Origin of the sequence: Variovorax ginsengisoli (assembly GCF_030811835.1) — a bacterium.
GTDB lineage: Bacteria > Pseudomonadota > Gammaproteobacteria > Burkholderiales > Burkholderiaceae_C > Variovorax > Variovorax ginsengisoli_C.
Genome location: NZ_JAUSRO010000016.1, coordinates 56292 through 113962, shown reverse-complemented (window position 1 = coordinate 113962; position 57671 = coordinate 56292). Strand labels below are relative to the sequence as shown.

The window sequence follows — 57671 nt, the reverse complement described above, 5'->3', positions numbered from 1 at the left end:
CGCCGCCAGGGCGAACCGGCCGGTACCAACAGCCTGGCCGCCGAGGTGGCGCGCGTCATCTACTACGGCGACCACCTGCGCCTGCTGTGCCGCGTGGGCGGCGAACAGGCCGAGGCCACCGTGAAGGTGCCGCTCACCGGCCTGGACGGGAGCGCGCCGCCGCAGGCCGGCGAGTCGGTGTCGCTCGAATTCCCGGCGCATCACGCGCGCCTGTATGCCGTCTGACCGCGTGGTCCAACGCCCCCGCTTTTCTCTTTCTGTTTTTTTGCCAGCCAACTCCTGAGGATTTCCCCGCCATGAAAAAGACACTTCTCGCTTGCACCGTCGCAGCCGCCTTCGCGCTGCCGGCGCTCGCCCAGCAGCAGATCACCGTCGTCAACTTCGGTGGCGCCAACGCGAACGCGCAGAAGAAGGCCTACTACGAGCCCTATGCCAAGACCGGCACGCAGGTCGTGCCCGTCGAATACAACGGTGAGCAGGCCAAGATCAAGGCCATGGTCGAGACCAAGAAGGTCACCTGGGACGTGGTGGAGGTCGAATCGCCCGATGTGGCGCGCGGCTGCGACGAGGGCCTGTTCGAGAAGCTCGACTATTCGAAGATCGGCAACAAGGCCGACTTCCTACCGTCCGCCGTCACCGAATGCGGCGTGGGCGTGTTCGTATGGTCGACCGTGATGGCCTACAACGGCGACAAGCTCAAGACCGCGCCCACCAGTTGGGCCGACTTCTGGGACGTGAAGAAGATCCCCGGCAAGCGCGGCATGCGCAAGGGCGCGCGCTACAACCTCGAATTCGCCCTGATGGCCGACGGCGTGAAGCCGGCCGACGTCTACAAGGTGCTGGCCACCAAGGACGGTGCCGAGCGCGCCTTCAAGAAGCTCACCGAGCTCAAGCCCAACATCCAGTGGTGGGAGGCCGGCGCGCAGCCGCCGCAGTTCCTGGTGGCCGGCGACGTGGTGCTGACCACCGTGTTCAACGGCCGCATCGACGCGGCCAATCGCGAAGGCCGCGACCTGAAGATCTACTGGCCAGGCGGCATCTACGACCTGGACTACTGGGTGATTCCCAAGGGCGCGCCCAACAAGGAAGCTTCTCTGAAGTTCATCCAGTTCGCGATGAAACCCGAGAACCAGGCCGTGTACGCGCAGAACATCGCTTACGGCCCAACCAACACCAAGGCGCTCGCCGCGCTCGACAAGAAGGTGCTGGCCGACCTGCCGACGTCGGCGGCCAACGCCAAGGAAGCACTGCAGTTCAGCGTCACCTTCTGGGCCGACCAGGGCGAGGCGCTGGAGAAGCGCTTCGCGGCCTGGGCCACGCAGTAAGCCACCGCCATGCGCACGGCGACCCTCGTCACCCCCCTCACGGCCGAGGCGCCGCCGGGCGAACTCCGGCGCGCGCTCGCACGTGCGGAGTTGCGCCGCAAGTGGCGCGCCTTCTCGCTGACCCTGCCACTGCTGGTGTTCCTGCTGCTCACGCTGGTAGTGCCGATCGTCGCGCTGCTGCAGCGCGCGGTCGAGAACCCCGAGGTCGCCAACGCGTTGCCGCGCACCGTGCGTGCGCTCGACGGCTGGAACCGCACCGGAACGCCACCTGCTGACGCCTACGCGGCGGTCGCGGCCGACCTCGGCCAGCTGCCCGACAGCTCCGACGCAGGTGCCCTGGCACGCCGCCTCAACACCGAGATCGCCGGCGCCCGGTCGCTGGTGATGGGCACCTTCCGCGCCCTGCCCATCGCGGGCACGCCCGACGAGGTGAAGGCCCGCATGCTCGAACTCGATGCGCGATGGGGCGAAGCGCCGTTCTGGCAGGCGATCGCCAAGAACGGCTCGCGCTGGACGCCCGACTATCTGCTGGCGTCCGTCGACTTGAAGCGCGACGCCACGGGCAGCGTCGAGCGCATGCCCGAAGACCAGCGTGCCTTTGGCGGCATCCTGCTGCGCACCTTCCAGATCAGCGCGGTGGTCACCTTGTTCTGCCTGCTGCTGGCCTACCCGCTGGCCTGGTGGCTGTCGACCCTGCCCGCGCGCCGCGCCAACATCCTGATGATCCTCGTGCTGGTGCCGTTCTGGACCTCGATCCTGGTACGCGTGGCCGCCTGGATCGTGCTGCTGCAGTCCGAGGGCCTGGTCAACCGGGGCCTGATGGGCATCGGCCTCATCGACACGCCGCTCGCGCTGCTGTTCAACCGCACGGGCGTGATCATCTCGATGGTCCACATCCTGCTGCCCTTCATGATCCTGCCGCTGTACAGCGTGATGAAGAGCGTGCCGCCCACCTACTTGCGCGCGGCCGTGTCGCTGGGCAGCTCGCCGCTGGCGGCCTTTTTCCGCGTGTACGTGCCGCAGACCTACCCGGGCATCGGCGCCGGTGCGCTGCTGGTGTTCATCCTGGCCATCGGCTACTACGTGACGCCCGCGCTGCTCGGCGGCGCCGACGACCAGATGCTGAGCTACTACATCGCGCGCTACACCAACGTCGAAGTCAACTGGGGCATGGCCTGCGCGCTCGGTGCGCTGCTGCTGGCCGCCACGCTGGCGCTCTATGCGGTCTACCGCCGCATTGGCAAGGCCGAGCTGAGCCTGGGTTGACCGCCGCGCTCCGCCCACGAAAGACAAGCATGTTGAAGTTTCCTGAATTCCCCGCCTATTTCACGCTGGCCGACAAGCTCGGCTGGTGGCTGGTGCGCGGCCTGTGCGTGGCGGTGCTGGCCTTCCTGCTGGCGCCGATCCTGGTGATCATTCCGCTGTCGTTCTCGTCGAGCTCCTTCCTCGCCTACCCGATGCCGGGCTGGTCGCTGCGCTGGTATCACAACCTGTTCGATTCGCCCGAGTGGGGGCGTGCGGCGCGCAACAGCTTCATCATCGCGCCAGCGGCCACTGTCATCGCCACGGTGCTGGGCACGCTGGCCGCGGTCGGGCTGTCGCGCACGAACTTCGCGTTCAAGGGGTTGCTGATGAGCGTGCTGATCTCGCCGATGGTGGTGCCGATCGTGGTGGTGGGCGTGGCCACCTACCTGTACTTCGCACCGCTCGGGCTGGCCGACACCTACCTCGGGCTGATCACCGTGCATGCTGCATTGGGCGCCCCTTTCGTGTTGACCACCGTGCTGGCCACGCTGGCGGGCTTCAACCAGAACCTGGTGCGCGCCTCGCTGAGCCTGGGAGAGACGCCCTTTCACACCTTCCGGCGCATCACGCTGCCGGTGATCGCACCGGGCGTGATCTCGGGCGCGCTGTTCGCCTTTGCGACCTCGTTCGACGAGGTGGTCGTCACCCTGTTCCTGGCCGGCCCCGACCAGGTCACGCTGCCGCGCCAGATGTTCACTGGCATCCGTGAGAACATTTCGCCCACCATTGCGGCCGTCGCCACGCTGCTGATTCTTTTCACCACCACCCTGCTGCTCGCGCTCGAATGGCTGCGCGGGCGCCGCGGTTGAACGAACCCATCCCTTCCTCCCTCCCTCCCATGAACAGCTCACCCCTCGCACTCCTGAACGACCCGACCCTGCTCAAGACCGACGCGCTCATCGACGGCCAGTGGATCGCCGGCACCGGTCGCTTCGACGTGAACGACCCGGCCACGGGCCTCAAGCTGGCCGATGTGGCCAACCTCACGCGCGCCGATGCGGCCACCGCCATCGCGGCAGCCGCACGGGCGCTGATCGGCTGGCGCGCCCGGACCGGCAAGGAGCGCAGCATCGTGCTGCGCAAGTGGTTCGACCTGTTGATGGCCCACACGGAAGACCTGGGCCGTCTGATGACGGCCGAGCAAGGCAAACCCTTTGCGGAAGCCAAGGGCGAGGTGGCCTACGGGGCCAGCTTCATCGAGTGGTTCGCCGAAGAAGCCAAGCGCGTGAACGGCGAGACGCTGCCGCAGTTCGACAACAACCGGCGCCTGCTCGTGATGAAGCAGCCCATCGGCGTGTGCGCGGCCATCACGCCCTGGAACTTCCCGCTGGCGATGATCACCCGCAAGGTCGCGCCAGCGCTGGCTGCGGGCTGCACGGTGGTCATCAAGCCAGCCGAACTCACGCCGCTGACGGCGTTGGCCGTGGCCGAACTGGCGCTGCGCGCGGGCATTCCAGCCGGCGTGCTCAACGTGCTGAGCGCCGACGCAGACAACAGCATCGAGATCGGCAAGGAACTCTGCGAGAGCGACGTGGTGCGCCACCTGAGCTTCACCGGCTCCACCGAAGTGGGCCGCATCCTGATGCGCCAGTGCGCGCCGACCATCAAGAAGCTGTCGCTGGAGCTGGGTGGCAACGCGCCCTTCCTGGTCTTCGACGACGCCGACATCGACTCGGCTGTCGAAGGCGCCATCGCCAGCAAGTACCGCAACGCCGGGCAGACCTGCGTGTGCGCCAACCGGCTGTACGTGCAGGAAGGCGTGTACGACGTCTTCATCGAGAAGCTCGCAGCCAAGGTCAAGTCGCTGAAGGTGGGCAATGGCTTCGAGGCCGGCGTGCTGCAAGGTCCGCTGATCGAGGATGCTGCCGTGGCCAAGGTACAGCGCCACGTCGACGACGCCCTCGCCAAGGGCGGCCGGCTGATGGCGGGCGGCCACAAGCTCCAGGGCCAGTTCTTCGAACCCACGCTGATCGCGGACGCCACGCCGGACATGCTCTGCGCACGGGAAGAAACCTTCGGTCCCTTCGCGCCGGTGTTCCGCTTCAAGTCCGAGCAGGAAGCCATCGACGCGGCCAACGCCACTGAATTCGGGCTGGCGAGCTACTTCTACAGCCGCGACGTGGGTCGCATCTTCCGCGTGGCGGAGGCACTGGAATACGGCATGGTCGGCATCAACGCAGGCGTGATCGCCACCGAGCACGTGCCCTTTGGCGGCGTCAAGCAGTCGGGCCTGGGCCGCGAGGGCTCGCACCACAGCATGGAGGATTACGTGGAGATCAAGTACCTCTGCCTGGGCGACATCCAGAAGTAGGAACGCTCAGAGCGGGTCCGGGGGCAGTGAGGTCAACACGCCGGCGACCACGCGGTTGCGCCCGAGCCGCTTGGCTTCGTACAGGTTGACGTCTGCGCATTCGACGATCTTGGAGGACATGCCCGAGGCGTGAGGCACGCCGGCGCTCACGCCCACGCTCACCGTCAGCCACGGCGACGTGGGCGAGCCTTCGTGCGGGATCTGCAGGCTCTCCACCGCGCGGCGCAGCTTTTCGGCAATCAGCCGGCCGCCGCCGAGTGGCGTGCCCGGCAGCACCAGGCAAAACTCTTCGCCACCAAAGCGCGCGGCCAGACCCGACGACCGATCGCAACTGGCCAGCAGCGTGCGCGCCACCTGCTTGAGCGCCTCGTCGCCCGGCACGTGGCCATAGCCGTCATTGAAGGTCTTGAAGTGATCGACGTCGACCATGAGCACACTCACCTCGCGGCCTTCGCGCAGGCCGCGCTCCCACTCGGCCGACAGGTATTCGTCGAAGTAGCGGCGGTTGCCCAAGCCGGTGAGGCCGTCCGAATTGGTCAGGCGGCGCAGTTCCAGATTCGATTCGAGCAGCTGCTGCTGGCTCTTGCGCAGCGCCTGGTAGGCCTCGTCGCGCTGGAGCATCGCCAGGTAGGAGCGGGAGTGGTAGCGAATGCGCGCGATCAGCTCGATCGTCTCGGGCAGCTTGACCAGGTAGTCGTTGGCACCGGCGGTGAAGGCCGCACTCTTGATCGCCGCATCCTCCTTGGTTGAGAGCACGATGATCGGAATGTCGCGCGTCACCGGATGCGCGCGGTAGGCCTCGACCAGCGTCAGACCATTGACGCCCGGTAGCACCAGGTCCTGGAGGATCACGGTCGGGCGGGTCTGCACGGCGACCGCCAATGCCTGGGCCGGATCGGCGCAGAAGTGAAAGGCAATGTCCGGCTCGGACATCAGCGCGCGCCGGATGGCCTCGCCCACCATGTACTGGTCGTCCACCAGGAGGACCATGGTCGAGTGCAGAGGCTCCGGGAGCGCGAAGTAAGTGTCGGTATCGGGTATCGGGAGCATGTCAGTGTCCTGGAGGGTACGGCGGGCGGGCGGCGGGAAAGAGGCCCAGCAGGCGCGATGCGATCTCCGCCGGCGACCGGATTTCCACGGCGGCGCCAATCGCTGCCGCCGCCTTGGGCATGCCATAGACGGCGCTGCTGGCCTGGTCCTGGGCCAGGGTGAGGAAGCCGCGTTGGCGCATGGCCTTCAGGCCCTGCGCGCCGTCGCGGCCCATGCCCGTGAGCAGGATGCCCACTGCCTCGCCCTGCCAGTGGGTCGCCACGCACTGAAAAAAAACGTCGATGGAGGGCCGGTAAAGCGACTCGACCGGCTCGCTGCCATAGGCCAGGCGGCCATTCGCCCGCAGATGCAGATGGTCGTCCGTGCCTGCCAGCAGGACGGTACCGGCCAGCGGTACGTCGCCAGCCATGGCCAGCCGCACGGGCAGTGGGGTCTGTTCGTTGAACCACGTCGCCATGCCCGCGGCGAAATGCGCATCCACGTGCTGCACCAGCACGATGGCCGCGGGGAAATCCGCTGGCAAAACCCGCAGCAGTTCGGCCAGCGCCGCCGGGCCACCGGCCGAAGCGCCAATGGCCACCAGGCGCGTCGACGGTGCGGCGGACTGGCGTGTGGCAGCGGCAGCGGGTGCAGGAACCCGCGCCGCGTCATAGCGCCCGATGAGCCAGCCGACGTTTCGAATCTTGCGCAGCAACGGCGCGGCGGCATCGCGAATGTCGCCCTGGCCGAGCGCGGGCGTGTTGACGGCGTCGAGGGCGCCATGGCCCATGGCGTCGAACACACGGCTGGTCTGCCCGCTCACATCGCCCGTCACCACCACGATCGCACAGGGCGTCTGCGCCATGATGCGCCGCGTGGCTTCGACGCCGTCCATCACGGGCATGAGCAGGTCCATGAGGATGACGTCCGGTCGCAGGGCTCCACAACGCTCGATGGCCTCGGCCCCATTGCCAGCCACCCACACGACCGCGTAGCTTGGCTCCAGCGCAATGGCACGCTTGAGCGCCTCGACCGCCAGGGGCATGTCGTTGACGATGCCGATCTTCACGTGTGCGCCCTTCCGATCAGGTCTTCCACGGCCTCCAGCAGGGCTTCATCGTGGAAGCTGCTTTTGGCCAGATAGTAGTCAGCGCCGGCGTCGAGGCCGCGCTGCCGGTCTTCCTCCCGGTCCTTGTACGACACCACGATCACCGGGACGTTCTGCAGCCGCGGATCGCGCTTGATGCGCGTGACCAGCTCGATGCCGTCCATGCGCGGCATGTCCACGTCGGTCACCACCAGGTCGAAGGGCTCGGCGCGGAACATGTTCCAGCCGTCCATGCCGTCGACCGCCACGGCCACCTGATAGCCGCGTTGGGTGAGCAACTTGCGTTCCAGTTCACGCACGGTCAAAGAGTCATCGACCACCAGCACGCGCTGGCGGCGCGTCACGCCCGCGACGCTGCCGCTGCCGCTGGCGTCCACGCGCGCCAAGCGGCCGTCGGCAACCAGCTTGCCGATGGACAGCAGCAGGTCTTCCACGTCGAGGATCAGCAGCGGCGCGCCGTCTTCCATGAGCGCGCCGGCCTGGATGTCGCGCACCTTGCCCAGGCGCGGGTCGAGCGGCTGCACAACCACGGTGCGTTCACCGATGAACCGATCGACCGCCACGCCGTACATGCTGCCATGCTCGCCAATCACCACCACGCTCGCAGGGTCAGGCGTCTGCATCGCGTTACCGTACTGCAGCAGCTGGCGTGCCGACACGAGGCTGATCTGCCGCCCCTGGAAGCGCAGGTGCTGATGGCCTTCGAGCTGTTCGATGGCGGTGTGCGGTACCTCCAGTGCATGCGTGACATACGCCAGTGGAAATGCGTAATGTTCGCCGCCGATGTCCACCAGCAGGCTGCGCATCACCGACAGCGACAGCGGCATTTCCAGCACGAAGCGCATGCCGACGCCCGTTTTCTGGTGCACACGCACGGAGCCGCGCAACTGCCGCACCATGTTCTGCACGACATCGAGCCCGACCCCGCGCCCCGAAATCTCCGTGACGGCCGTGCGGGTGCTGAAGCCCGGGAGGAACAGGAATTCAAGAAGCTCGGCCTCGCTGAGCCGCGCCACGGTCGGCGCGGTCGACAGCTCGCGCCGCACCACTTCCTCGCGCAGTTGCACCAGGTCGATGCCGCGCCCGTCGTCGCCGATTTCGATGACCAGCATGCCCGCACTGTGGCGCGCCTGCAGCCGCACCACGCCTTCGGCAGGCTTGCCCGCAGCCTGCCGGTCTGCCGGCGATTCGATGCCGTGATCCAGCGCGTTGCGCAGCAGGTGCGTCAGGGGCGCTTCGAGCTTTTCCAGGATGTCGCGGTCGACCTGGGTGGCGTCGCCTTCCACGTCCAGCCGCACCTGCTTGCCCAGCGCCCGGGCCAGGTCACGCACCGAACGCGCCATGGGGCCGATGCCGTCGCCGAAGGGCCGCATGCGACAGGCCAGGGCCGTGTCGTAGAGACGCTGCGACAGATGCGTCATGCGCCAGCCGAACTGGTCGAGTTCGTCCATGCGGCGCCCGAGCGTCTGCGCGCAATCACCCATGAGCTGCACGGCATGATCGAGCGTCGCCTGTACGCGCGCGTCCGGTGGCGGTTGCTGCACTGCGAGCTGCTCGCGCAGCGTTTCCAGCGCGCGTGCAGCTTCGCTTTGCTGGCGCTTGAGCCGCAGCATGGCGGCGTTGAGCGGTTCGAGCCGGTGCGCCTCGACCAGCGTTTCGCTCGACAGGCCGAGCAGGCGGTTGAGGGTGTCGGCGGTCACGCGCAGCACGCGCTCGTCGTCGGCTGCTGCTGCCGCCGATGCAGCAACAGGCGCTGCCGGTTGCGGCGCAGGTGCAGGTGCAGAAGCCTCGGCACGCGTGCGTGCCACAGGCGCGGCACTCAGGCGCGCCTGCAACTGCGCAATGTCGGCCTCCAGATCGACGCCCGGCGTGGCCACACGCAGCAACAGGTCGGCCCCCATGAGCAATGCATCGATGTCGCTCGGCTGCAGCAGCAGGCGGCCCTCCTGCGCGCTGACCAGGCAGTCTTCCATGGCATGGGCAATGCGGACGGCCGGCTCCAGATCGACGATGCGCCCGGCGCCCTTGAGCGAATGCGCGGCGCGCATACAGGATTCCAGGTGGGCGGCGGCGCGCGGGTCGCGTTCGAGTGCGAGCAGCCCGTCGTTGAGCACCTGAACCTGCGTGACGGCTTCCATCTGGAACAGCTCCAGCAGGGACGCGTCGCGGATCTCATCGGGGTTCATGTCAGGCTCCGGTCGAGCGAACGCGTGAGTGCCACCTCGTCGAGCACCCCGACCACATGCGGGCCGCAGCGCACCACGCCCCGCGCGCATCGGACGCTCGACTGCGCCAGCGTGGCGGGCAACGCATCGACGTCGGACTCGGCCACGCGGTAGATACCGTCGACCTCGTCGACCGGCAACACCACGGCGCGCCCTGGCCCGCCCATCACCAGCATGCGGGGCTCGCCGGGCCGCGCATGCGCGTCTGCGGTCGCCGGGGTCGGCGGTCCCGCATCGATGCCCAGCATGCGCGCCAGCGAGATGCACACGGTCAGCGTGCCACGCACATTGGTCACGCCCAGCACAGTCGGGTCCCAGTGATGCGGCAGCGTGTGCACGGGCCGCACCGGGCTCACATGGTCGAGCACGCGCGTGGGCAGTCCGAGCCATTCGCCCTGCACGCGAAAAACCAGCAATGCCATGCTGTACGCCGCCATGTGCAGCAGCGCGGGCGCTTCGACAATCGCCGGTGCATCGATCGCCTGCGGAACCAGGCGGTCGATCACCGCGCGGGCTGCGCGAGCGAACACCGGGCAGTTGCGGCAATGGATGTGCTCGGCCAGGCGCTCGCACTGCTTGTTGCCCTGGCTGCCGATTCGGTTCCAGCAATCGTCCAGCGGCGCTGCCTGCGCATCGGCCCCGGGAGCTTGGCGGTTATCCATGCTGGCGCTCCTTGCGTGCGCCGCGTGCCTGCAAGCGGCGCGCGCCTTCGGTGTCGCCCTGTGAGGCAAGCAGTGCCGCCAGGTGCGCAAGGGTCTCGCGGTGTCGGGGGTCCAGGTACAGCGCCTTGCGGTAGGCCATTTGCGCCGCTTCGGAGCGTCCTGCGGCATCGTGCAGCAGGCCCTGCAGGTAGAACACCTGCGCCGTCGGTGACCGGGTGGCCAGCCAGCGCTCGCAGGCGGCCAGTGCCAGCGTGGTCTCGCCCCGGTCGGCCAGGCGGGAGATTTCGGCCAGGGCCGTCTCGTCGGATGAGCCCGTGGCATCGCTCGCAGCCGCGGGCGCGCTGGCGTCTCGGGCGATCAAAGTCGACCAGCGACGTGCGGTGGCGGCGCGCGCCGGCGCACGCAGGGCCGGTGGCCGCGCCATGAGCGCGGCGGGCCGATTCAAAGTCGAGGGCACGGGTGCAGGCGCGAGCACGGGCAAGGGCGCAACGTGAAAGGCGAAAGCGTGCGGCAGTCGCCACGCGCGCATGCCCTGGCGCGTGAGCAGGCTGGCCTCGGCCGGGCCGACGAAGAGCATGCCGTCGCGGCGTGCCAATTGCCGGAGCAGGCGCACGGCGCGCTCCTGCGTGGGCGTGTCGAAGTAGATCAACAGATTGCGGCAAAAGACGATGTCGTAAGTGGAGGCTGTTGCCTGCGGCAAAGGCGTGTCGAACAGGTTGCCGGACTGGAAATGCACCAGGTCCGCCACACGCCGCGACAGCACGTCGCCCTGAGCACCGGTCGTGAAGTAACGCTGGCGCCAGCCGTCGGCCTCGCCCCGAAAGGAGTTGGGGCCATAGACCGCCAGGCGCGCCCGCGCGATCACCGCCTCGCTCACGTCCATGGCGTCGACGGCCAACTGTGAGGGCGCGATGCCCGCGTCGAGCAGCGCCATGACGATGGAATACGGCTCCTCGCCCGTGGAGCACGGCAGGCTCAGAATGCGCACCGGCCCGGGCTCGCGTGCGAGTCGCGCGCGCACCACGTCCACCAACGCCACCAGCGACTCGGGGTAGCGGTAGAACCACGTCTCGGGCACCACCACGGCTTCGATGAGCTGCTGCATTTCACCCGGCTTGGCGTGTAGCAGTTGCCAGTAGGCGTCTTCGCTGCCAGAGCCCGTGGCGGTGGCGCGCAACCGCACGGCACGCTCGATGGCGGCCGCGCCGATCGATGCCGAATCCAGCCCGATGCGCGCCTTGAGCAGGGGACCAAAGCGCAGATCGACCGCGTTCATGCCGGCCTGCCTTCAGTCGCAGGGAACAGCAGCGTACAGACGTCGTCGCTCAGCAGTTCGTCCACGCCCACCCACTGCAGCATGCCGCCCTCCCCGTCCTGCAGCACGGGCCCGAGGTAGCGGGCCTGCACGCCGCCAAGGCCGCTCGGCATGAAGTCGGCCGGACAGCAGTGCAGCGTCTCCGTCACGCCTTCCAGGATGAGCCCGAGCGTGCGCACTGGCGCCTGCCCCCGGTGGCGGTGCGCCACCAGCACGGTGCGCGTGCTGGTGACCTGGCGCGCACCCTGGCCGATGGCCAGGTGACTCAGGTCGATCACCGGTACAGGCCGGTCCTTGAAAGACAGGATGCCGGCGACCCAATCAGGCGCACCCGGCACCTGCTTGAGCGGCTGGGGCGGCAGCACCTGCACCACCACGTCCGCGGCAAGCAGGTAGCGGTCGCAGCCGATGCGAAACTGCAGAAACAGTTTGCGCGCCGCCAGGCCGGGGCCGCCCGGCGATAGCGGCGACGCAGGACGCGTGTCCAGGCTCACACCTTGAACCGCGACACGCCCGCGCGCAAGTCGTTGGCCACCAGGTTCAGTTCGTCGATGGCCGAACTCGAATGCCGCAGCGACTCCACCGTCTGCTGCGTGGCTTCGCTCAGCTGCACCAGCGCCTGGTTGATCTGCTCGGCGCCCGTGGCCTGCGCGCCCATGCCTTCATTGACCATCTGCACGCGTGGCGCCAGTGTCTGCACCTGCTGGATGATCTGCGAGAGCTGCTCGCCGACCTCCTGCATGTCGCCCATGCCGCGGCGCACTTCTTCGGAGAACTTGTCCATGCCCATCACGCCGGCGGACACCGACGACTGGATCTCGCGCACGATCTGCTCGATGTCGTAAGTCGCCACGGCGGTCTGGTCGGCCAGGCGGCGGATTTCGGTGGCCACCACCACGAAGCCACGACCGTACTCGCCGGCCTTCTCGGCCTCGATGGCGGCATTCAGCGACAACAGGTTGGTCTGGTTGGCCACGTTGGTGATGGTGGTCACCACGCGGTTGATGTTGCCGGCCTTCTCGTTGAGCACAGCCAGTTTCGAGTTCACCGAACCGGCAGCCTCGACCACGTTGTGCATGGTGTCCTCCATGCGCGCCAGACCCACCTGACCATTGCCCGCGAGCGATGCCGTGCGTTCGGCCGCGCCCGACACCTCGGACATCGTGCGCACCAGGTCACGCGACGTTGCCGAGATCTCGCGCGACGTCGCGCCGATTTCGGTGGTGGTGGCCGCGACTTCGGTGGCCGTGGCCTGTTGCTGGCGCGACGTGGCGGCAATCTCGGTCACCGAGGTCGCCACCTGGATGGCCGAGCGCTGCGCCTTGCTCACCAGCGCGGCCAATTCGTCGGTGGTGGTGTTGAAGCCCTGTTCGATGGCGTTGAATTCGTCATTGCGCGCCAGGTCGAGCCGGCGCGTGAGATCGCCTGCGCGCAGCTCAGCCAGTCCCTCGACGATGGCGCCCATGGGCTTGGTGATGGCACGCATCAGCAGGTAACCGCAACCCAGCGCGGCCACCAGCGCCAGCACGAGGGAGATGACGACGCCGGTTTCACCCGCACCGACCGAATCCGCGATACGGTCCGTCGCCTCGTCGGCTTCCGCCTTGTTGAGCGCCACGATCTTCAGCAGGATTTCGCTGCCCTTGCTGAATTGCGGCGTCAGTTGCTCGTGCACCCGCGTGCGCGCCTCGCTGAGTGCGGCAGCGGATTGGTCGGCCAGCAGGTTGTCCCGCTGACGCCGAAACTCGAGCACCAGCGCGTGAAATTCCTTGTACAGCGCTGTCTCGTCGGGGTGGCGTACCGACTTCAGGTAGCCCGCGAGCAGCTCGTCGAACTGCGCGTCACCCTTGGCCTGCGAGTCCAGCAGCGCCTTGCGGCCCTCGGGCGTCGGGTGCTCCAGCACGTCGCGCGCGCGAACGAAACCCGTACCCCAGGCCGCACGCAGCGAAGCGCTGTAGTAAAGCCCCGGCACGGCATCCTGCCGAATGGCATCCACCTCCTTGTCAATGAGATAGAGGCGCCGCAGATCGAGCATCCCCGTCAGCGCCATGATGCCCAGGATCACGGCAAAGCCGGCGAGCATGCGCTGGCGGAGGGTCAGGTTTTTCATGGCAGTAATGTGAACTGGAGACAGCGCGGAACAGCCGGCGTGCGTGGTCGCGCAAGCCGGTGAGACTCGAAGCGTCAATGCTAACAATTGTCAACGCGAGAAGCGGGTTTGGTGAGGATGCAGCGCGTTTTGGGGGCGATCGCTTGGACAGTCGAGGGGAACCGCGCGCAGCACTGTCGATTGCTGCACACAAACAGGGCACATGAAATTGACAACTGCGCTACACACCCCTTGGACGCGGTGCGCATCATTCATCCGACCGCCGGAGCGATCGCTCGTTGCTGACAACGCAAACGCCCCCGTGATAACGATATTGAGACCGATATGAAGAACTGGAAAATTGGTACGCGCCTGGGCATCGGCTTTGCGTTGGTGCTCGCGCTCGCCGCCGTGATGGCGGTACTCGGCATTGTGGGCATGCAACGGCTGAATCAATCGGCCGACCTGATCACGGATCGCGCCCTCGTCAAGGAGCGCCTTGCGGCCCTCTGGCTGAAGGATACCGGCAAGAACAGCGTCAGGACCTTCAGTTTGGTCGCATCCAATGACGCCGACGTCCAGGCACTCCTCCAAAAGGAAATGAGCAGCACGAGCAATGCCATCTCCGAAACACAGAAGCGGCTCGAAGCCATGCTGGACACGCCAGAGGAAAAAGCGCTGAGCGCGGACATCCAGGCCAAGCGCACGGCCTATATCGCCCTGCGTACCAGCATCCTGAAGCTCAAGGAGGCCAATCAGCTGGTAGAAGCCAAGGCATTGACCTCCGGCAAGCTGGTGCCTGCCCTGGCCACGTATGAAGCCAGCGTGTCGGCCATGCTCGAGCATCAGAAATCGGTGATCGACCAAAGCGCGAAGGACATCAATTCGCTTTACCAATCCGCCTGTTGGACGCTCATTGCCCTGGCGTCGGTGGCGCTCGCCATTGGTGCCGCGGTGGCCTGGTGGTTGACGCAAGGCATCACGCAACCACTGCGCGAAGCGTTGGCCTTTGCACAAACGGTCGCCAGTGGTGACCTGCGGTCGGCAGTCACCGCCCAGGCCAGTGACGAAACCGGCCAGCTGCTGGAGGCACTGGGCAAGATGCAGGAGAGCCTTGCGGCGGTTGTGAGCGTGGTACGCAACGGCACCCACACCATTGCCACAGCCTCACGTGAAATCGCGGCAGGCAATCAGGACCTGTCCTCGCGCACTGAGGAACAGGCCAGCTCCCTGGAGCAAACGGCCGCTTCCATGGAAGAGCTGACCTCCACCGTCAAGCAGAATGCCGAGAACGCACGCCAAGCCAACCAGCTGTCGGCCTCTGCGTCGGACATTGCCGTCAGGGGCGGAAGTATCGTAAGCCAAGTGGTGAACACGATGACGGCCATCGACGGGTCCTCCAAGAAGATCGTCGACATCATCTCGGTGATCGATGGCATCGCCTTCCAGACCAACATCCTCGCGCTGAACGCGGCGGTGGAAGCCGCGCGCGCCGGCGAACAGGGCCGTGGCTTCGCGGTGGTGGCGTCGGAGGTGCGCAACCTCGCGCAGCGGTCGGCAGCGGCGGCCAAGGAAATCAAGGGCCTGATCGACACGTCGGTGGGCAATGTGAACGCGGGCACGGCGCTGGTCGACGAAGCGGGCCGGACCATGGGGCAGATCGTCGACAGCGTTCAGCGTGTGACCGACATCATGGGCGAGATCACGGCAGCCAGCCAGGAACAGACCACCGGCATCGAACAGATCAACCAGGCCATCACGCAGATGGACCAAGTCACACAGCAGAACGCAGCACTGGTGGAAGAAGCCGCCGCTGCGGCGAGCTCTCTGCAGGAGCAGGCGCACAGCTTGGTGCAAACGGTCAGCGTCTTCAAGCTGGCAGAGCAGGCCTATGCCGACGCCCCCGCGCCAAACGAAACCGCCGTGCCGATGCGGGTCGCGCACGTCACCCGTGCACAGTCGCGCAACTTGAAGCTCGTTGCGGCTGCCGCGCCCGAAGCGGCGGCGCCCCACAAGCCGGCGTCCAGACCCATGACATCCCCGGCCTTACCCAGCGACGAGTGGGCGACGTTCTGACGCTGGTCGCGCATTGGCTTGTGTCGTGCCCCACAGCGACGCGATCTTCTGGTTTTGCGGCATGCGATCGGCAGCGGGTCACGACCGCGGCGCCACAGCACGCGATCGCGACAAGTTGCGCGAGCAGATCCTGCGTGGCCTGAGATGGGAAATCGTGCGAGTTTGGTCCACCAACTGGTGGATCGATTCCACTGGCACGCTCGACAGGCTGGATGCCCGGCTGCAAGCGTTGCTCACAACGCAACGCGAGCGGCGTACCGAAGAAGTAGAGCGCGAAGCCGAGGCCGGACGCCTGGCACAAGCGGCCATTGCGCAAGCCATGGCATCAACGAAGCTGGACGAAGGAACGGGGCTCCAATCCAGGATGCGGACCCGATCACACCGGAAGTACCGGCGATAGCTCGATTACAGCAAGTCGAAGAAGTCTTTGCTCGCCAGGTCTCAGCAGCACCAGCTCATGTCGATACCGCTGAAGCTGTCGCAGGCGCTCATCCTGATCGCTTTCTACTGGCCCGAGCCTCTTGATCCTACGGCAGAGCCTCCCTTGCGCAGGCGCGCCGACGAGGACAGCTTGCGAGCAGTCGATGAGATCAGTCTCCAGGAACTATCGACGCTCGCTCGCGCCGTCATCACACAAGGCATCCAAGGCGAAGGGCTCTATCAAGCAATGGCGCGCAGGCTCGGGCTCCAACAGCTACGAGTAGCCAGCCGGACACGTCTGGAAAATGTTGTGCGCTCCTTGCCGTCGAGCACATAAAACGAACGGGGCAGCCAATGATCGAACACCTCGAAGTTGGGCCGTCGGGATATTTCTATCAACGTCAGCGACGCTGATCAAGTGAGGCAATGCCGCAGAAGCTCCCGCAAGGTTATCGGAGCTCCATCGAAGCCACAGATGAGTTTCGAAATATTGCACTGCAGGCGGTGTTGTCGCTGCAACGGGTGCGCCAGGGCTTCGTGAAGACGGGCTTGTCCTGAAGCTCTTCATCAAATTTCTGCTCGGTATGAGCAGCAGTTCACAACTCGCCGATTGTTGCCGGCCCCACCGTCACTGGGGCACCCCCATCAAAGCAAGTGGCCCGACATAATGCCCCCAAAACAACCGCAGCATTGCGGGATCAGCGGAGGAGTCACATGCCTGCATTCTTCGATGCGCCGGAGCGCACACTTTCGGTCCAATCCACCGCCATCGAGCAGCACCTGGGCCGACCCGCACTCACCCCCGTGCGTCTGTCTGGCACCGAGGGCGTCAACTCCCTATTTGAGTACGAACTGCTGCTCAAAACGTCAGACGCGCTCAATGCCGATGCCAGCGAGGGCGCCAATTTCAACATCGACGATTTCGTCGGGCGAGAAATCTCCTGCTCCATTGCCCTGGACGGCGCCGGAGAATTCCTGCCCGGCACGGTCGGCACTTCGGTCGACCGCATCGGCACCGGTGCCCGCCAAATCAATGCCCTGATCAGCAAGGCCGAATACTGGGGTGAAGAGGGTCGTCATTCTCAATACCGCCTCACCCTGCGCCCCTGGCTACATCTGGCCACCAAGCGCACCAGCACCAAGATCTACCAGAACAAAAGCGCCATTGACATCCTGGACGAGCTGCTGGGCGCCTATGCCTTCCCAGTCCACAAGATACTGTTCGCCCAGTATCCGGCGCGAGACTTTCAGGTTCAGTACAACGAATCGGACTTCGAATTTTTCTGCAGGGTCACCGAAGAATGGGGGGTCAACTATTTCTTTGAGCACAGCGATGGCAAACACCGCCTCGTCCTCATCGACGCCATGGCCGGCTGGCGCCCCACCGACAGCGAGGCCTACCGCACCGTGGAATACCACGTAAGGTCTGGCGTTCTTCTGGCGTGCGCTCCTTGTTGAGCTGGCTGTGGGTGCCGAGCCATGCCATCAGGCCTTGCGGCTGCGGCACTTGCTTGTGCTGCGGCCGAGCTTCGTCTCCCTTGGTGTCAGCCGCAGCGGCCGGACTGGAGAATGGAGCATCCACGACACTCACACCGTCCTCGTCGGGCTCACCGTCACCGTTGACCTCCGCTTCCGCCTTGTCCTTACTGGAAAAGGGACGCTGCCCGTAGAAATAGCGTTCCACGAATTTGCTGCGCCGCGCCTTGCTACCCAGCGCACCAGAAATCAGCCCCCAAGCTGGCTTTTCGGTGATGAGTTCGCCCAGGTCGGCGAAGTACTCCGCGTCCGGCAGCCAGCTTTCGTCGATCTTGTCGCGCTGGGGCAGTTCGAGCGTCACGTTCTCCACCGCACCGTTGTTGGACGAAGCGACCACGATCTCGAAGCCGTACAGCGAAGCATTGAGCTTGTAGGCTACCTGCTCCTTGCCGCCATCGTTGCAGGCTTCGCGCGAGTTTCTGGCGAAGCCGTCGGATGCGCGGCGCAGCGTGGCAAGCACGTCCGCCCGGCCAGTGACGATGGCGGCGATCAGGTCGCGCAATAGAGTCGTCTTGCCCGTGCCCGGCGGGCCATTGACTCCCAACAACCCTTGCCCATCGGCAAGGGTGGACAGGATGGTGTTCACGGCCAGTTGCTGTGAATGGACAAGTCCCAGGTGCCGCTCGGAAGGCCAGCAACTGTCGGCATAGGCCTCTGGCATCAGTCGATCGATCAGCGATAGAGAAGCGGCTTCAGTGTCGATATGCAAACGCGCTTGCGGATCGTGGCGGCACAGGTACTGGTTTAGCGCTTCGCTCTTCTCCCCCTTGCCAAGGCTGTCGGCAACGGTGGCCAAGTCTTCGAGCAGAAAGCTGTTGAGCGGATCGTCTTCCGATTCGGGTTTGTTGGGTTTGACGGGTTGGGAGCGGAAACGCAGAAACGCGTGATCCACAGGAGCAAAGAGGTCCGCGACGCCGAGGTACTGCAGCACCCACAGGGTGAGGTCACGCAAGGCATCGCCGGAGACTTGGGCATCGAGCCGCGTTTGTGCCTGCTCAGCGGCGACCCGCTCATCGTCCTCGAATCCGCAGGTCCAGTCCTTTCCCGTCAATGCCCGCCCAAGGAACCAGGCCTCGCTGGAAAGCACGAAACTGTTCTCGACCAGTTGTCCGGCCATGTCGAACTTTGCGGCGAACAACGCCGACTCCCGACGCTGTGGCTCGCGGTAGCCTTGGTCGGCGCCATACATGTTCTTGAGCGTGTCGGCGATGAGCCGGCTGTCATACAGATGGGCATAAAGCGTGTGGCTCCATACACGCTTGTTGGGCAACGCCTGCTTGCTGACGATGCTATCGACTGACCACGGCGGGATGGGACGCGTGATAGGCGTGTCGTGAAGGAATGCCCCATAGGCGTTGCTGCGCTTCTTGAGCTTGGGTGCCGATTGCGGCTGAAGCAATTCAACTGCATGCCAGAAACGGACGATATTCTCTTGCTCCATCAAGACTCCCTGCCTTTTATGATCTATCTTCTTTCTTTACTGCGCTATGCACTGATCGTCTTCGCAGTTCGTCTTCGCAGTTCATCTGCTTTACTGTAGTTGATCTCGGTGGCGGCAGTCGTCGAGATGGATCGAACTGCGTCGCCAGATGCGTGATGGCCGAGCGGGCCTGCCGCAGCGTCTCGAACCACTGCTCGTTCAGGCGCTCGTCCCTGAGCTTGCCGTTGAAGCTTTCGATGTAGCCGTTCTGCATGGGCCGTCCCGGCTCGGTCAGGTGGTAGCAGATACCGTGGATCTGCACCCCATGAAGGCGCGACGGGTGAACTTCGGGCCGTTGTCGGTGCGCATAACCAGCGGGGCATCCTCCGGATGGAGAATCAGAGCGGGCCGCCCCCCCCCCCCCGCTCTTACCTCAAAGAGGTGCTGACGAGACTGCCAACTCAACGCACCAGCTTGATCCATTCGCCGCTGCCGCATCGTTGCGATCAGTCGCATCAGTGCAGCATTGCGAAGTCGAAGAGCTTGTGCTTGCCGGCAAGCATGGCCTGCGCAATGGGCTCGGCGAGAGCCATGTCATCGTCGCTGTCCGTGAACATGACGAAGCCGTCACCGGTTCGCACAGACGCCATGACGAAGGATCGATAGCCCAGATTATTTCCCCAATGCCAGATGAACGGCCCGTCATCCGCGCGTTCAATCGCCCACCCCAGTCCCCATTGCAGGTCCAGTTGCCGAGACACCGTGACCGGCGAAGCAGTGATCTTTTCGAGCGCGGCTCTGTCATTGAGCAGGGCTACCACGAAGCGGCCGTAGTCGGGGGCGCTCGTATAGAGCGACGTCGGCACGACTGGAACGGCAAAGGGCTTGAGCTTTCTCTTCGTCCCATCGGAAGCCATCGTCGGAACGAGCGTTCCGACGGAATTTGCACCCCAAGTGTAGGCACTGCTTTGCATAGACAGTGGCTCGAAGACTTGCGAACGCATGAAAGCGTCCAGCGACTGCCCCGTGACCATTTCAACCGCGCGCTGCAAAAGCATGTAGCCTTCACCAGAGTATTGCCACGTCGCTCCGGGGTCAGCGTCAAAGTGCAGCGGCGCCTTTGACCAATTGGGCAACCCCGTCGTGTGGTTTAAAACCATGCGTGTCGTGACCTGGCCGATTCGAGGGTCACTCACCAGATCAGTTTTTGACTCGGCCCGATCGTCCAACGGGTTCTGCCGATGCACATAGCCTTGCGGGAGATAGGTAAGCAGCGGCACGAGTAGATGACGCATCGTCAAGGTCTGCTTGTGGCCCGAAAGCGGGAGTCCAGCCCGCTGCCTCAACCGCGCCTTCCTGTCAAACGGGATATCCGGCCACTTCCCGCACGCAGAAGTGCTCGAAGCGCGTGCCTGCACGGCGGTGTTTGAAGGCTTGCTGCGCGGAGGCGCTCTTCAGGGTTTGAGCATCGGTGCGAGTTCGACACCACCTGAAAATCGTTATAAATCAACGATTTAGGAGAAATGGAGCGGGTGAAGGGAATCGAACCCATAGTTTGCCCGCGCGCACAAGTCGTTGATCACCTTCAGATTTTACGATCCCCGGCGGTCGCACGGGTGAGATTTTGGAGTACCCCTGCGTAGCACCGCAGCGGGCCAACTGCAGGGGTTGACTACATCGACAGCGGAGATATTCGAACGGTCAACAACCGGGTGGAGAAGCATAGCGGGCCGGTCGCCCGCACGCTTGCCTCAAAGAGGTGCTGACGAGACTGCCAACTCAACGCGCCAGCTTGAGCCGTTCGCCGCTGCCGCATCGTTGGCAACCGGCGGCTTTGCCTCTAGCAGGCTGCTGAAGTACCAGGCACGCCGAGGGCGCCCGGCGCACTGAAGATGGCATTCTTGTAATTTCGGCGTCCCAAGTCCGCTGCCATGCCTGTTTTCGCGCTTTTGAGGTGCGTTTTGGGACTCTCACCGGCACGCTACGCGGCCAACGGACGGACCTCTGCCAAGGTCCGCATGCGCACCAAGTTGTAGGCGGCCATCGTCAGCACGAACAACTGATCGACCTTCTGGATGCCGCGCACCATCACCTGCCGGATGGGGCCATCGAATTTGGCCCAGCCGAAGCCGTGCTCGATGAGCTTGCGCTTGCGCTGCGAGATCGCATAGCCCTGGCTCTGCGCGATCTCGTCGGCCACCGCCGAGCGACGCCCCGACTTGTTCTGCGCCACATGCGGTGTGACCTTCATTCGATGCAGCGCCTCGATGAACTCGGCCGCGTCATAGCCCCTTGTCGGCACCGAGCGTGACCTCCTCATCCGGGCTCGCGGTGGCTTGTCGTGCGTCCCTGATCATGGTCTTGGCCGCTTCAAGTTCGATAAAGCCATCGGCCTGCGTGACCATTGCGTTGACGACCAGGCCGTGACGGTTGTCGGTGAGCGTGTGCCCCATGTAGCGAAGCTCGCTGGCCGTCTTGCCCTTGCGGTACAGCTTCGAATCGGGATCGGTCTTCGACTCGTGCGTCTCGTTGCTGCGTCGCTGCCCCTTGAAGTCCCCGCCCCTGTCGCCGTCGTCGTCTCCGTCCTTGCGAACGAAGCTCTTGTGCCCGGCCCAGGCCTGGATCAGCGTGCCATCGACGCTGAAATGCTCACCCGACAACCAGTCCCTGTCCTGTGCCGTCTCCAGCACTTCATTGAAGAAGGCGACCACCGCATCGTGCTCGATCAGGCGCTGGCGGTTCTTGCTGAACACCGTCGGCACCCACACCGCGTCGTCCATCGCCAGGCCAATGAACCAGCGAAACAGCATGTTGTATTGCGTCTGCTCCATGAGCTGGCGCTCCGAGCGCACGCTGAACAGGATCTGCAAGAGCATCGCGCGCAAGAGCTTCTCCGGCGCGATGCTCGGGCGTCCACCCTTGACGTTGGCCTCGTACATGCCGGCGAACAGGCCATCCTTGCGCAGCGCTTCGTTGACCATCGCCCGGATCGGGCGCAGCGGGTGATCCGCAGGCACGAAGTCCTCCAGGCGGCGCATCGCGAACAGGCTCTCGGTGAAGGTGTCAGCGCCGCGCATCGCAGAGGGTTCCGTGAGTCTGCAAAGACAACGCTGCGCACCCACTTACGGCGGACTTTCGAAAGAGGTATTTCAGCAGCCTGCTAGGGAATGGCGAGATCCTCAGATCTCTAATCTGATACATTCTGAAACTTTTGAAAACAACAATTGCTGACTCGCGACGACTGGCACATCGCCGCCGCCGTGGCGGACCGATTGGGGGACATTTTGAGTTTTTCCTTGCGAGCCTTCGCCGCCGGCGTCCTCTGTGCGCATGTCTTCTCCTTTCCGACCATCGTGCAGGCGCAGGAGACGCAGGTAACGTTGGCCGGTCTGGCATTCTCGGGCGACGCAGCCAGCCTGGATCAGCGCTTTCCATACTCGCGCGCCTACGAGAAGGGGCTTCAGCAAGCGGGTGACCGTGCGTACGCACGCATTCAGGCGAATATCGCCGCCGCCCCACCGCGCCATCTCACCGTTGCCCCCGGCATGATCGATGAGCTCAAGGGGCGTGACCAGGCGATCGTGACCTCGCTAGTGGTGAACTCGGAAACCGTTTCGGTCGAGAACTTCGGCAACCTGCGCAAGCTGTTCGTGCTGATCCGCGCACAGGCCATGTTCTTCGATTTCAAAAGCATGACCGTCGTCCGTTCGTATCCGCTGAGCTTCGCGTACATCGACGTCTTCGATCGCGATCCGACACCGGCCGAGATCCTCAGGCGGGTGCAGGCGGTCTACGAGGGCGCGGCGAACAAGCCGGGAATCTTCGCGCGCTACGCCAACGTGCTGGCAGGTGCGACCCTCCCGGCGCAGGTGCCGCGCCTGCTCAAGGTCTCCAAGGTCAGCCTGGACTCGAGCGTCTTGGCCAGCCTGCCGCCGTACCTCAAGAGCGAACCGGGCATGGCCGAGACATGGGCCGCGGACATGGTGAGCGAGGCGATCTCGACCCGCGCCGGCGTTCCGCTGATTCCCTATTCGCAGGGCTACGCCGTGGGCAACGTGTTCGCCATCCGCGTGTCCGACGGCACGGTCTTCAGCCTGAAACTGCCCGAGCCCGACTACACGATCTCGGTGGACCTCACCGGCATCAAGAAGGTGAAGTTCGGCTCCGTCGCGGCCGGCGACAGCTTCGTCTACGGTACCTACGCCACGATGAAGATCGAGCAGCCTCTGATGGGCACGGCGTACCTTTCCACAGCGTTGAAGAACGGCGAGACCAAGGTCGTCCCAGCCACGCAGACCTACGTCGATGACTTCCCGGCGTACTACGACTCGTGGAACGGCCTGTTCACGCGGTTGGCGACGGCGGTCGCGACCAAAGACATGGGTTGGGTGAAAGCAGCAGCCGCAGCGCCCGACATCGAAGCGCAAATCCTGAAAACCAACATCCTGATTTCCCAATGCAAATAGCTCGCTCACTCATGGCCGTCTTCCTGGCGTGCTTCGCTGTCGCTTCGGTGGCCCAGGTCCAGCAGGCCCGCGGCAAGGCATCGGTCACCTATCAGGGCCGGTCGGTATCGGCCGACGACAAGGCCAAGGCCACGCAGGCGGCGCAGCTCAAGGCCATCGACTTCTACTACGCCGAAGCCGGCGAGTCGGAGAGCGAGAACTTCGATGTCGTGCGGGAGAAAATCCTTGCGAACCCCGACCGGTACATCCTCGAATCCACCGTGCTGGGCGAAGAAGACACGCCCGACAAGCGCCAGTACACGGTCGCCGTTCGCGTCTCGCTGAACGTGGCCAACCTGCGCAACCTGGTGAAGTCGAACTCCGCCGTCGCCAAGGCGGGGGCTGCCGAGAAATCGCAGCTGGTCTTCGTCTTCGTGTCGCGCGAGGTGGCTTCGGTCAAGTCCTTCGACGATCGCGTCTACAAGCGCGTCGACCAAAACGTCAGTGTCAATGCACGCGGCGTGAGCACTGCCAAGGGCACCGAGGGCGAGTCGATTCGCGGCAACCAGATCAGCACCAACGAATCGACCTCCGCGACGGCCGACTTCTCCGCGAACCGCAGCCGCAGCATCGAGACGGGCGGCAGCACGGTCACGCGTGCGAGCGAGGCGACCTATCGCCTCTACCCGAGCGCCAACCTGAACGTCGTCTTCACCGGCATGTTCGCGCGCGCCGGCTTCGAAGTCATCGAAGCGGGCATGGCCGAACCGGCCACCGGTGGCCGCTTCTCGGTGGCGAAGGTCGAAGAGGACTACCAGACCGGCAACGACCTGAAGTCGGCCACCCTGCAGTCCATCGCCGCCGGTATGCGCACGGCGGGCGTGCCTTACGTCGCCCTCGGTACGCTGGACGTTGCCCCGGCTGGCAAGGACCCGGTCACGGGACTGGTGCGCGTCGGCGTGACTGTCAATGCGAAGGTTTACAACGTTTCCAAAGCCATCCCCTCGACCCAGGCGGCCGTCGGCCCGGTCCAGTACGCCGGCGTGGGCCCTGACGAATCGACCGCACGTGGCAGCGCCCTCACGCAGGCCGCCAACAACGCGGCGCGGGAACTCACCAGCCAATTGACGGCCAAGGGCATCCAGTAAGCCGAGCGCGCCCTCCCATCTTCCAAAACCATTCGCATAACTCTCGAAAGACAAAACAATGAACAAGTTCCAGATCACCATCGCTTCCGCCGTCCTCGCTCTCGGTGCCGGCACCGCAGCGCAGGCACAGTTCTCCATGCCGTCCGTTTCTGGCATGAAGGGTCTGGTCGGCGGCGGCGGCGCGTCGGCCGGTGACCTCACAGGTCAGCAGGATTCGCTGGTGCGCGGCTACGTGGCGGCGAACAAGGACGTGCTGAATGCCAACAGCCTGATGGCAGAGGCACTGGGCCTCAAGACGGCGGCCGCCACCTCCGCCGCGACCTCGGCATCGCTGACCGAAGGCGCCACCAAGGATTCGCTGGAAGAGTCGAACAAGGCGGTCGCCGCGTCGACCAGCGCCGTGGCCGCCGAAATGGCGAAGAAGCCGGTGCTGGACGCCAATTCGAAGGCGTTGTATTCGAAGGGCCTCGTGCTCCTGGGCACCGGCACCACCAAACTGGTGGCCGTGGGCAAGAACGTGTCGACCATGGGCTCGAGCCTGAAGAGCGCCTCGCCGATGCAACTGCCTAAGCTGCAGTCGGCGGTCTACATCGTCTCCAACTTCCCCGGTTCGATGTCCAACGTCGGCGGCGCGCTGCAAAACGCGATCGCGTTCGCGCAAAGCCAGGACATCCCGGTGCCGACCGACGCCAACGACGCGCTCAAGGCCCTTTGAACGTCGGCTCACAACCCATGCGTCAACTCTTCTGTATGACCGCCGTCGCTGCGGCGGCGCTGCTGGCTGGCTGCAACAAGGCCGAGCCTGAAAAAGCGGCTCCTGCGCCCACCCCGATGAGCGTCGCGGCGCCGGCGCCCGATGTCGGCAAACTCTCGAACGTGCAGACCACTGCGCAAGGCTACGGCGCATCGCCGGGCGAGGCGGTGGCGGAAGCGATGAAGCTGGCCATTCTTCAGGTGAATGGCGCCGCGGTGCAATCCGCCAGCGTCAGCGTCAAGTTCGGCCTTGACGTCAGCCTCGGCCAGGACGCTGCCTCGCTGCGCGGCAGCGCGTTCGCCGACGCCGTGACGCAGCGCTCCGGCGGCGTCATCCAGAACTTCAAGCTGGTCGAGATGAAGGAACCTGGCGTGCTCGGCGGCCAGCAGTACAAGGCGACCATCGAGGCCCAGATCGCGAAGTTCCAGCCCTCCGCAGAAATGCAGAAGGTCAAGCTGGTAATCGGCCAGATACGGTTCGACAGTGCCAGCGTTCCAATGGGCGACCGCTCGGTGTCCTCGGCGGAAGTCGCAGCGACCCTGCGCCAGCGCATCAGCGACGCGCTTGTGCAGACCGGGCGCTTTGCAGTGCTCGACCGGGAATTCAGCCCCGACATCCAGGGTGAACTCGACATGATCTCGTCGGGCCAGGCGCCCAGCGCCGAACTCGCCAAGCTGTCGCAGGCCGCGAGCGCGGACCTCGTCTGGAGCGGCCGGGTGAGCAACCTGGCCTACAACCGGCATGCACGCCAGCTCAAGACGAGCGAGCGCGAGCTGGTGAGCTATTCGGGCGGGTGGGCGCTGACCGAGAAGCTGGTGAACGTGGCGACACGACAGGTGATGGCATCGGACGCCCTGCGCGGCACGGTACCGTCGACCGAAGCCACCACGCTCGGGCGCGGCGTGGACGGCGGCAAGGTGCTGGAGGACATGAGCACCGACCTGGTCAACCAAGTGGTGACTTCGGTGCTGCGGCGGACCTTCCCGGTGACGGTCGTCTCGCGGGACGGGGCCAACGTGGTGCTCAGCCAAGGCGGGCAGGCACTCAAGGAGGGCGCGCGCTACGCGATGGTCACGATGGGGGCCGAGATGAAGGATCCGCAGACGGGCCAGAGCCTCGGTCGCGTCGAGTCGCCTTGCTGCGAACTGGTGATCGAACGCGTGACGCCGAATCTTTCGTATGGTCGACTCGAAAACGTGCGCGCGAACCTCGACCAGTTGCCTGCCGGGGCCCTGCAATTGCGTGACGCGCTCAAGGGTGTGGCGGTTACCAAGGTGTCTGCTGCGACGGATATGCCGGCTGCCGGCGGCACGGCCACGCTCGCATCGACGACACCAATGCCTGGACAGACGCGTCGGACAGCGGCACCTGTCGCGACGCCGGCCGCGCCGTCGAAGAACGACGAAAAGTGGTGATGTCCTGCGCGGCGCTGACCCGTCGGCCGCCCGCCGCACGGAGCTCAATCCGGCTGAGGGGGCGACTGGCCGAGGCTCCAATGTAACCCAGCGCCTCCGGAAACTAGGCGTTCTGCTGCTGTGAAGCACGTCGTACATGACGGAGCTGGTCGCCACCATGCTGCACCGGCTGTCCACGCAAGCCGGCAAAAACCGGTACAGGATGATGGGCTGGCGCCAGATGAGCATGCGCGGGCTGCGCAAGGCTTAAGGCGAGTGGAGCCTCGTGGCCATGGCCTGGAACACCAGGCGGATGCAGGTGCTGCGCACCGTTTGAAGGGGCCCCAGGTGCGCCCACCAGGCTGTCAGGGGCGCCTATGTGCCGCGTAGGCGCCCTGGATCGTCCTCGACGCGAGATCGCCTTGGTGTCGTCAGAAAAAGGCCGCGAACTCGGTTGGATCGTCTTGCTGAAAGGCTCAAGTCCGACGGCCGCCTAGATCCGTGGGAAGGGATCAATACGTCCTGGCGCCTTGGAGCCCGGGGCACCGCAAACGTCAGATACGCTCTGGGCACTCGACCGAAGACGCGCCGTGTGCGTCTTGTCCATCAAAACGGAGATTAAAATATGCCCCTCGAAGGGCCGCCCCCATTCGACTGGGACCAGCTCACATGCAGGGCAAGCATTGACTACGTCACTGCCTCTTGCCCCGTCAAGGTTCCGCTTCCGCCGCTCCACGGGGTCGCGAGGTGGGTGAAAGATCCCGCGGACAAAACATCTTTTCTTCTGACGATTCACGATCCCAGCCACGCCGACGTGAGCGGGGTTGTGCGGGATCTGGCCGACCTGGAAATCATGGCCTTGGAAATCTCGATCGACCTGATTCCCAAGGCGGCAAAATCCTTTGCGGCGCGGGAAGCACTGCTCCAATCGACCTTCAAGGCAGTCGCCGGGCGCTTCAGACCCGAGGATGCCCCCGACTGGGGCTATGGCATGCGGGGTGCGCTCACTGCGGCGGGCCAGATTCCAGCGCCCTTCCATAGGCGATTCCCCGGCCCGGACGAGGAGCTGATCTACGGCCACCGAGGCGACTTCGTTCAATCCAAAGCGTATCTGAAACGAGCGGATCAGGGAAAGGCGCTGCCTCTCGAGCAGCACCGCGTCAGGATGGAGCTATCCCTCCGTCGCCTTGCCCTGATGAGCACCGCACCAGCGCTACGAACTCTCACCGATCTTCAGGCGTTCCCGTACAGAAAAGCGTTCGCGAAGCACTTCCGCCTCATCGGAGAACCGGCGCTCCGGGCCCAGAAAGGCCGTGATGCTGCACAGACCCAGAAGTTGGAGCGGCAGATGGTTCGTGCTTGGAAAACCGCTGGGGTCGGGAAATTTGCCCCCGATGTCGAAAATCTTCCGCCTGACACAAGCCGACGCGCCGCAAGACAAGCGCTCGCCCGCGCCAGTGAACAGCTGCCCAAGGAGTCTTTTGTTCTCAAGCGCGACGCGCTCGCCAACCGCAAGGTGGCGTCAGCCCTGCGTACGCTTGAAAGGCGGATGGCTTAGCGCTCGACGATGACGGGTGCAGATGGCGAAAAGGGGCAGCACACGGCACGCAGACGGACAGTAAGTCATTGATTACTCACTATTTTTCCCCTCCCTGCTCAAGCCGTGTCTATATTACTGCCCGGCCACTTTTACCCCTCACCTCCCCGACGGTTGCCATCGATGCATCCAAGTTGCTCGAATGAATATGAGGTCTGCACTTTTGCAGTACTCAGAAAGCAACCACGTGAGCAAGAACCCCACCACCATCTCCTTTCTGATCATCCACCGCCAGCTTCTGCTCGGTATGGATGACGACACCCTCAGCGCGGCGATCGGCTTCCCTTCGACGAACGTCATTCCCCTCTTGAAGCGCGGCAGCATGAGGTTGCCACTCAACCGCGTCAAAGCACTTGCCAAAGCACTCGAGGCAGATCCGGTGATGGTGCTCCGACTGGCGATCAGTGAATCCGTGCCGGGGCTGCTGGAGATCATCGATGAGATCCTCAACCCGTTGAACCTCAGCGCTGCGGAGGTGAATCTGGTTCGTCACTGCCGACGACTCGCCGGCAAGAAGAAGACCACACCGCTTGTGATCGACGGTCGCGAGGTGATCGCCTTGATCACCGTCTGACAGGTTCAGCGGTCTTGGCCGTTGGAGGTTGCGACGATGTACATACGGCAGCGCAACCATCCACCGTCTGCTTTGGTGGACCTTGACACCCCTCTGGCGTCAGGGACAGCCATATGGCCCTTCACGCCGTTTTTCCTCGTGCCGGGCCGAATGTCCTTATACGAAGCCGTTTGCGTTTTCGCGGACTCGAAGCATGAATGGATAAGGCCCGCTCGTGCGGGCCTTATGAACTTACGATCAAACGTCCCCGGGTGGAGGCTCACGCCCGCGAATCCCGGTGGCTCGCAACATGATTATCTGCGCTCGATCAGCTGTCGTCCACCCTCTGGGAGATCGACTGTCATCCTTACACCGGCCGCAGTCTCCGCTGGCCACGCAGCTAAGATCGCCCGCAGATCGACCTCACACACACATGCTCGCAGACATAAAAAAAACCCTTTGGGCGACCGCAGACAAGCTGCGCGCCAACATGGATGCGGCCGAATACAAGCACCTCGTCCTCGGCCTCATCTTCGTCAAATACATCTCCGATACCTTCGCCGCTCGTCGCGCCGAACTGGTGACACGCTTCGCTGACCCGGCAGACGAGTACTACTTCGCGGACGCCTCACCGGACGACCTGGCTGCCGAGCTGGAAGATCGTGACTACTACAAGGCCGCCAACGTTTTCTGGGTATCCGAAGATGCACGTTGGGAGAGCATTCGCGCTGCCGCCAAACAGACCGACATCGGCAAGCGCATCGACGACGCGCTCACGCTCATAGAGACCGAGAACGCCAGCCTCAAGAACATCCTCGACAAACGCTACGCCCGTGCCCAGTTGCCTGACGGCAAGCTGGGCGAACTCATCGATCTGGTGTCGACCATCGGTTTCGGCCAGGATGCGGCCGTCGCCCGCGACGTGCTCGGACAGGTCTACGAGTACTTCCTCGGCATGTTCGCAAACGCCGAGGGCAAGCGTGGCGGCCAGTTCTACACGCCTCGCAGCATCGTCAAGACGCTCGTCTCTGTGCTCGCGCCACACCACGGCAAGGTGTACGACCCTTGCTGCGGGTCGGGCGGCATGTTCGTGCAGAGCGAGGAATTCATCGAATCGCACGGCGGCAAACCAGGGAACGTCTCCATCTACGGCCAGGAGGCGAATCCCACTACCTGGCGCCTGGCGGCGATGAACCTGGCGATTCGCGGCCTCGACTTCGACCTGGGCAGAGAGCCCGCCGACAGCTTTGTGCACGATCAGCACAAGGACCTCCGTGCCGACTTCGTGCTGGCCAACCCGCCCTTCAACATCAGCGACTGGTGGCACGGCAGCTTGGAGGGCGACGCGCGCTGGGTGTATGGCGACCCGCCCCAAGGCAACGCCAACTACGCCTGGCTACAGCACATGCTGCACCACCTCAAGCCCGACACCGGCCGCGCCGGCATCGTGCTGGCCAACGGCAGCATGAGCAGCAGCCAGAACGGCGAGGCGCAGATCCGCGCCGCCATGGTCGAGGACGACGTGGTCGAGGTCATGGTCGCGTTGCCCGGCCAGCTGTTCTTCAACACGCAGATCCCCGCGTGCCTGTGGTTCCTAGCGAAGAAGAAGGCGCTGGCACGCAAGGGCGAGGTGCTGTTCATCGACGCCCGCAAGCTCGCCACCATGATCAGCCGCGTGCAGTGCGAGTTCACCGATGCGGTGATCGATCGCATTGCCAACACGGTGGCTGCGTGGCGCGGGGATGCGTCACTGCCTGCCTATGAAGACATCGCGGGCTTCTGCCGCAGCGTGAAGCTCGAAGAGATTGCGCAGCACGGCCATGTGCTCACCCCTGGCCGTTACGTCGGCGCCGAAGCGGTCGAGGACGATGACGAAGCCTTTGCCGAGAAGATGCAAAAGCTCACGGAGACGCTGGGTGAGCAGATGGCGAAGGGGGCGGAGCTGGACGCGCTGATCCGGAAGAAGCTGGGGGGGCTGGGGTATGAGTTCTGAGTGGCCGGTGGTCAGTCTCGGCTCTCACGTTCAGCTACTGACGGGCTTTCCATTCAAGAGTGCAGACTACACCGAGGCGCCCGATGGTGTGCGGCTGCTCCGCGGTGACAACATAGGGCAAGGCTTTGTTCGGTGGGATGGCGCGAAGAGGTTGCCGGTGGAGAAGGCCATTGGAGCGAGCGTATACAACTTGTTGGAAGGAGATGTTCTTCTCGCAATGGACCGCCCATGGATTCCGGCGGGTCTCAAGTTCGCCCGCGTGCAGCATGCCGACTTGCCATCGCTACTCGTTCAGCGGGTCGCTTGTTTGCGGCCAAAAGATGGTTTGCGCGCCGACTATCTCGCCGCAGTCATAGCAAGCCCTGAATTTTCAGATTACATACAGAACGTCACTACCGGAACTGCTGTTCCACATATCAGCGCAAAGCAGATTGGTCAGTTCGCTTTTCGACTCCCTGAGGTGCGCATCCAGGAGTGTATCGGTGGCATGGTCGCTGCGCTGAACGACCGCATCACCCTCCTGCGCGAAACCAACGCCACGCTCGAAGCCATCGCCCAAGCGCTGTTCAAATCGTGGTTCGTCGATTTCGACCCCGTGCGCGCCAAGATGGAAGGTCGTGCCCCCGGAGGCATGGATGAGGTCACGGCGGCGCTGTTTCCGGATGGGTTCGAGGAGTCGGCGTTGGGGCTGGTGCCTACAGGGTGGCGGGTTGCGACGCTGACCGACGCATTCGAGATCAATCCCACGCGTGCCTTGAAGAAAAACACGATTGCGCCCTATCTAGACATGGCGAGTCTGGCGACCAGCGGCCATTGCGTGGAACGCCCAATTCCTCGCGCGATGGGCTCAGGTGCCAAGTTCCGGAACGGAGATTCCCTGTTGGCCCGTATCACGCCTTGCCTCGAAAACGGCAAGTCTGCATTTGTCGACTTTCTCGACGAAGGCCAAGTAGGGTGGGGTTCAACTGAGTTCATCGTGTTGCGGCCCAAGGCGCCTCTGCCCGATTACATTGGCTATTTGCTGTGCAGACACCCTGCGTTTCGGGAGTACGCCATTCAGAGCATGTCCGGCACGAGTGGCCGTCAGCGCGTCCAGAACGATGTTCTGGGGCGCTACCCAATGGTGTTGTCTGATGGCAATGTGGCTCAAGCATTCGGGGATATTGTTGAGCCGATTCAAGGAAGCATCGCTGCAAACGATGCGGCGGCCCAAACCCTCGTCTCCCTCCGCGACACGCTCCTACCCCGCCTGATCTCCGGCCAACTGCGTCTGCCTGAGAACACGGATGCGTTGGCAGCGGAAGTCTGCGCAAGCGGTTTCTGAATCCGCGCCTATTCCACACAACGCCATGACCACCCGCCCTCGCACTATCCAGATCTTCCTCCCCACCGGCGATCCGCGCGGCATCCAGGTCGCGGCGCTGACCACCAGCATCGTCCAGGTCATTGAGATACCCCGCCCGCTGCTCCCGGACTTCATGCTGATGCCCGAGTCGCGCCAGCTCGGGGTGTACTACCTGATCGGCGACGATGAGGCGAAGGACCAATTCGCGGTCTATGTCGGCCAAACCATGACGCTTGGCAAGCGGCTGAGCGAGCACGACCTCGACCCCAAGCGCGAGTTCTGGAACCGTGCGCTGGTGGCGATCTCGCTGACGCACAGCCTCACGCAGACGCATGCGATGTACCTGGAATGGCGCAGCATCCAGCAGGCGAATGCGGCGCAGCGCTATACGGTGGAGAACGGCACGGTCGGAACCCGGCCGCACACGCCGGCCTGGCTGGAGGCGGATTGCCAGGAGATCTTCGACACGATCCGCACGCTGGTGTCCACGTTGGGGCAGCAAGTCTTCGAGCCCTTGGCCGTGCGCCCCGCGCCCTCGCCACTCCCCGGCGATGCCCCGACCAGTCAAGTGCAGCTGGACAGCGCTCAGTTGTTTCGCTGCGCAGGTGCTCAAGGCGGCGATGCCACCGGCCAGTACACGGAAGAAGGCATGGTGGTGCTCAAGGGATCGCGCGCCCGCGGAGAAGCCGTGGCGAGCATGATCCCGATGTCGGCTGGCAAACACCGGCAACGCTTGATCGATGCGGGTGATTTGACGCCGGACGACGGCAGTTTTGTCTTCTCACGCGATGTACTGTTCCGTTCGCCCAGCGGTGCCGCGGATGTGGTGCTCGGCAGGAGCTCGAACGGCTGGATCGAATGGAGAAACGCCGAAGGCAAGACGCTCGACGAGCTCAAGCGACAAAAGGCCGGCGCTGCGACAGCCGTTATGACCCCGAACCCGGCCGGCTGATACCGCGCAGGCGATGCAAGCCGCCTTGAATCGCGCGCACTCCGATTAAAGATTGCTTTAATATCGCGGCAACGGATTCAACAACGCTTTCATCCATGCGCCGTACCGGCACCCTCGCCACGTCCACCACCTCCGGCGAGGAGGTACAGGCGTTCGTACCGCACAAGCTGCCGCCCAGTGATCCTGCGCTGGCACCCGGATCGTTCGACGAACCCAACCGGCTTGCCGAACTCGCACTGGCCAGGTTGTCCGGCGTATCCGGGTTGGTGCCCTCAGTGGAATGGCTGCTCTACAGCGCCATTCGCAAGGAAGCGTTGCTCACCTCGCAGATCGAGGGCACACAGGCCACGCTGACCGACCTCTTCGACGAAGAGGCGGGCTTCGCCGTCGGCAACACGGACGACCTGGAGGAAGTCACCAACTACCTGCGCGCCTTCCGGCTGGTGCAAGACAACCTGCGCGACCCAGCGGGCTTGCCTGTCAGCGTCCGGTTGCTTTGCAATGCCCATGCGCTGCTCCTGAAGGGGGCACGCGGCGCAGGCAAGCAGCCCGGTGCCCTGCGGCGCTCACAGAACTGGATCGGGGGCACCAGACCCGGCAACGCTGTGTTCGTGCCACCCCCGCCTGAGCACGTGGCCGGGCTGCTGGCCGACTTGGAGCGATTCATTCACAGCGACGCATCTCCAAGCCTGCCGCCGCTCGTAAAGATCGCCCTCGCGCACGCGCAGTTCGAAACGATCCACCCATTCCTCGACGGCAACGGCCGCATCGGTCGCCTGCTGATCGCCGCGCTGCTGGAGCATTGGGCCTTGCTGCCCGAGCCGTTGATGTATCTCAGCGGCTACCTGAAGCAGCACCAGGCCGAATACTACCGACGGCTCTCCAATGTGCGCACGGAGGGAGACTGGGAGGGCTGGGTGAGCTTTTTTCTTGAGGGAGTGGCCGTGGCCGCCACCGATGCAGAGCGAGGCATCGTCGCCATCGCGAGCCTGGTGGCCGCAGACCGCCGCCGCTTGCTTGCAGCCCCCAAGGCGGGACCGGCGAGCTATCGACTGTTTGAGCTTTTGCCGTTGATGCCGCGCTTCACCGTCGAGCGAGTGCGCCAAAGCCTCGACACCAGTTTTCCCACTGCCAATGCGGCCGTGAAGGTGCTCGAAGAACTGGGCATCGTGGTGGAACTGACCGGGCAGAAGACAAATCGCAGCTTCAGCTATCAGTCCTACATTGCACTGCTGACGGGTTGATGCCATGACCGAAGACCAGCTCGAACAAGAAGCTCTCGAATGGCTCATCGATGTGGGCTACACGCACCACTACGGGCCCGATATCGCCCCCGACAGCAAGACACCAGAACGCGCAAATCATCGAGAGGTGTTGCTGGCCGGGCGGTTGCGCGAAGCGATTGACCGCCTCAACCCAAGGGTGCCAGCTCAGGCACGCGACGATGCGCTCAAGCAGGTGCTGAATCTCGGAACGCCGGTCCTGCTGTCGGCCAACCGCATGTTCCACAAGCTGCTCGTCGCGGGCGTTCCCGTCCAGTACCAACGCGATGGTGAAACCCGCGGCGATTTCGTCCGACTGATCGACTGGGCAAACGTCAAGCAGAACGAGTGGCTGGCCGTCAACCAGTTCTCCATCCGAGGGGCGCACCGCACCCGCCGCCCCGACATCGTGCTGTTCGTCAACGGGCTGCCCCTCGCATTGCTGGAGATCAAGAATCCGGCCGACCAGAAAGCCGACGTCTGGAAGGCATATGAGCAGATCCAGACCTACCGGGAGCAGATCCCCGACATCTTCCAGTACAACGAGTTGCTCGTGATCTCCGATGGCACCGAGGCACTCCTGGGCTCGCTCTCGGCGAATAGCGAACGCTTCATGGCCTGGCGCACCATCGATGGCGTCACACTCGATCCGCTCGGTGACTTCAATGAGCTGCAGACCTTGGTTCGTGGCGTTCTTGCGCCAGCCTACCTCCTCGACTACCTGCGCTACTTCGTCCTGTTCGAGGATGACGGCACGCTGGTCAAGAAGATTGCCGGCTATCACCAGTTCCATGCCGTGCGGGCGGCGATCGCGCAGGTCGTTGCGGCATCGAGGCCCGGCGCACCCAGCGGCGTGCATGGCAAGGGTGGCGTGGTGTGGCACACCCAGGGCAGCGGCAAGAGCATCACCATGACGTGCTTCGCTGCACGCGTGATGCAGGAACCCGCCATGGCCAATCCAACCATCGTGGTGATCACCGATCGCAATGATCTGGATGGGCAGCTCTTCGGCGTCTTCAGCATGGCGCAGGACCTGCTGCGTGAGCAGCCCGTACAGGCGCGAACCCGCCAGGAGCTGCGCGCACTGCTGGCCAACCGACCGTCAGGCGGCATCGTGTTCGCGACCATCCAGAAGTTCATGCCTGGGACGGACGAAGACAGTTTCCCGGAGCTCTCCGCGCGGCACAACATCGTGGTGATTGCCGATGAAGCGCATCGTACGCAGTACGGATTCGAGGCCAAGCTGAAGACACGAAGGACGAGTGCGGCGAAAGCGACTGGCGACGGTGCGCTTACCCCGCACCATGTCGCATTCTCTTCGCCCGACTACCTCCGCGGCGCAACTGAGCGCTATCAGGTCGGCTACGCGCAGCACCTGCGCGACGCCCTGCCCAATGCCACGTTCGTGGCCTTCACCGGCACTCCTGTGTCCGGTGAAGACCGCGACACGCGAGCCGTGTTCGGCGACTACATCCACGTCTACGACATGCAGCAGGCCAAGGAAGATGGCGCCACTGTCGCGATCTATTACGAGTCTCGTCTGGCAAAACTCAGCCTCGACCCGGCGGACCTGGCCGTGCTCGACGATGAGGTCGACGAGTTGGCCGAAGACGAAGAAGAAAGCGTCCAGGCTCAACTCAAAAGCCGGTGGGCCGCCCTTGAAAAGATCGTGGGTGCCGAACCGCGCGTAGCCAGTGTCGCTGCCGACCTCGTGGCGCATTTTGAGGAGCGAAACAAGGCACAGACCGGCAAGGCGATGGTGGTGGCGATGAGCCGAGAGATCTGCGTTCACCTTTACGACGAGATCGTGAAGCTGAGACCCGACTGGCACGATGCCGACCCGGAAAAGGGAAGCATCAAAATCGTCATGACCGGCTCGGCGAGCGATCGCGCCCTGCTGCGCCCCCACATCTACAGCGCGCAGGTCAAAAAGCGCTTGGAGAAGCGCTTCAAGAACCCGGACGATCCGCTGCGCCTGGTGATCGTGCGCGACATGTGGCTCACCGGATTCGATGCCCCGTGCGTCCACACCCTGTACATCGACAAGCCGATGAAGGGTCACAACCTGATGCAGGCGATCGCACGCGTGAATCGGGTGTTCCGGGACAAGCAAGGCGGGTTGGTCGTCGACTACATCGGCATCGGCAATGAGCTGAAGGCGGCGATGAAGGAGTACACCCAGTCGCAGGGTCGCGGGCGCCCGACCGTTGATGCGCACGAAGCCTTCAGCCTGATGATGGAAAAGCTGGACGCGCTCCAGGCGATGCTGCACGGCTTCGACTACAGCAGCTTCCTCAATGGCGGTCACCGAATCCTCGCGGGCGCGGCCAACCATGTGCTTGGCATCAAGGATGGCAAAAAACGGTTTGCGGACATGGCACTGGCAATGAGCAAGGCATTCACGCTGTGCTGCACGCTCGATGAGGCCAAGGCCGTGCGTGAGGAAGTCGCATTCTTCCAGGGCGTGAAGGTCATCCTGACCAAGAAGGAACTCACCGCGAAGAAGCGCACCGACGAGCAGCGTGAACTCGCCATTCGGCAGATCATCAGCTCGGCAGTCGTGTCAGAGAGCGTGGTCGACATCTTCGACGCTGTGGGGCTCGACAAGCCGAACATCGGTCTCCTCGACGACGAGTTCCTCGCGCAGGTCAAGGCACTGCCGGAGCGCAATCTCGCTGTCGAACTCCTTGAACGCCTGCTTCAGGGAGAAATTAAGAGCCGGTTTGCGAGCAACGTGGTCCAAGACCGAAAGTTCTCGGAGATGCTCGCCAGCGTGATCGCCCGGTATCAGAACCGTTCGATCGAGACGGCCCAGGTAATGGAAGAACTGGTCGCGATGGCCAAGAAGTTCCGTGAGGCAGCCGCGCGCGGCGAGACGCTAGGACTCACCGAAGACGAGGTTCGCTTCTACGACGCGCTGGCTGAAAACGAGTCGGCAGTCAGGGAGTTGACGGACGAGACCCTCAAGAAGATCGCCCATGAATTGACTGACAGTCTGCGAAAGAACCTGTCGGTCGACTGGTCGGTTCGCGAAAGCGTGCGAGCCAAGCTCCGACTGATGGTCAAGCGCATCCTGCGCAAATACAAGTACCCGCCGGACCTGCAGGACGGTGCTGTCGAGCTGGTGCTGAAACAAGCGGAAAACCTGGCGGAGGCATGGGCGTAGATTCGAACGGCAATACATTTCGGCGTTGGAAAGCGGCATGCCTCAGTGCTGGCTACCTATAGAGCCCCCCAGTGCAGGAACCTGTCGAAACGGCGCCTTGAACTCTGCGCTGCAACTGTGAGCGCTACAGCAGCAGGCGGATGACCATGCCGGTGCACCGTGGAGAAGGGCATTACAAGCAGCTATGTATAAGCAATCTGGACCATGAGACGCCCTTCCCCATGTCTTAAACAAGCAATTTCCTGGCATTTGCGCACGATGCTTCGTTGCTCCAAGGAGAACGTCAAATTTTCGATGAAAATCCGCACGCCGACAACGGCAAAAAGCGGTCCCGCCCCTCGGGACTAGATGAAAAATCGCAATCTATCTGCTAGATAACTCAGGTGAAATTCGCGCAGCATGCAAGCAATCTGCAAAACTCGAAATTTGGCATGCAATGGCTCTCACTCCCATCGCCTGAGCACAGCGGTCAAAAAATAAACTCACGCTATTTAGGCGCTCTCATTGGAGATCGATGACTCACCTTCAACCGCAATGCGTCTCTTATTGAATCCATACCATCCTCGACGATGAACGGCGCAATGGGGGGCAACGTGTACTCCAACTTGTCAATGTGCGACTTCATCGTCAACAGCGCCGCACCCTTCCCGTACCGGGATTCGACCAATGGCTGGGAGCGTGCGTGTCCCATCAGATCTGATTTGTCAGAAGTCGGAACGTCAGCTGCGCCGAGAGCCGTCGCATAGTTGTGCCGAAGTGAGTGGAAAGTCTTCATCCCGTTCCGCTCCATCTTGAGTCTGATCCCCAGAAACCTTTCATTGAACCAGCTACCAACTGCCTTCCCATAGCCCTTTTTCTTGTCGAACTTCAATTCTGGAAAAAGGCGCTGATGACCGCTCGCCCGCAGGGCAGCCACATAGTCCAAAAACCCCAGCTCTATAAGTCGCGAATGAATGGGTACTAGACGAGCTGAACTGATCGTCTTCAGTGACTTATCACTCGTCAAACCGGCATCTACCCCATCCGAATCGACCTTATCTGCGCCGTTTAGGTTGAAGTCGATGTAGGGCACAACGCCTTCTACGTTGACATCATCTACATAAAGTTGCGCGATTTCGTTGAGCCGACCACCTACGTATAAAGCCAACAAAGGTGCCCAGTAATAGTGGGGACGGTACGCGTGGAATCTTCCTTGAGCGGTTCGATTTCCACGGCCATCGACCCACCATTCTTGGGAGAAGATCTTCGCCAGATCTTCGTCTGACATTTTATCTCGCTGCAGATGGGCCTTCTTTTTAACGACGCCAGACCGCTGCTCTGCCTCTAGTCCCAAGCCCTTCGCGGGATTGGCGGGCAGCAAGGTTTCTGTGACAGCCCAGGTAAAAATTTCGGCAATTCCGTCGAGCAGCCTGCGCTGAGCGGTTGCCTTGAGCCTCGGCAGATTATGCAGTTCAGCCAAGCGCAGCAACTCGTGATAGTCCGCATCGGGTACACCAAATTTCCGGCGAACATTGTGCCTTTCGTCGGGAATCTTCGTGACCTCGATCGCGAATCGTCGCATCAGCAGCCGATTGATCGATGACATCGGGGGATCTGCCATCAATTGTTCAAAGGCTGCGCACTGATCATGCCGGCGCCGTACTTGGTCTGACTTCCAGACATGCTCATGACGAGCCAGATAAGCACGGGCGAACGATGAGAACCTCTGCTCGCTCGTTGAGCTGACAGTGATTGAACCCGAGCCGACAGCTGGGTTGGGCGTGATCGCAGGCACGGCGCCTGCGACACGCACTGCCACAGAAGCGCTTTCAGCTGCCGCCCGCGCCGCCTCTACCTCCCTCTCGCGCTCCGGTGTAATTCGGGCTAGCAGGCGGCCGCGCAGGATTTCAACGTCGGTCTTGCGAGCCTCGAGATGCCGCGTCTCCAACTGGCGCCCCGGCGCGTCACAGACGACGAAGTGTGCTTGGCTATGCCACAGCTGAAAATGGCATACCCCAATCGGCTCGACGCCCTGAGTGATCTCCACTGCGTCTTGGGAGTATCGCAACGCGACCCTCCCCGAAAACGGCTTGAGCGCTGCCTGCCCACCCAGACGTGCCGCGTCTATAACCATCTCGGACCGGCCGAACTCGTCGACGCCGTGATCGAGCACATCCCTGATGTCGCCCTCGCCGACCCAGACAGACCACGCGTGCGCCTCGATCGCAAACCTTGCACCGATATGTATGAGCCCTTTTGTCAGAATGGCCGGAGTCGTTCCAAGCTCGCTGGCGGCGTCCTCGAGCGGGATGAAGCCATCACCCAGTAACCTGAGCGAGCCCGCCTTCAATTTTCGGATGTCCATTCTTTCGACTGATCGGAGCGCTTGGTGCCACTCGACCGCCAAGGCGGCGCAAATGCCCTTGGCCAGCTTGAAGTCGCTACACCCGGTGGTGCGATGGATTTCACCCTGGCCAACCGCAACCCTGAGGTGCGGTGGCACACAGAAGCGAACGAAGTAAATGCCGCTTGCGCGACGATAGAGGTACTGCGCACCTGCCACTTTGGTCCACCCTTTTGTAGGAGACCTGTGCCGGCGGAGCTGCTCTCAAAATTTTACCAAGCAAATCAATTACTTAGCAAAGTATGGAGCGGGTGAAGGGAATCGAACCCTCGTATGAAGCTTGGGAAGCTGCCGTTCTACCATTGAACTACACCCGCATCATAAGTTGTTGATTTCAAACAACTTTTCAAAGACCGGACCCATAACGCGCCCGTCCAGTGGAGCGATTCTACCCATACTGCCGAGCCACCCGCCGCAACCGATGGCAGGCGAGCCGGCAGCGGCCCGCCTCCCTCGTCAGCCCAGGTTCAGCGCATGGGTCAGGTCCCCCAGCAGGGGCTGGCCGCGCGCCGCCATCGCCTCGTCGCGCATCTGGAGACCAGGCAGCTTTTCGAGGTCGTGGATGCGGGTGATGAGCCGCAGCACGGACGCCGTGTCGTAGGGCGTGTGGTCGACAACGCCCTTGCGGGACCACGGCGAGATCACCAGCGCCGGGACGCGGGAGCCGGGGCCGAATCGATCACCCTCTGGTGGCGCCACGTGGTCCCACCAGCCACCGTTCTCGTCGACGGTCACGACCACCACCATCTGCGACCATTGCGGGCTGTCACGCAAAACCTGGATCGCATGCGCGATGTGCTGGTCGCCGGACGCCACGTCGGCATAGCCGGCATGCATGTTGAGATTGCCCTGCGGCTTGTAGAAAGTGACTGCAGGCAACCGGCCTGCGCGGGCGTCGGCCAGGAAGTGGTTGGAGGACGCATCGTCGCCCAGACCCGCGTCGCGCAGCCGCTTGCTGCGTGCCGCAGTGCCTGGGGCCAGGTTTGCGAAGTAGTTGAAGGGCTGGTGGTGGTACTGGAAATTGGGCACCACCGGCGTGCCGTTGGCAATGTTGGCGCCATGCTGGTCCAGCGTCTGCTGGAATGCGCCCGCATACCAGGCCCACTCCACCCCCTTGCGATCGAGTTTGTCGCCGATGTGCTCGTGCGATTGCGGTGGCAGCGCCGTGGCGTTCTGTGCGAGTGAAAAGTCCACCCTGCTGCCCGAAGCGTCCAGCTTGAGGTTGGTCCATGTGGGCGCATAGGGCGGCGCCATGGTGTTGACGGCATAGCTCAGGCGCGTGCCGTCTGCCAGCGTCTCGGTGGGCGTCAAGGCGCTGGGACCGAAGCGCGGAATGCCATCGAGTGCGCTGGCGGGCGATGTCGGCAGCGGCTTCAGGCGTGTGTCATCGGGCCGGCCACTGACGGTGGTGGCGATCAGATCGCGGGCAATGGAACGATCTGCGTCAGGATAGCGCGGCGCGGTGGCGGCAACGAGGTACAGGTGGTTGAGGAACGAACCGCCGAACGCGCCCTGGAAGAAGTTGTCGCACAGCGTGAACTCCTTGGCCAGGTCCCAGAGACGCAATGCGTAGTTTGTGTTGGCGTAATAGCCCATGGTGAAGCCACCGGAATCCGCCCATGCCACGAACTGGTCGTTTTTGCCGCCATTGATCTGCATCTGGTTTTGATAGAACACATGCCAGAGATCGCGCGTGACAAGGGTCAGCGGCAGGTCTTCTCCCTTGGGGCCCTTGAGCGCGAAAGGCGCGTTGGGGAGCTGGGTCTGGAACTGCTGCTCCGGCGCATACGTCAGGCCGTTGTGCGTCTGCGCCTTGGGTAGCCAGCCGCCAGGCACCGGCGGCAACACCGGCAGTACCGTCTTGCCATCGCGATCGACCTGCCGGAAGGCCTCGGGGCGCACATCCGACAGCGGCTGCTGCAAGCCCGGGAAATTGGCAAAAAGGTTGTTGAAGCTGCGGTTCTCGCCGTAGATCACGACCACGGTCTTGACCTTCTGGCGCAACGCCGCATCGAGCTCCGCACCGGCACGCGTGTTCACGGCGGAAGTGGTTTGGCAGCCCGGCAACAGTGCGCCACTGGCAACCGCGGTCAGCGGCACGCCCAGCGCACCGCCAAGGAGGCGACGTCGACTCAGCGAAGGGAGCGGGTCGGCGGCCTCGTCGACCGATGTCCGCTGGGGTTCCTGCGTTTCTTTCATGTTGGAATCAGCAAGTGTGTGGATGAAGCCCTCAACGTAGGCAATCCATGTGTCGATTTGGTGACAAAAACGGGCATCCTGCAGCCCAACATTCAGGTATAGGTAAAGAAGCCTCGGATAAAGCGGATTGAAAGGAAGCAGATCCTGTCCTTGGCAGAAAGTTGCTGCGTCAATCGCTCGAACGGGTGACGATGTCTCTGGTGGAAAAGCCCGTAACATCAGGTATTTCTCAACGTCAGTTTTGAGCAGAGGGTTTATTGAGCATCCCACAACTGCTTCATCGCGCAAGGATCGACCGCTCGTGGCGACTCCGGCTGGACCATGGTCTGGCGGCAGCAGCCGTCGTCATTTGTCTGGCCATCATCGGGGTCACGCTGTGGTTGATGCTGCTGCTCAAGAGCCGCGGCACCGAGAGCGAACTGCATTCACTGCAGCGGCTCGCACTGGTCGTCGCCGAGCAGACCGATCGCACGCTCCAGACCATCGATGCCATGCATGTGAGCGTGTTGCAGGGCATGCCGCGATCTGCGCTGAGTTCACCCGAGAGTTTCACGGCCTACGCGCTGCAACCCGACATGGTTTTGGCTCTGCGGGCCAAGAAACAGGGCCTGCAGTTCGTGGACGTGGTCGCGTTGATCGACGCCAGCGGCGAACTGCTGGTGAATTCGCGCGGCCCGAACAACATTTCGCTCAACGTTGCCGACCGCAAGTACTTCCGTACGTTGATGTCCAATCCGGACCTCGACGTCTACCTCAGCGAGCCGGTGCGCACCCGGCAGACGCAGCAGTGGCTGGTCTACCGGCTGGAGAAGGTCCGCACGCCCGGAGGCCAGGTGCTTGGCGCGGTGGTCAGCGGCATCCGGCTGAGCTACTTCGAGGATTTCTTCACCGCGATTCAGGTGGGTGGCAACAGCTCGATCGCGATCTTCCGCAGCGACGGGGAGCTGATTGCACGCGTACCCCGTGTCGAATCGGCGCTCGGGCAGGAATTTGCGCTGCCGCCGGTTGGCCGTTCCAGCATGGCAGCGGCCCCCTCTCTGCTGCCGGCCGAACCGGCGTTCGACGAAGGAGAACGGCTTTGGGCGGCAGACCGGCTGCGCGAGGCTCCCCTGGTCGTACTGGCCACCACGTCGGTGCGCGATCTCAAGGCCGGCTGGCGCGCAGACGTCTGGCCGATCATGCTGACGTCCTTGCTTGCGCTGCTGACCATCGGGGTGTGCGCCACGTTGGGCATCCAGCAAATTCATATCCAGCATGGCCTGACCGCCAAGGCCAAGCACGACGCGCAGCACGACGAGCTCACCGGGCTGCCCAATCGAGCCCTCTTCATCGCGCAGTTGTCGCAGCTGCGTCAGACGCACATCCCTTCAGGAGCCACCTCGGCCGTGCTGTTGCTGGACCTGGACAATTTCAAGAACATCAACGACACGCTGGGTCATCCGGCCGGCGACGTCCTGCTGCGCACGGTGGCGAGCCGGCTGCGTCAGACGATCCGCAAGACCGATCTGGTCGCCCGGCTGGGCGGCGACGAGTTCGCGGTGCTGCAGCGCGACGTCACCACGCGCGACGAAGTGCATGCGCTTGCCCGGCGACTGTCCCAGGCGGTGGCTGTGCCGTGCGACCTCGACGGCTATGCGGCCAGCGCGCAGGTCAGCATCGGCATCGCCTTCGTGCCTGCCGATGGCATCGACCCCGACGAACTGCTCATGAACGCGGAGCTGGCGCTCTACAGCGCCAAGGCCGAAGGCCGCGCCACCTTCAATGACTTCGCGCCACACATGGCCGCGCAGGTGGAAACCCGCCGCCTGATCGAAGACGCACTGCGCAGGGCACTGCTCAACGACGGCTTCGAACTGCACTACCAGCCCATCGTGTCGGCCGAGAACAGCCAGCCGACCGGTTTTGAAGCACTGCTGCGCTGGCGCTATCCGGCGGACAACCCCTGGACCCTGGAGCAGTTCATTCCGGTGGCCGAGGACACCGGACTGATCGTGCCCATCGGCCAATGGGTGCTGGAGACCGTTTGCAAAGAGGCGCGCCTGTGGCAGCCGCACCTGCATTTCGCAGCCAATGTGTCGGTGCGCCAGTTCAACGAGCGCGAAATGGTGGCTCACATCATTCAACTGGTCACGCGGCATGACCTGGCGCCGCAGCAATTGGCCATAGAGATCACCGAGACCGTGCTGCTGCAGAACACCGAAGGCATCAAGCGCGCGCTGATCGATCTGCGCGCGTTCGGCGTGAGCATCGCGCTGGACGATTTCGGTACCGGTTACGCATCGCTGAGCCATCTGCTTCAGTTTCCGACCGACAGCATCAAGATCGACCGCTCCTTTGTCGCCAACATGCAGACCAGTCCGGAGGCCGAGCGCATCGTGCGGACCCTGCTCGACCTGGGACGCCACCTCGGCTTGCGCGTGACAGCCGAAGGTGTCGAGACGGAATCGCAGCGGGACTTTCTGTCGGCCTGTGGCTGCACCGAACTGCAAGGCTATTTCTTTGGCCGGCCGATGCCTGCGACCCACCTGCGCGAACGCTTCGAAGCGTGGCTGCGGCCTGATGCCGCCAACCTCGGCGGGCCACAGCGACGCATCTGAATCCGCCCCACCGGGGACGTGTCAGGCAGACCGCGTGTCGGGCGGCACGTCCAGCCCATCCATCAGCAGCCCTTGCACGTCTTCATCGAAGCCCGAAACCGGCTGCGCCTTCGCCAGCGCGAGCCACACGGCAAAGGGCATGCGTGGCAGCGGCCGATGCACGGCGGCGCGGGCCACCACCAGGCGGCCGGCTTCGAGCACCAGCACGCCGCATTCGGCGGGAATCTCGTCGGGCGCACCGATGCAGCGACCTCGCGCGTCCGCGCCGAGCACGTACCAGCATTCACCGCCCAGATCCAGGTAGGCGGCGCGCTTGTCGGGTTTGCGCAGGTCGGCGATGAGGTCGGAGCGACGGACCTTGACCTCATGCACGATCGGCTGCGCATACGCTTCCACCGAGGTGTTGCGGATCGAGAAGACGTCGGGCCGCGCCATGCACCAGCGCGGCTTGCCGCCCTCCTCTTCGCCCGGCAACGGCGGCAGCCGCGCGCGAAGGCTCAGGTTGCGCCACGCGATGCGGCCCGCACGCGTCATCTCGCGCGCGACCTGCTCGACCAGTGCCTCGTGCGCCGACAGCGCGGCGCGGTTGACCACCAGCGTGCTCGCGATGTGCGCGATGCCGCGATCGGTCACGCGCAGGGTCTCGTGCCCCATGGGCGAGCGCACACGCTCCAGTAGGCCGGCAGCGAGCAGATCGACTTCGACCGGATCGCAGCAAGGCCAGCCCGACGAGCGGTAGACCTCGCGCAGACGGCGTGCGTGGATGCGGCCCAGCAAGACAGGTTCGGTCATATTCAAAGGCTAGCGAAAAAGCCCGTTTTATGGCGAGGGTTCAATGAAAATCCCGGCTGCTGTTGCTTTTGGCGAGCCGCCCCAGCCAGGGCGTCAGGTCGCGAAAGGCGCTGGCCACCAGGTGGCGCACCTCGCCGCCGCTGTCGACATCGCGCTGCCAGGTGCCCTGCACGGCGAGCAGATGCGACTTGAGCAATGGCTCGCGCCACTGCTCGGCCACGTGACTCCAGACGATCACATTGACGGTGCCGGTCTCGTCTTCCAGCGTCACGAACATGGTGTTCTTGGCTGTGCCCGGGCGCTGCCGCACCGTGACCATGCCGCAGGCACGCACGATGCGGCCATGCGGCAACGGGCGCAGTTCGGCGGCCGTCGAGAGCTTCAGCCGCGCGAGGCGCGGACGCAGCAGCGCCAGCGGATGGCGACGCAGTGTGAGGCCGAGCGAGGCGAAATCGCCGACGATTTCCTCGCCCTCGGTCGCTTCGGGCAGCGCCAGCGCAAGCTCGTGGATCGGCACACCCTTGAGCAGTGCGGGCGCACGGCGCTGTGCGGTCGCGTCCCAGACCTGCTGGCGGCGGTGGCCCGACAGCGCCTGCAGCGCGCCAGCCGCGGCCAGCGCGGCCATGTCGTGACCATCGAGTTCGGCACGCAGCGCCAGGTCTTCGGTGCTGGTGAACGGCGCCTGGGCACGCGCGTGGATCAGGCGCCGGGCCCCTGCTTTGCCGAGGCTCACGATCCGGCTCAATCCCAGGCGCACGGCCGGCTGTGCCGGGTCGCCCTGGCGCGCGGCATGGCGCGGCGGAGTGCCCGGCGGCCGCGGTGGCGGCACGGACGAAGGCGGCTCCAGCGCGCAGTCGATCGCGCTGACCGTCACGTCCACCGGACGCACTTCGACGCCGTGGCGTTGTGCGTCCTGCACCAGTTGCGAGGGCGTGTAGAACCCCATCGGCTGCGAATCGAGCATGGCGGCAAGAAAGCAGGCTGGCTCATGGAACTTGAGCCAGCAGCTCACTACCACCAGCAGTGCAAAGCTGGCCGCATGGCTTTCGGGAAAGCCATACTCGCCGAAGCCCTGCACCTGCTTGAAGATGGCCTCGGCAAACTCGCGGTCGTAGCCGTTGTCGACCATGCCCTGCTCCAGCTTGTACTGGAACTTGTCGACGCCACCGGTGCGTTTCCACGCCGCCATGGCACGGCGCAAGCGATCGGCCTCGTCGGCGGTGAACTTGGCAGCGATCATCGCGATCTGCATCACCTGCTCCTGGAAGATGGGCACGCCCAGCGTGCGTTCGAGCGCGGGCTTGAGGTCGGGATAGGGGTAGTCGATTTCCTTCTTGCGACGGACCTTCTCCCGGTTCTTCAGATACGGATGCACCATGCCCCCCTGGATCGGCCCGGGCCGCACGATGGCGACTTCGATCACCAGGTCGTAATACTTCCGCGGCTGCAGGCGCGGCAGCATCGACATCTGCGCGCGGCTCTCGATCTGGAACACGCCGAGGGTGTCGGCGTCGCAGATCATGTCGTAGACCGCCTCGTCGTTTTTGGGGATCTGGTGCATCTCCAGCGCGCTGCCGCGCCACTGGTTGACGAAGTCGAGCGAGCGCCGGATGGCGCTGAGCATGCCGAGCGCGAGCACATCGACCTTGAGCATGCCCATGGCTTCGAGGTCGCTCTTCTCCCACTGGATGACCGAGCGGTTGGCCATCGACGCCTTCTCGATGGGCACCAGCCGTGTGAGCTTGGCCTCTGTTAGAACGAACCCGCCGACGTGCTGGCTCAGGTGCCGCGGAAAACCCTTGAGCGCCTGCGTGAGTTCGAGCCACTGCGCCACGCGCAACGGATCTTCCTGCACGCCCGCGCGCGCCATCGCCTCGGCCATGCGCTGGTCGAGGATGGTCTGGTCGAACCAGTAGTGGTCCTTGGCAAACTCATCGATCAGCCGCGCGTCCAAGTCGAGCGCCTTGCCCACGTCGCGCAACGCGCTGCGCGAGCGGTAGCAGATGACCACCGCCGCAATGGCCGCGCGATCACGGCCATACTTCTTGTAGATGTACTGGATGACTTCTTCGCGCCGCTGGTGCTCGAAGTCGACGTCGATGTCGGGCGGCTCCTTTCGCTCCCGGCTCAGAAAGCGCTCGAACAACAGGGTGCTCGTCATAGGGTCGATCGCGGTGATACCCAGGCAGTAGCACACGGCCGAGTTGGCGGATGAACCCCTTCCCTGGCAGAGGATCTTCTGGTCATGGGCGAAGCGCACGATGTCTTCGACCGTCAGGAAGAACATCTCGTACTCGAGCTCGACGATCAGATCGAGCTCCTTCTGAACCGTTTGCCTCACCACCGCCGGAATGCCCTGCGGATAGCGCTCCCGTGCGCCTCGCCAGGTCTTGCGAACCAGCGTCTGCGTGGGTGTTTCGCCGTTGCCGATGAGTTCGCGCGGGTACTTGTAGTTCGCTTTGATGGCACGGGGATCGAACTGGCATCGCGCCATGATCACCAGCGTGTTGGCAAGCAGTTCGGCCGGATACAGCGCAGCCAGCCGCAGCCGCGAGCGCAGATGGCGTTCGGCATTGGACTGCAGCGCCAGGCCGCACTGGGCCACCGTGCAGCCCTTGCGCACAGCGGTGACCACGTCGTGCAGGGGCTTGCGCGAGCGCACGTGCATGTGCACATCGCCGGCGGCCACCAGCGGCACGCCGGTCTGCACGCCCGCCTGCTGGAGCGTGACGAGCCAGAGGTCGTCATCGATCTCGTTGAACAGTTCGACGGCCAGCCAGAGGTGCTCGCCGAACAGGGTCGCCGCCGCGGCCAGGTCGTCGCACAAGGCGCCGGTGTCGATGTCCGCACCGGGCAAACGCTGCGGCACGAACAAAATCTCGCAGTGGCGCAGCGAGGCCACTTTGCTCTCTTGCCAGCTCACGTGGTAGTCGCCTTTGGGCGCAGCCTCGCGAGCGGCGGTGATGAATTCGCAGAGGTTGCCCCACCCTTCGAAGTCGTGCGCGATGACCACCAGTTTGAAGCGCCCGAAGTCGAACTCACTGCCGTAGAGGATTCGGAAGTCGAGGTTGCGGGGCAGCGGCGGCTGATCGGGATGCGCCTTGTCGTGCTCGTCCAGCGCCTCCAGGTGCTCGTCCACACCCAGAAAGGCGCGCACCACGCCGGCCACCGAGCATTCGTCGGTGATGGCCAGCGCCTTGTAGCCGAGGTCGTAGGCGCGCGCGACCAGTTCGGCGGGCGAGGAGGCACCGCGCTGGAAGCTGTAGTGGGTCAAGCAATGAAGCTCGGCATGGTCAGGAAGGCCTGCCTCCCCTGCCGGTATGGGCCCTGGCGTGGAGCCAGCTGCGGGTTCGGCTGCCTGCAGCCGCTGCGGCAGCACGTGCAACTTGCGGCGCCGACGCGCTTCGTTCTGCTTGTCGCTGAGTTCAGGCATAGAGGCCCTGCAGGAACCAGCGCGGCGCAGTGTCGTCGGTGGCGGCCGCCAGCCGTTCGCAGAACACCCAGACCAGCCCGGCCTCGGGACTCTGGGCGATGTAGTAGTCGCGCACCGAGGGCTGGCCGCCGCTGCGGCTGTCGCCCCACCAGCCGGCTTCCAGCCGTTGCGGACCCACCAGGCGCCGCAGCGGTCCGCGATAGCACGGATGGCCATCGTGCATCGGCAAGGGCAACGGCTCGCGCAGCAGCCACGGGGGATGCAGGCCGTTGCCGCGCGGGTCGACCGGTGCGGCGGCAGCGGCCATGGATGTCAACGCCGGCTGCCACTGCTGCATCGCCTGGGGCCGCGCGTCGGCCCGCGCACTGGCACGCAGCACCTGGTCGGCGCCCAGCCGCGTGCTCAGCCGCTCGACCAGTTCATGCAGCCGGTCGCCTTTGCGGTTGTCCTCTGGCAAGAAGCTGGTGCTGGCACCGGCCCAGGGCGTGGTGTCGACAGAGCGCAGCCGCAGCCAGCTTGCAGGCGCCGCCAGTTGGGTCAGCGCCAGACGTTCGCTCATCAGGCGACGCAGGTGCGCCATGTCCTGCGTGGGCTGGGCCGTGCGCACGGTGATCGACTGGTGCGGCGGCAGGTCGACGCCGTTGAAGCGCCGGAGGTCGAGCGTCCACTGCAGTTCCAGCGACAGCACGCCGCGCTGGCGCCCACGCAGCCAGATCTGCAGACTGGCGAGCAGACGATTGGCCGACCACATGAGTTCGGGCGCGCCCTGGGCGAGTGCGGGGAGTTCAAGCTTCTGGTCGAAGGCTTCGGGCAGCAAAAGCCACTCATGGCTTTCGGGGCACAGGCCCCAGGCGCGGTCGAGCGCCTCGCGCAACGGTGCACCGAAGCGCCGCGTGAGTCCCGCGCGGGGCAGCGCGGCCACGTCGCCCCACCGGCGGCAACCGAGGTGGGCCAGCACGTCCAGGTGCGGGCGGGCGGCCGTGAGCGTTTCGAGCGGCAGGTCGTCGGGCACGCCTGCAGGCGGCTGCTCGCCGCACGCGTACATGCGAAGCCGCGCTAGGGCGATCAGGCTGGTCGCACCCTGCGCCTGCTGCAGCCGCAAGCCGGGCGGGAGCGACGACGCCATCTGCCGCATCAACGCGCGCCGGCCGCCCCACAAGCGTTCGCAGGCCGAGACTTCCAGCAGCAGTGCCTCGTCGACCCAGGCCACGCGCGGCGTGAATTCGAGCGCCCACCAGCCCATAGCCTCTGCCGAAGGCAGGGCCGTTTGCTCCGGTCGGACAGACGCACCCGGCGTGCCCGCTGCCGCGTCAGGCAGCCACTGCAAGGCGATCCAGTGCACGTGCCCCTCCTTTCCACGCGTCGATGCGCACCACGGTGGCCGGTGCAGGTGCCGGTGCAGACACCTCCGGCGGGCTGCAGATTTCCAGGCGACGCTGCCGGCGGCGCAATTGGCCGGCCATGAGCAACGAGGTCATGCGGGAAGTGCGAGAAGGCAGCATCAGCGGCGTATCGAGGGGCGGACCGCGCCGCTTGAGTATCTGCACATCCATCAACTCCGCGTCCTCCGCACAGGCTGCCACATGCAGGCGCAGTCTGGCCGGCGATGCCGACTGCGCCATGGCATCGGAACGAAAAACGAAGAGCAGTGCTTCGTGCTGTGCGGCGGCCAGCTGCAGCCGACGCAGTTCCGCGGGTCGCGCTTGCGGCAGCCACGCCAGCACTGCGGCCACGTCGGCACAGCGCAACGCCTGCTCGCAGGCCCAGAGCCGTGCGGCAGATGCGTCGCTGCGCACCCACATGAGCGCCTCCACCGGCAGGCCATGCGCGGCCAGCGCGGGACCGAAAGGTTCGAAAGGCGCACCGATCAACACCACCGGCCCGCTGCCCTCGGCCACGGCGCGCACCAGCGCGGGCAGCAGCAGTTGCCAGACGTGCGCCTCGGGCGTGGCCTGCAGCACCTCGGTCATGGCGCCCACCGGCCAGCCGCCGCCCGGCAATTGCGCGTCGAGCAATGCATGACCGGTGCCGACCACCTGGGCATCGGCCTGGCCGAGCGTGTCTCCACGCCAGACCTTGTGCGCTGCACAGGCGACGTCGACGAAAGGAGAAGGAGAAGGAAGGCCCATGGCATGCTCAGAATAACTGTATTTTTATACAGTATCCGTCACCATGGCAAGTCTTTGTCTCCCGACCGGCCGAGGACCTCTCCTCAAATCGGTCTCACGCGCGCAGTGGCAGCGCCGCGGCGCTGGCAGAAGCGAAGCTCAGGCCAGGAAATCCAGCAGCCGCGCGTGGGTCTGTGTGGCGCGCTCGTACTGCACCCAGTGGCCGCCGTCTTCGATCACCGCGCCCTGGCGCAGCGGATGGCCGGCCGTGAGTTCGGCGACCAGGGGCTGCGGATCGCCCGTCACGTCGTATGCGCCCCACAGCAGCAACTGCGGCACGCCACGCAGGTCCAGCGCATCGAGCGCCTGCTGCAGGCCGCCTGCCAATGACACGTCCTTGCTGCGAAAGCGCGTGCCGTGGCAGGAGATGTCGTGGATTTCGAAGGCCAGCGCGTCGAGGGCCGTTGGGTCGTGCAGCATCAGGGCGGCCAGGTTGTGACGCAGCGCGGCGATCTCCTCTGCCCGGCTGCCTGCGGCACGCCAGTTGATCATCTCCACCGTCAGGCGGCGCAGCGTGCCATGGCCGCCGCTGCCCAAAAGCGCCAGCCGGCGCACATTCCCGCGTTGCACCGCAAAGCGCGCAGCGACCAGTCCGCCGAATGAGAAACCACCCAGGTCGATGGGCGTACCAGCACCGATCAGCGCGTCGAGCGTGCCGCCCAGCGCGGCGAGCAACGGGCCGAGTGGATCGTCGCCCTCGGCCGGGCGTGGTGGCACATCGGAGTCGAGAAAGCCTGGCATGTCGGGCAGCCAGAGCGTGCGCGTGGCACACAGCGCCTCGATGTTTCGGGCCCAGTGCAGCCAGCTTCCGTGGCCACCATGCAGCAGCACCAGCGGCGACTGCGCGTTGCCACTGCCACTGTCACTGCCGCCGAAGCGGCGCCAGCGCACGCGAACGCCTTCATGCACGACGTCGTGGTGGGTGGACAGGGCGTCCAGGCGCGCGATCTCGGCACGTGCGGCGAGGTCGGATTCAGGGGTCACAGGATTCATGGCTTCGACAAGAACGGCGCAACACCGGGCGGCATGCGATGAGGCAAGGGGCGATGGAGACCGGATTCTGCCGGGTTGACGCAGAATCGACCCGTCCACCCGTTCCATCCTGTTTCCTGCATGCAACTTCCCTGGCTCGAACCCGGCGATCCACTTCCTCATCCGCGCCACGCCTGGGGCGACGCCGATCCGGTGCCCGGTCTCCTTGCGGCCGGCGGCGCGCTCGACGTGCCGACGCTGCGCGACGCATACAGCCACGCCATCTTCCCTTGGTTCAGCGACGGCCAGCCGATCCTCTGGTGGAGCCCCGATCCACGCATGACGCTGGCGCCCTCTGCTTTCAAGCTGCACCGCTCGCTGCGCAAGGTGCTGCAGGCCTTTCGCGCCGACACGCGCTGCGAGATCCGCATCGACCACAGCTTCGACGCGGTGATCCGCGCCTGCGCCCAGGCCCCGCGCGAAGGCCAGTCGGGCACCTGGATCGTGGCGCCGATGGTCAAGGCCTACGGCCAGTTGCATCGTGCCGGCCTCGCGCACAGCGTGGAGACCTGGATCGACGGCGAACTGGTGGGCGGCCTCTACTGCGTGGGCATCGGGCGGGCCGTGTTCGGGGAATCGATGTTCGCGCGGCGCACCGACGCGTCCAAGATCGCGCTGGCCGCACTGGTGTGCCTGTGCCGCCGGCATGGCGTGGCACTGATCGATTGCCAGCAGAACACCGCGCACCTCGCGAGCCTGGGCGCAACGGAAGTGGCACGCGCCGATTTCGTGGCGCACGTGGCCCGGGCGCGCGACGAAGCCCCTCCCACATGGGGTTTCGAGCCCGTATACTGGAACGAACTCCTGCCTGCGCGACCCTCCAACCCGACGTGACGCACCTCAAGGAACTCCCGCTCCACACCTTGCAGTTCTATGCAACGGCGCCCTATCCCTGCAGCTACCTGCCGGACAGGCAGGCGCGTTCGCAGGTGGCCACACCGAGCCACCTGATTCACAACGACGCTTACTCCGATTTGGTGCGCAACGGCTTCCGGCGCAGTGGCATGTTCACTTACCGGCCCTATTGCGACGGTTGCACCGCCTGCGTGCCCCTGCGCGTGCAGGTGGGCGACTTCAAGGCCAATCGCAGCCAGCGCCGTGCCATGGCGCGGCATGCCGACCTGCAGGTGCGCGTGCTCAAGCTGTGCTTCGTGCCCGAGCACTACCAGCTCTACCTGCGCTACCAGAACGGTCGCCACGCAGGCGGCGGCATGGACCACGACAGCATCGACCAGTACACGCAGTTCCTTCTGCAGAGCCGCGTGAATTCGCGCCTGGTGGAGTTCCGCGAAACCCTGCCCGACGGACGCCCGGGTGCGCTCAAGATGGTGTCGATCCTCGATGTGCTCAGCGACGGCATCTCGGCCGTCTACACCTTCTATGAACCCGAGGAAGGCACGGGCTACGGCAACTACGGCGTGCTCTGGCAGATCGAGCAGGCGCGCAAACTCGCGCTGCCTTATGTCTACCTCGGCTACTGGATCGCAGGCAGCCCCAAGATGAACTACAAGGCGCGCTACACGCCGCATGAAATGCTGATCGACGGCGAATGGCGCCCACCTTCCGATTTCACAAGGTAAAATCGCAGTCCAGCCATTTCCGCACTGCGATATGACAAAACCTACATCAGACGCCCCGGCCACCCCGGTCATTCAGGTGATCGAGCGGATGTTTGCGTTGATTGACGTCCTGGCGTCACGCGAAGAAGCGATCTCCCTGAAGGAAATCAGCGAGAAGACGGGCCTGCATCCGTCGACCACGCACCGTATCTTGAACGACCTCGCGGTGGGGCGCTTCGTCGACCGGCCTGAGGCCGGCAACTACCGGTTGGGCATGCGGCTGCTGGAACTCGGCAATCTGGTCAAGGGGCGGCTCAACGTGCGCGACGCCGCACTGGGACCGATGCGCGAGCTGCACAAGCTCACACAGCAGCCCGTCAACCTCAGCATGCGCCAAGGCGACGAAATCGTCTACATCGAGCGCTCGTACAGCGAACGCTCGGGCATGCAGGTGGTGCGTGCCATCGGCGGCCGGGCCCCCCTGCACCTGACCTCCACCGGCAAGCTCTTTCTCGCCGCGGACGACCCGCAACGCGTGCGCACCTATGCCACGCGCACCGGGCTGGCCGGCCACACGCGCAACAGCATCACGCAACTGCCCCTGCTGGAGCGCGAGCTGTCGAAAGCCCGCCAGTACGGCATTGCAAGAGACAACGAAGAACTGGAGCTCGGCGTGCGCTGCATGGCCGCCGGCATCTACGACGACCAAAGCAAGCTGGTCGCAGGGCTGTCGATTTCAGCGCCAGCCGACCGGCTCGACGAAGGCTGGCTGCCCAAGCTGCAGGCGACAGCAGCCGAGATTTCGGGCGCGCTGGGATACAACGCCCATCCGGCAACAACACCCTGATCCCTGCGCTCGTTTTCCAGGCTTCGCGGTGAAACGCGCAAGCCTGGAGGCGGCGCGAGTCAATCGCCGGCGATATGCTGCGCCGCGATCGTCTGCAAGCCGGGCGACATGATGTGCGTCGCCTCGACCCAGCGGCGCACGCGCTCGGCGTCCGCGATGCGGCTGAACTTGCCGGCGGAATCCAGGAACACCATGATCAGCTTGCGCCCGGCGATCTTCGTCTGCATCACGAGGCATTGGCCCGCTTCATTGATGAAGCCGGTCTTCTGCACACCGATGTCCCAGTCCGGGCTCTTCACCAGGCGGTTCGTGGTGTTGTACTGCAGCACGCGGTTGCCGACTTCCACCTGATAGTTAGGCGAGGTGGTCAGTTCGCGCACGGTGGGGTTGGATGAGGCGGCGTTCACCAGCAGTGCCAGGTCCTGTGCACTCGACTGGTTCTGGCTCGACAGACCTGTCGGCTCGACATAGCGCGTGTCGTTCATGCCGAGGATGCGGGCCTTGGCATTCATCATGCTGACGAAAGTGGCCAGGCCACCCGGGTAGGTACGGCCCAGCGCATGCGCCGCGCGGTTCTCGCTCGACATCAGCGCCAAGTGCAGCAGTTCACCGCGAGCGAGCGTGGTGCCCACGCGCAAACGCGAGCTGCTGCCCTTTTCGGTGTCGACATCGTCCTGTGTGATGGTGACGAGTTCATCCATTGGCAGATGAGCCTCGGTCACGAGCATGCCGGTCATCAGCTTGGTGATCGATGCAATCGGCAGCACGGCATGGTCGTTCTTGCTGAACAGCACCTCGCGCGTGTCCTGGTCGATGACCAAGGCAGCGCTGGACTTCAGGTCCAGGGCATCCTGGGTGGTGTGCAGGCCAGCCATCTGACCATAGGAAAGCCGCGGCTCTGCCACGCGGACGACCGACTTGCGCTGTACGGCGACGATGGTCTTGCCATTGCGGTTGGTGCGGATGGTCGCCACCACATTGCGGCCACCACGCACGCTTTTTTCGGCGCGGGGTGCCTTGGTTACGGAAGCGGCGACCTTGCGCTTGCTGTCGCTGGAGACCGACGCCTTTTTCGCGTTGGTCCCCTCGCGCTTGGCCGCTTGGGCGGCGGGCAGCATGAACGCCGTGGCGCACAAAGCGACGGCGAAAAAGCGGAAGGCGGGCAGAAACCGCTGGCTGGAAACTCGGTGAAGACGGGCTTCGGGCATTAAAAAACTCTCCAGCGGCGACGTGTAGGAACCGCAGTGTATCGAAATCAAAAAAAGCGCGCAATAACAGTTACTTGCGCGCCCTTTCTAATCCGAAGTAACGGGTCTCGTCGCAACCTACCCTTGCGCTACCACTTTATCGGCTTGGCTCTGCAACTTGTTGAGGGCACTCAGGTACGCCTTGGCCGACGCCACCACGATGTCGGGGTCTGCGCCCACACCATTGACCACTCGACCCGCATTCTGCAGACGCACCGTGACTTCCCCCTGGCTTTCGGTCGACCCGCTGATCGCGTTGACCGAATAGAGCACCATCTCCGCACCGCTGCGGACATGCGACTCGATCGCCTTGAGCGATGCATCCACCGGACCATTGCCGTCGGATTCACCCGTCACTTCCTTGCCCTGCACGGTGAAGACGACGCGCGCCTGGGGCCGCTCGCCGGTTTCGCTGTGCTGGGACAAAGATACAAAGCCAAACTGTTCTCCAACGTTCGAACCCTCCTCGTCGCTGACCAGCGCGAGGATGTCTTCGTCGAATATTTCGCTCTTGCGGTCGGCCAACTCCTTGAAGCGGGCGAAGGCGGTGTTGATGTCCGCCTCGCTCTCCATGGTCACGCCCAGCTCGACCAGCCGCTGCTTGAACGCATTGCGTCCACTGAGCTTGCCCAGCACGATCTTGTTGTGGCTCCAGCCCACGTCCTCGGCACGCATGATCTCGTAGGTGTCGCGCGCCTTGAGCACGCCGTCCTGGTGGATGCCCGAAGCGTGCGCGAATGCATTCGCACCCACCACCGCCTTGTTCGGCTGCACCACGAAGCCGGTGGTCTGGCTCACCATGCGGCTGGCTGCCAGCAGGTGCTGTGCGTCGATGCCCATGTCGAGGCCGAAATAATCGCGGCGGGTCTTCACGGCCATCACGATCTCTTCGAGCGAGCAGTTGCCCGCGCGCTCGCCCAGCCCGTTGATGGTGCATTCGACCTGGCGTGCGCCGCCGATCTTCACGCCGGCCAACGAGTTCGCCACCGCCATGCCCAGGTCGTTGTGGCAATGCACCGACCAGATCGCCTTGTCGCTGTTTGGCACGCGCTCGCGCAGGGTCTTGATGAAGGTGCCGTACAGCTCGGGAATGGCGTAGCCGACCGTGTCGGGCACGTTGATGGTGGTCGCACCCTCGGCGATCACGGCTTCGATCACGCGGCACAGGAAATCCATGTCGCTGCGGTAACCGTCTTCGGGGCTGAACTCGACGTCGCCCACCAGATTGCGCGCGAAGCGCACGGCGAGCTTTGCCTGCTCGAATACCTCGTCGGGCGACATGCGGAGCTTTTTCTCCATGTGCAACGGCGAGGTGGCGATGAAGGTGTGAATGCGGCTGCTGGCCGCGCCCTTGAGCGCCTCGGCCGCGCGTGAGATGTCGCGGTCATTGGCGCGCGACAGGCCGCACACGGTCGAGTCCTTGATGGCGTTGGCCACCAGGCGCACGGCCTCGAAGTCCCCGTTCGAGCTGGCCGGAAACCCGGCCTCGATCACGTCGACCTTCAGCCGCTCGAGCAGCCGCGCGATGCGCAGCTTCTCGTCCTTGGTCATCGAAGCGCCGGGCGATTGCTCGCCGTCGCGCAAGGTGGTGTCGAAAATGATCAGCTTGTCGGTCATCGTGGATCTCCGTGATTTATTTTGGGCCGCACCCGGCGCGCTTCGGACGCTGTCCGCTCAGGTGGTCGCAGGTTCGGATTGTGCGCTGTGCGCGTCCTGGCCCCGCGCACGGGTCAGGCCCGAAACGATGGCCTTGAGCGAAGCCGAGACGATGTTCGCGTCCATCCCCACGCCGAACAGCGTGCGGGTCTCGTCCACGCGCAGCTCGAGATAAGCCACCGCCTGGGCATCGGCACCCGCGCCGATCGCGTGCTGGTGGTAGTCGATCACGCGGATGGCATGGCCGGTGCTGGTTGCCAGCGCCTGGATGAAGGCATCGATCGGCCCGTTGCCGCGGCCTTCGATGGGGCGGACCTCCCCGTTCCAC

At 64.3% G+C, this 57671-nt stretch carries 43 protein-coding genes, 1 tRNA gene and 2 pseudogenes (2 of these 46 cut by a window edge); 24 read left to right on the top strand and 22 right to left on the bottom strand.

Translation table 11 applies throughout. From position 1 onward, the window contains the following. From J2W36_RS22090 to J2W36_RS22070, 5 genes are all read left to right on the top strand, one after another. On the top strand, window positions 1-225 hold the end of the coding sequence (locus J2W36_RS22090; protein WP_307691926.1) for an ABC transporter ATP-binding protein. Its footprint begins 870 nt before the window's first position; only the last 225 of its 1095 coding nucleotides appear in the window; its start codon lies beyond the left edge, outside the window; the stop codon is at window positions 223-225. A gap of 71 nt (window positions 226-296) precedes the next feature. Next, on the top strand, window positions 297-1325 hold the full coding sequence (locus tag J2W36_RS22085; protein ID WP_307691925.1) for an ABC transporter substrate-binding protein: 1029 nt from the start codon (window positions 297-299) through the stop codon (window positions 1323-1325). Window positions 1326-1334: 9 nt separating this feature from the next. Beyond that, window positions 1335-2591, top strand: a complete 1257-nt coding sequence (locus J2W36_RS22080; protein ID WP_307691924.1) for an ABC transporter permease — start codon at window positions 1335-1337, stop codon at window positions 2589-2591. Between the two features lie 29 nt (window positions 2592-2620). Continuing rightward, entirely contained in the window at window positions 2621-3439 is an 819-nt protein-coding gene (locus tag J2W36_RS22075; protein WP_307691923.1) for an ABC transporter permease, read from the top strand. A gap of 29 nt (window positions 3440-3468) precedes the next feature. Next, a complete protein-coding gene (locus tag J2W36_RS22070; protein ID WP_307691922.1) occupies window positions 3469-4941 on the top strand; it encodes an NAD-dependent succinate-semialdehyde dehydrogenase in 1473 nt (490 codons plus the stop codon). A 6-nt stretch (window positions 4942-4947) separates the two neighbouring features. On the opposite strand, the gene J2W36_RS22065 is transcribed toward J2W36_RS22070, so the two are convergent. Genes J2W36_RS22065 through J2W36_RS22035 form a run of 7 tightly spaced genes read right to left on the bottom strand, consistent with a single transcriptional unit; the run spans window position 4948 to window position 13390 of the window. After that, window positions 4948-5991: a diguanylate cyclase gene (locus tag J2W36_RS22065; protein ID WP_307691921.1), complete on the bottom strand. Its 1044-nt coding sequence runs from the start codon at window positions 5989-5991 to the stop codon at window positions 4948-4950. 1 nt (window position 5992) lies between these two features. After that, window positions 5993-7039 (bottom strand): chemotaxis response regulator protein-glutamate methylesterase, encoded by a 1047-nt coding sequence (locus J2W36_RS22060; protein WP_307691920.1) that lies wholly within the window; start codon window positions 7037-7039, stop codon window positions 5993-5995. Continuing rightward, the gene (locus tag J2W36_RS22055) at window positions 7036-9264 is read right to left on the bottom strand and encodes a hybrid sensor histidine kinase/response regulator (RefSeq protein ID WP_307691919.1); all 2229 of its coding nucleotides are present in this window, start codon (window positions 9262-9264) and stop codon (window positions 7036-7038) included. The genes J2W36_RS22060 and J2W36_RS22055 overlap by 4 nt, the downstream gene beginning before the upstream one ends. Continuing rightward, a complete protein-coding gene (locus J2W36_RS22050) occupies window positions 9261-9965 on the bottom strand; it encodes a chemotaxis protein CheW (protein ID WP_307691918.1) in 705 nt (234 codons plus the stop codon). The genes J2W36_RS22055 and J2W36_RS22050 overlap by 4 nt, the downstream gene beginning before the upstream one ends. Further along, on the bottom strand, window positions 9958-11241 hold the full coding sequence (locus tag J2W36_RS22045; protein WP_307691917.1) for a CheR family methyltransferase: 1284 nt from the start codon (window positions 11239-11241) through the stop codon (window positions 9958-9960). The genes J2W36_RS22050 and J2W36_RS22045 overlap by 8 nt, the downstream gene beginning before the upstream one ends. Then, entirely contained in the window at window positions 11238-11774 is a 537-nt protein-coding gene (locus J2W36_RS22040; protein WP_307691916.1) for a chemotaxis protein CheW, read from the bottom strand. Before J2W36_RS22040 ends, J2W36_RS22045 begins: the two co-directional genes overlap by 4 nt. Further along, the gene (locus J2W36_RS22035) at window positions 11771-13390 is read right to left on the bottom strand and encodes a methyl-accepting chemotaxis protein (protein ID WP_307691915.1); all 1620 of its coding nucleotides are present in this window, start codon (window positions 13388-13390) and stop codon (window positions 11771-11773) included. Before J2W36_RS22035 ends, J2W36_RS22040 begins: the two co-directional genes overlap by 4 nt. Before the next feature lie 324 nt (window positions 13391-13714). On the opposite strand from J2W36_RS22035, the gene J2W36_RS22030 reads away from it, so the two are divergent. From J2W36_RS22030 to J2W36_RS22015, 4 genes are all read left to right on the top strand, one after another. Then, window positions 13715-15445: a methyl-accepting chemotaxis protein gene (locus tag J2W36_RS22030; RefSeq protein ID WP_307691914.1), complete on the top strand. Its 1731-nt coding sequence runs from the start codon at window positions 13715-13717 to the stop codon at window positions 15443-15445. Window positions 15446-15470: 25 nt separating this feature from the next. Further along, window positions 15471-15845: a PDDEXK-like endonuclease domain-containing protein gene (locus J2W36_RS22025; RefSeq protein ID WP_307691913.1), complete on the top strand. Its 375-nt coding sequence runs from the start codon at window positions 15471-15473 to the stop codon at window positions 15843-15845. 57 nt (window positions 15846-15902) lie between these two features. Further along, window positions 15903-16202, top strand: coding sequence for a hypothetical protein (locus tag J2W36_RS22020; protein WP_307691912.1), 300 nt, complete (start codon window positions 15903-15905; stop codon window positions 16200-16202). Between the two features lie 377 nt (window positions 16203-16579). Next, a complete protein-coding gene (locus tag J2W36_RS22015) occupies window positions 16580-17323 on the top strand; it encodes a phage late control D family protein (RefSeq protein ID WP_307691911.1) in 744 nt (247 codons plus the stop codon). Here the strand turns inward: J2W36_RS22015 and J2W36_RS22010 are convergent. The 4 genes and pseudogenes from J2W36_RS22010 to J2W36_RS21995 form a co-directional block, all read right to left on the bottom strand. After that, window positions 17220-18842, bottom strand: a complete 1623-nt coding sequence (locus tag J2W36_RS22010; protein WP_307691910.1) for a DEAD/DEAH box helicase family protein — start codon at window positions 18840-18842, stop codon at window positions 17220-17222. The genes J2W36_RS22015 and J2W36_RS22010 overlap by 104 nt on opposite strands. A gap of 109 nt (window positions 18843-18951) precedes the next feature. Beyond that, window positions 18952-19199: pseudogene (locus J2W36_RS22005) on the bottom strand (integrase core domain-containing protein); the annotation flags it as partial. Window positions 19200-19336: 137 nt separating this feature from the next. Beyond that, window positions 19337-20116: a serine hydrolase domain-containing protein gene (locus J2W36_RS22000; protein WP_307691909.1), complete on the bottom strand. Its 780-nt coding sequence runs from the start codon at window positions 20114-20116 to the stop codon at window positions 19337-19339. 686 nt (window positions 20117-20802) lie between these two features. Then, window positions 20803-21898: pseudogene (locus J2W36_RS21995) on the bottom strand (IS5 family transposase). A gap of 219 nt (window positions 21899-22117) precedes the next feature. Here J2W36_RS21995 and J2W36_RS21990 point away from each other — a divergent pair. From J2W36_RS21990 to J2W36_RS21940, 11 genes are all read left to right on the top strand, one after another. Beyond that, complete coding sequence (locus J2W36_RS21990) at window positions 22118-23287, top strand: hypothetical protein (protein WP_307691908.1); 1170 nt, start codon at window positions 22118-22120, stop codon at window positions 23285-23287. After that, entirely contained in the window at window positions 23278-24414 is a 1137-nt protein-coding gene (locus J2W36_RS21985) for a hypothetical protein (RefSeq protein WP_307691907.1), read from the top strand. Before J2W36_RS21990 ends, J2W36_RS21985 begins: the two co-directional genes overlap by 10 nt. 58 nt (window positions 24415-24472) lie before the next feature. Next, entirely contained in the window at window positions 24473-25129 is a 657-nt protein-coding gene (locus J2W36_RS21980) for a hypothetical protein (protein WP_307691906.1), read from the top strand. Window positions 25130-25164: 35 nt separating this feature from the next. Further along, window positions 25165-26583 (top strand): CsgG/HfaB family protein, encoded by a 1419-nt coding sequence (locus J2W36_RS21975; protein WP_307691905.1) that lies wholly within the window; start codon window positions 25165-25167, stop codon window positions 26581-26583. Between the two features lie 730 nt (window positions 26584-27313). After that, on the top strand, window positions 27314-28120 hold the full coding sequence (locus J2W36_RS21970) for a hypothetical protein (RefSeq protein WP_307691904.1): 807 nt from the start codon (window positions 27314-27316) through the stop codon (window positions 28118-28120). A gap of 226 nt (window positions 28121-28346) precedes the next feature. After that, entirely contained in the window at window positions 28347-28733 is a 387-nt protein-coding gene (locus tag J2W36_RS21965; RefSeq protein WP_307691903.1) for a hypothetical protein, read from the top strand. Window positions 28734-29145: 412 nt separating this feature from the next. After that, entirely contained in the window at window positions 29146-30705 is a 1560-nt protein-coding gene (locus tag J2W36_RS21960; RefSeq protein ID WP_307691902.1) for a type I restriction-modification system subunit M, read from the top strand. A gap of 7 nt (window positions 30706-30712) precedes the next feature. After that, entirely contained in the window at window positions 30713-32029 is a 1317-nt protein-coding gene (locus J2W36_RS21955; protein ID WP_307691901.1) for a restriction endonuclease subunit S domain-containing protein, read from the top strand. A gap of 25 nt (window positions 32030-32054) precedes the next feature. After that, the gene (locus J2W36_RS21950) at window positions 32055-33002 is read left to right on the top strand and encodes a GIY-YIG nuclease family protein (protein ID WP_307691900.1); all 948 of its coding nucleotides are present in this window, start codon (window positions 32055-32057) and stop codon (window positions 33000-33002) included. 95 nt (window positions 33003-33097) lie between these two features. Then, window positions 33098-34246, top strand: coding sequence for a Fic family protein (locus J2W36_RS21945; protein WP_307691899.1), 1149 nt, complete (start codon window positions 33098-33100; stop codon window positions 34244-34246). Between the two features lie 4 nt (window positions 34247-34250). Further along, window positions 34251-37430 (top strand): type I restriction endonuclease subunit R, encoded by a 3180-nt coding sequence (locus J2W36_RS21940; protein WP_307691898.1) that lies wholly within the window; start codon window positions 34251-34253, stop codon window positions 37428-37430. Window positions 37431-37917: 487 nt separating this feature from the next. Here J2W36_RS21940 and J2W36_RS21935 read toward each other — a convergent pair whose 3' ends face one another. The 3 genes from J2W36_RS21935 to acpA all read right to left on the bottom strand — a co-directional run bounded on the left by J2W36_RS21935 (window position 37918) and on the right by acpA (window position 42012). Then, entirely contained in the window at window positions 37918-39972 is a 2055-nt protein-coding gene (locus tag J2W36_RS21935) for a site-specific integrase (RefSeq protein ID WP_307691897.1), read from the bottom strand. Window positions 39973-40056: 84 nt separating this feature from the next. Beyond that, a tRNA-Gly gene (locus J2W36_RS21930) sits at window positions 40057-40130 on the bottom strand. A gap of 139 nt (window positions 40131-40269) precedes the next feature. Then, window positions 40270-42012, bottom strand: a complete 1743-nt coding sequence (acpA, locus tag J2W36_RS21925) for an acid phosphatase (protein ID WP_307691896.1) — start codon at window positions 42010-42012, stop codon at window positions 40270-40272. 257 nt (window positions 42013-42269) lie between these two features. On the opposite strand from acpA, the gene J2W36_RS21920 reads away from it, so the two are divergent. Further along, window positions 42270-44609, top strand: a complete 2340-nt coding sequence (locus J2W36_RS21920; protein WP_307691895.1) for a putative bifunctional diguanylate cyclase/phosphodiesterase — start codon at window positions 42270-42272, stop codon at window positions 44607-44609. A gap of 21 nt (window positions 44610-44630) precedes the next feature. Here J2W36_RS21920 and J2W36_RS21915 read toward each other — a convergent pair whose 3' ends face one another. The 5 genes from J2W36_RS21915 to J2W36_RS21895 form a co-directional block, all read right to left on the bottom strand. Continuing rightward, entirely contained in the window at window positions 44631-45401 is a 771-nt protein-coding gene (locus tag J2W36_RS21915) for a hypothetical protein (RefSeq protein ID WP_307691894.1), read from the bottom strand. 40 nt (window positions 45402-45441) lie between these two features. Further along, complete coding sequence (locus tag J2W36_RS21910) at window positions 45442-48834, bottom strand: error-prone DNA polymerase (protein WP_307691893.1); 3393 nt, start codon at window positions 48832-48834, stop codon at window positions 45442-45444. Then, the gene (locus tag J2W36_RS21905; protein WP_307691892.1) at window positions 48827-50176 is read right to left on the bottom strand and encodes a Y-family DNA polymerase; all 1350 of its coding nucleotides are present in this window, start codon (window positions 50174-50176) and stop codon (window positions 48827-48829) included. Before J2W36_RS21905 ends, J2W36_RS21910 begins: the two co-directional genes overlap by 8 nt. Continuing rightward, window positions 50145-50963, bottom strand: a complete 819-nt coding sequence (gene imuA, locus J2W36_RS21900) for a translesion DNA synthesis-associated protein ImuA (protein WP_307691891.1) — start codon at window positions 50961-50963, stop codon at window positions 50145-50147. Before imuA ends, J2W36_RS21905 begins: the two co-directional genes overlap by 32 nt. Window positions 50964-51101: 138 nt before the next feature. Continuing rightward, entirely contained in the window at window positions 51102-51995 is an 894-nt protein-coding gene (locus tag J2W36_RS21895) for an alpha/beta fold hydrolase (RefSeq protein WP_307691890.1), read from the bottom strand. A gap of 120 nt (window positions 51996-52115) precedes the next feature. Between J2W36_RS21895 and aat the strand changes: the two genes are divergently transcribed. Genes aat through J2W36_RS21880 form a run of 3 tightly spaced genes read left to right on the top strand, consistent with a single transcriptional unit; the run spans window position 52116 to window position 54440 of the window. Next, on the top strand, window positions 52116-52868 hold the full coding sequence (gene aat, locus J2W36_RS21890; RefSeq protein WP_307691889.1) for a leucyl/phenylalanyl-tRNA--protein transferase: 753 nt from the start codon (window positions 52116-52118) through the stop codon (window positions 52866-52868). Next, entirely contained in the window at window positions 52865-53614 is a 750-nt protein-coding gene (locus J2W36_RS21885) for an arginyltransferase (RefSeq protein ID WP_307691888.1), read from the top strand. Before aat ends, J2W36_RS21885 begins: the two co-directional genes overlap by 4 nt. A gap of 31 nt (window positions 53615-53645) precedes the next feature. Continuing rightward, the gene (locus J2W36_RS21880; RefSeq protein WP_307691887.1) at window positions 53646-54440 is read left to right on the top strand and encodes an IclR family transcriptional regulator; all 795 of its coding nucleotides are present in this window, start codon (window positions 53646-53648) and stop codon (window positions 54438-54440) included. 59 nt (window positions 54441-54499) lie between these two features. Here the strand turns inward: J2W36_RS21880 and pbpG are convergent, their stop codons facing one another. The 3 genes from pbpG to leuA form a co-directional block, all read right to left on the bottom strand. Further along, a complete protein-coding gene (gene pbpG, locus J2W36_RS21875; RefSeq protein ID WP_307691886.1) occupies window positions 54500-55648 on the bottom strand; it encodes a D-alanyl-D-alanine endopeptidase in 1149 nt (382 codons plus the stop codon). 117 nt (window positions 55649-55765) lie between these two features. Then, entirely contained in the window at window positions 55766-57304 is a 1539-nt protein-coding gene (locus J2W36_RS21870) for a 2-isopropylmalate synthase (protein WP_307691885.1), read from the bottom strand. Between the two features lie 57 nt (window positions 57305-57361). After that, a protein-coding gene (gene leuA / locus J2W36_RS21865) for a 2-isopropylmalate synthase (protein ID WP_307691884.1) crosses the window boundary here: on the bottom strand, window positions 57362-57671 show its 3' portion. It continues 1394 nt past the right edge of the window; only the last 310 of its 1704 coding nucleotides appear in the window; its start codon lies beyond the right edge, outside the window; the stop codon is at window positions 57362-57364.

Excerpts from the sequence above, each read along its gene's own strand:
- J2W36_RS22030 (WP_307691914.1), top strand. The coding sequence starts at position 13,715 with ATGAAGAACTGGAAAATTGGTACGCGCCTGGGCATCGGCTTTGCGTTG.
- J2W36_RS22020 (WP_307691912.1), top strand. The coding sequence starts at position 15,903 with ATGTCGATACCGCTGAAGCTGTCGCAGGCGCTCATCCTGATCGCTTTC.
- J2W36_RS21895 (WP_307691890.1), bottom strand. The coding sequence starts at position 51,995 with ATGAATCCTGTGACCCCTGAATCCGACCTCGCCGCACGTGCCGAGATC.
- J2W36_RS22050 (WP_307691918.1), bottom strand. The coding sequence starts at position 9,965 with ATGGATAACCGCCAAGCTCCCGGGGCCGATGCGCAGGCAGCGCCGCTG.
- J2W36_RS22010 (WP_307691910.1), bottom strand. The coding sequence starts at position 18,842 with ATGGAGCAAGAGAATATCGTCCGTTTCTGGCATGCAGTTGAATTGCTT.
- J2W36_RS22055 (WP_307691919.1), bottom strand. The coding sequence starts at position 9,264 with ATGAACCCCGATGAGATCCGCGACGCGTCCCTGCTGGAGCTGTTCCAG.
- pbpG (WP_307691886.1), bottom strand. The coding sequence starts at position 55,648 with ATGCCCGAAGCCCGTCTTCACCGAGTTTCCAGCCAGCGGTTTCTGCCC.
- J2W36_RS21985 (WP_307691907.1), top strand. The coding sequence starts at position 23,278 with ATGCAAATAGCTCGCTCACTCATGGCCGTCTTCCTGGCGTGCTTCGCT.
- J2W36_RS22065 (WP_307691921.1), bottom strand. The coding sequence starts at position 5,991 with ATGCTCCCGATACCCGATACCGACACTTACTTCGCGCTCCCGGAGCCT.
- J2W36_RS21870 (WP_307691885.1), bottom strand. The coding sequence starts at position 57,304 with ATGACCGACAAGCTGATCATTTTCGACACCACCTTGCGCGACGGCGAG.
- J2W36_RS21880 (WP_307691887.1), top strand. The coding sequence starts at position 53,646 with ATGACAAAACCTACATCAGACGCCCCGGCCACCCCGGTCATTCAGGTG.
- J2W36_RS22085 (WP_307691925.1), top strand. The coding sequence starts at position 297 with ATGAAAAAGACACTTCTCGCTTGCACCGTCGCAGCCGCCTTCGCGCTG.
- J2W36_RS21950 (WP_307691900.1), top strand. The coding sequence starts at position 32,055 with ATGACCACCCGCCCTCGCACTATCCAGATCTTCCTCCCCACCGGCGAT.
- J2W36_RS21945 (WP_307691899.1), top strand. The coding sequence starts at position 33,098 with ATGCGCCGTACCGGCACCCTCGCCACGTCCACCACCTCCGGCGAGGAG.
- J2W36_RS22000 (WP_307691909.1), bottom strand. The coding sequence starts at position 20,116 with ATGCGTCATCTACTCGTGCCGCTGCTTACCTATCTCCCGCAAGGCTAT.
- aat (WP_307691889.1), top strand. The coding sequence starts at position 52,116 with ATGCAACTTCCCTGGCTCGAACCCGGCGATCCACTTCCTCATCCGCGC.
- acpA (WP_307691896.1), bottom strand. The coding sequence starts at position 42,012 with ATGAAAGAAACGCAGGAACCCCAGCGGACATCGGTCGACGAGGCCGCC.
- imuA (WP_307691891.1), bottom strand. The coding sequence starts at position 50,963 with ATGGGCCTTCCTTCTCCTTCTCCTTTCGTCGACGTCGCCTGTGCAGCG.
- J2W36_RS21975 (WP_307691905.1), top strand. The coding sequence starts at position 25,165 with ATGACCGCCGTCGCTGCGGCGGCGCTGCTGGCTGGCTGCAACAAGGCC.
- J2W36_RS22070 (WP_307691922.1), top strand. The coding sequence starts at position 3,469 with ATGAACAGCTCACCCCTCGCACTCCTGAACGACCCGACCCTGCTCAAG.
- J2W36_RS22045 (WP_307691917.1), bottom strand. The coding sequence starts at position 11,241 with ATGAACGCGGTCGATCTGCGCTTTGGTCCCCTGCTCAAGGCGCGCATC.
- J2W36_RS21980 (WP_307691906.1), top strand. The coding sequence starts at position 24,473 with ATGAACAAGTTCCAGATCACCATCGCTTCCGCCGTCCTCGCTCTCGGT.
- J2W36_RS21910 (WP_307691893.1), bottom strand. The coding sequence starts at position 48,834 with ATGCCTGAACTCAGCGACAAGCAGAACGAAGCGCGTCGGCGCCGCAAG.
- J2W36_RS22075 (WP_307691923.1), top strand. The coding sequence starts at position 2,621 with ATGTTGAAGTTTCCTGAATTCCCCGCCTATTTCACGCTGGCCGACAAG.
- J2W36_RS22035 (WP_307691915.1), bottom strand. The coding sequence starts at position 13,390 with ATGAAAAACCTGACCCTCCGCCAGCGCATGCTCGCCGGCTTTGCCGTG.
- J2W36_RS22080 (WP_307691924.1), top strand. The coding sequence starts at position 1,335 with ATGCGCACGGCGACCCTCGTCACCCCCCTCACGGCCGAGGCGCCGCCG.
- J2W36_RS21940 (WP_307691898.1), top strand. The coding sequence starts at position 34,251 with ATGACCGAAGACCAGCTCGAACAAGAAGCTCTCGAATGGCTCATCGAT.
- J2W36_RS21960 (WP_307691902.1), top strand. The coding sequence starts at position 29,146 with ATGCTCGCAGACATAAAAAAAACCCTTTGGGCGACCGCAGACAAGCTG.
- J2W36_RS22015 (WP_307691911.1), top strand. The coding sequence starts at position 16,580 with ATGCCTGCATTCTTCGATGCGCCGGAGCGCACACTTTCGGTCCAATCC.
- J2W36_RS21915 (WP_307691894.1), bottom strand. The coding sequence starts at position 45,401 with ATGACCGAACCTGTCTTGCTGGGCCGCATCCACGCACGCCGTCTGCGC.